Origin of the sequence: Azonexus sp. (assembly GCF_049652925.1) — a bacterium.
Taxonomy (GTDB): Bacteria; Pseudomonadota; Gammaproteobacteria; order Burkholderiales; family Rhodocyclaceae; genus Azonexus.
The window spans coordinates 1-57,671 of sequence record NZ_JBASFI010000015.1 but is presented as its reverse complement, the minus strand read 5'-3'; the positions used below and the strand labels follow the sequence as shown (position 1 = coordinate 57,671).

General features: G+C 61.2%; 43 protein-coding genes (1 of these 43 running past the window's edge). 18 read left to right on the top strand and 25 right to left on the bottom strand.

Annotation, left to right across the window (positions count from 1 at the left end; genetic code table 11):
* From WBK19_RS07585 to WBK19_RS07555, 7 genes are all read right to left on the bottom strand, one after another.
* Positions 1-452 carry the start of a phenylacetate--CoA ligase family protein gene (locus tag WBK19_RS07585; protein ID WP_511288441.1) on the bottom strand. The gene continues 778 nt to the left of window position 1, outside the view, so only the first 452 of its 1,230 coding nucleotides appear in the window; it begins with the start codon at positions 450-452; its stop codon lies beyond the left edge, outside the window.
* 181 nt (positions 453-633) lie between these two features.
* Entirely contained in the window at positions 634-1,464 is an 831-nt protein-coding gene (locus WBK19_RS07580; RefSeq protein ID WP_226403469.1) for an ABC transporter ATP-binding protein, read from the bottom strand.
* Positions 1,465-1,534: 70 nt separating this feature from the next.
* A complete protein-coding gene (locus tag WBK19_RS07575; protein WP_511288439.1) occupies positions 1,535-2,857 on the bottom strand; it encodes an ABC transporter substrate-binding protein in 1,323 nt (440 codons plus the stop codon).
* 63 nt (positions 2,858-2,920) lie between these two features.
* Positions 2,921-3,997 carry a branched-chain amino acid ABC transporter permease gene (locus WBK19_RS07570; protein ID WP_511288437.1) on the bottom strand — a complete coding sequence of 359 codons (1,077 nt, stop codon included), beginning with the start codon at positions 3,995-3,997 and terminating at the stop codon, positions 2,921-2,923.
* A 12-nt stretch (positions 3,998-4,009) separates the two neighbouring features.
* A complete protein-coding gene (locus tag WBK19_RS07565) occupies positions 4,010-4,924 on the bottom strand; it encodes a branched-chain amino acid ABC transporter permease (RefSeq protein ID WP_511288435.1) in 915 nt (304 codons plus the stop codon).
* Positions 4,925-4,936: 12 nt separating this feature from the next.
* Positions 4,937-5,719, bottom strand: a complete 783-nt coding sequence (locus WBK19_RS07560; protein WP_511288433.1) for an ABC transporter ATP-binding protein — start codon at positions 5,717-5,719, stop codon at positions 4,937-4,939.
* A gap of 2 nt (positions 5,720-5,721) precedes the next feature.
* The gene (locus tag WBK19_RS07555) at positions 5,722-7,689 is read right to left on the bottom strand and encodes an AMP-dependent synthetase/ligase (RefSeq protein WP_511288431.1); all 1,968 of its coding nucleotides are present in this window, start codon (positions 7,687-7,689) and stop codon (positions 5,722-5,724) included.
* A gap of 175 nt (positions 7,690-7,864) precedes the next feature.
* Here WBK19_RS07555 and WBK19_RS07550 point away from each other — a divergent pair, with 175 nt between their 5' ends.
* Both WBK19_RS07550 and WBK19_RS07545 read left to right on the top strand, forming a co-directional pair.
* Entirely contained in the window at positions 7,865-8,539 is a 675-nt protein-coding gene (locus WBK19_RS07550) for a Crp/Fnr family transcriptional regulator (protein WP_511288429.1), read from the top strand.
* Positions 8,540-8,738: 199 nt separating this feature from the next.
* Positions 8,739-10,652, top strand: a complete 1,914-nt coding sequence (locus WBK19_RS07545; protein ID WP_511288427.1) for a PP2C family protein-serine/threonine phosphatase — start codon at positions 8,739-8,741, stop codon at positions 10,650-10,652.
* A gap of 23 nt (positions 10,653-10,675) precedes the next feature.
* Here the strand turns inward: WBK19_RS07545 and WBK19_RS07540 are convergent, their stop codons facing one another.
* Positions 10,676-12,010 carry a M48 family metalloprotease gene (locus WBK19_RS07540; protein ID WP_511288425.1) on the bottom strand — a complete coding sequence of 445 codons (1,335 nt, stop codon included), beginning with the start codon at positions 12,008-12,010 and terminating at the stop codon, positions 10,676-10,678.
* Positions 12,011-12,379: 369 nt separating this feature from the next.
* Between WBK19_RS07540 and WBK19_RS07535 the strand changes: the two genes are divergently transcribed.
* Positions 12,380-19,483 carry a hypothetical protein gene (locus WBK19_RS07535; protein WP_511288423.1) on the top strand — a complete coding sequence of 2,368 codons (7,104 nt, stop codon included), beginning with the start codon at positions 12,380-12,382 and terminating at the stop codon, positions 19,481-19,483.
* A gap of 128 nt (positions 19,484-19,611) precedes the next feature.
* On the opposite strand, the gene icmF is transcribed toward WBK19_RS07535, so the two are convergent.
* Positions 19,612-22,875 (bottom strand): fused isobutyryl-CoA mutase/GTPase IcmF, encoded by a 3,264-nt coding sequence (gene icmF / locus WBK19_RS07530; protein ID WP_511288421.1) that lies wholly within the window; start codon positions 22,873-22,875, stop codon positions 19,612-19,614.
* A gap of 195 nt (positions 22,876-23,070) precedes the next feature.
* Between icmF and WBK19_RS07525 the strand changes: the two genes are divergently transcribed.
* The 4 genes from WBK19_RS07525 to WBK19_RS07510 all read left to right on the top strand — a co-directional run bounded on the left by WBK19_RS07525 (position 23,071) and on the right by WBK19_RS07510 (position 28,662).
* The gene (locus WBK19_RS07525) at positions 23,071-24,096 is read left to right on the top strand and encodes an AraC family transcriptional regulator (RefSeq protein ID WP_511288419.1); all 1,026 of its coding nucleotides are present in this window, start codon (positions 23,071-23,073) and stop codon (positions 24,094-24,096) included.
* Positions 24,097-24,105: 9 nt separating this feature from the next.
* Positions 24,106-24,663, top strand: coding sequence for a DUF1439 domain-containing protein (locus tag WBK19_RS07520; RefSeq protein ID WP_511288417.1), 558 nt, complete (start codon positions 24,106-24,108; stop codon positions 24,661-24,663).
* 154 nt (positions 24,664-24,817) lie between these two features.
* The gene (locus tag WBK19_RS07515; RefSeq protein ID WP_511288415.1) at positions 24,818-25,642 is read left to right on the top strand and encodes a phosphate/phosphite/phosphonate ABC transporter substrate-binding protein; all 825 of its coding nucleotides are present in this window, start codon (positions 24,818-24,820) and stop codon (positions 25,640-25,642) included.
* An 11-nt stretch (positions 25,643-25,653) separates the two neighbouring features.
* Positions 25,654-28,662, top strand: coding sequence for a response regulator (locus WBK19_RS07510; RefSeq protein WP_511288413.1), 3,009 nt, complete (start codon positions 25,654-25,656; stop codon positions 28,660-28,662).
* Here WBK19_RS07510 and WBK19_RS07505 read toward each other — a convergent pair.
* A complete protein-coding gene (locus WBK19_RS07505; RefSeq protein ID WP_511288411.1) occupies positions 28,635-29,393 on the bottom strand; it encodes a TerC family protein in 759 nt (252 codons plus the stop codon). The two genes, WBK19_RS07510 and WBK19_RS07505, sit on opposite strands and share 28 nt — an antisense overlap.
* A gap of 231 nt (positions 29,394-29,624) precedes the next feature.
* Here WBK19_RS07505 and WBK19_RS07500 point away from each other — a divergent pair, with 231 nt between their 5' ends.
* From WBK19_RS07500 to WBK19_RS07470, 7 genes are all read left to right on the top strand, one after another.
* Positions 29,625-30,047 (top strand): hypothetical protein, encoded by a 423-nt coding sequence (locus WBK19_RS07500; protein ID WP_511288409.1) that lies wholly within the window; start codon positions 29,625-29,627, stop codon positions 30,045-30,047.
* Positions 30,048-30,078: 31 nt separating this feature from the next.
* Positions 30,079-30,438 (top strand): hypothetical protein, encoded by a 360-nt coding sequence (locus WBK19_RS07495; RefSeq protein WP_511288407.1) that lies wholly within the window; start codon positions 30,079-30,081, stop codon positions 30,436-30,438.
* A 15-nt stretch (positions 30,439-30,453) separates the two neighbouring features.
* Complete coding sequence (locus WBK19_RS07490; protein WP_511288405.1) at positions 30,454-30,984, top strand: low molecular weight protein-tyrosine-phosphatase; 531 nt, start codon at positions 30,454-30,456, stop codon at positions 30,982-30,984.
* Entirely contained in the window at positions 30,981-31,247 is a 267-nt protein-coding gene (locus tag WBK19_RS07485) for a DUF2164 domain-containing protein (RefSeq protein ID WP_511288403.1), read from the top strand. Before WBK19_RS07490 ends, WBK19_RS07485 begins: the two co-directional genes overlap by 4 nt.
* Before the next feature lie 129 nt (positions 31,248-31,376).
* Positions 31,377-31,892, top strand: a complete 516-nt coding sequence (locus WBK19_RS07480; protein WP_511288401.1) for a phasin family protein — start codon at positions 31,377-31,379, stop codon at positions 31,890-31,892.
* Between the two features lie 376 nt (positions 31,893-32,268).
* Complete coding sequence (locus tag WBK19_RS07475; RefSeq protein ID WP_511288399.1) at positions 32,269-32,517, top strand: transcriptional regulator; 249 nt, start codon at positions 32,269-32,271, stop codon at positions 32,515-32,517.
* A gap of 71 nt (positions 32,518-32,588) precedes the next feature.
* A complete protein-coding gene (locus WBK19_RS07470; RefSeq protein ID WP_511288397.1) occupies positions 32,589-32,795 on the top strand; it encodes a hypothetical protein in 207 nt (68 codons plus the stop codon).
* Between the two features lie 107 nt (positions 32,796-32,902).
* Here the strand turns inward: WBK19_RS07470 and gpmI are convergent, their stop codons facing one another.
* On the bottom strand, positions 32,903-34,543 hold the full coding sequence (gene gpmI, locus WBK19_RS07465) for a 2,3-bisphosphoglycerate-independent phosphoglycerate mutase (protein WP_511288535.1): 1,641 nt from the start codon (positions 34,541-34,543) through the stop codon (positions 32,903-32,905).
* A gap of 173 nt (positions 34,544-34,716) precedes the next feature.
* Here gpmI and minC point away from each other — a divergent pair, with 173 nt between their 5' ends.
* From minC to clpX, 4 genes are read left to right on the top strand one after another with little or no spacing between them, the layout of a single operon-like run.
* Positions 34,717-35,484 (top strand): septum site-determining protein MinC, encoded by a 768-nt coding sequence (minC, locus tag WBK19_RS07460; protein WP_511288395.1) that lies wholly within the window; start codon positions 34,717-34,719, stop codon positions 35,482-35,484.
* Between the two features lie 51 nt (positions 35,485-35,535).
* The gene (gene minD / locus WBK19_RS07455; protein ID WP_511288393.1) at positions 35,536-36,351 is read left to right on the top strand and encodes a septum site-determining protein MinD; all 816 of its coding nucleotides are present in this window, start codon (positions 35,536-35,538) and stop codon (positions 36,349-36,351) included.
* A 1-nt stretch (position 36,352) separates the two neighbouring features.
* Positions 36,353-36,610 (top strand): cell division topological specificity factor MinE, encoded by a 258-nt coding sequence (gene minE, locus WBK19_RS07450; protein WP_511288391.1) that lies wholly within the window; start codon positions 36,353-36,355, stop codon positions 36,608-36,610.
* Between the two features lie 40 nt (positions 36,611-36,650).
* Complete coding sequence (gene clpX, locus WBK19_RS07445; RefSeq protein ID WP_511288389.1) at positions 36,651-37,664, top strand: ATP-dependent Clp protease ATP-binding subunit ClpX; 1,014 nt, start codon at positions 36,651-36,653, stop codon at positions 37,662-37,664.
* A 157-nt stretch (positions 37,665-37,821) separates the two neighbouring features.
* Here the strand turns inward: clpX and WBK19_RS07440 are convergent, their stop codons facing one another.
* From WBK19_RS07440 to WBK19_RS07375, 14 genes are all read right to left on the bottom strand, one after another.
* Positions 37,822-40,875 (bottom strand): bacteriohemerythrin, encoded by a 3,054-nt coding sequence (locus tag WBK19_RS07440; RefSeq protein WP_511288387.1) that lies wholly within the window; start codon positions 40,873-40,875, stop codon positions 37,822-37,824.
* 165 nt (positions 40,876-41,040) lie between these two features.
* Positions 41,041-43,872 (bottom strand): cache domain-containing protein, encoded by a 2,832-nt coding sequence (locus tag WBK19_RS07435; RefSeq protein ID WP_511288385.1) that lies wholly within the window; start codon positions 43,870-43,872, stop codon positions 41,041-41,043.
* Positions 43,873-44,031: 159 nt separating this feature from the next.
* Positions 44,032-44,286: an acyl-CoA dehydrogenase C-terminal domain-containing protein gene (locus tag WBK19_RS07430; RefSeq protein WP_511288533.1), complete on the bottom strand. Its 255-nt coding sequence runs from the start codon at positions 44,284-44,286 to the stop codon at positions 44,032-44,034.
* On the bottom strand, positions 44,283-44,486 hold the full coding sequence (locus WBK19_RS07425) for an acyl-CoA dehydrogenase family protein (protein WP_511288383.1): 204 nt from the start codon (positions 44,484-44,486) through the stop codon (positions 44,283-44,285). The genes WBK19_RS07430 and WBK19_RS07425 overlap by 4 nt, the downstream gene beginning before the upstream one ends.
* A gap of 9 nt (positions 44,487-44,495) precedes the next feature.
* Positions 44,496-45,695, bottom strand: coding sequence for an acetyl-CoA C-acyltransferase (locus WBK19_RS07420; protein WP_511288381.1), 1,200 nt, complete (start codon positions 45,693-45,695; stop codon positions 44,496-44,498).
* 17 nt (positions 45,696-45,712) lie between these two features.
* Positions 45,713-48,109, bottom strand: coding sequence for a 3-hydroxyacyl-CoA dehydrogenase/enoyl-CoA hydratase family protein (locus WBK19_RS07415; RefSeq protein ID WP_511288379.1), 2,397 nt, complete (start codon positions 48,107-48,109; stop codon positions 45,713-45,715).
* 24 nt (positions 48,110-48,133) lie between these two features.
* The gene (locus WBK19_RS07410; RefSeq protein ID WP_511288377.1) at positions 48,134-49,771 is read right to left on the bottom strand and encodes a fatty acid--CoA ligase; all 1,638 of its coding nucleotides are present in this window, start codon (positions 49,769-49,771) and stop codon (positions 48,134-48,136) included.
* 124 nt (positions 49,772-49,895) lie between these two features.
* Positions 49,896-50,528, bottom strand: a complete 633-nt coding sequence (locus tag WBK19_RS07405; protein WP_511288375.1) for a response regulator — start codon at positions 50,526-50,528, stop codon at positions 49,896-49,898.
* Positions 50,525-51,562, bottom strand: coding sequence for a PAS domain-containing sensor histidine kinase (locus tag WBK19_RS07400; RefSeq protein ID WP_511288373.1), 1,038 nt, complete (start codon positions 51,560-51,562; stop codon positions 50,525-50,527). Before WBK19_RS07400 ends, WBK19_RS07405 begins: the two co-directional genes overlap by 4 nt.
* Before the next feature lie 87 nt (positions 51,563-51,649).
* Positions 51,650-53,323 (bottom strand): cation acetate symporter, encoded by a 1,674-nt coding sequence (locus tag WBK19_RS07395; protein WP_511288371.1) that lies wholly within the window; start codon positions 53,321-53,323, stop codon positions 51,650-51,652.
* Positions 53,320-53,634, bottom strand: a complete 315-nt coding sequence (locus WBK19_RS07390) for a DUF485 domain-containing protein (RefSeq protein ID WP_511288369.1) — start codon at positions 53,632-53,634, stop codon at positions 53,320-53,322. The genes WBK19_RS07395 and WBK19_RS07390 overlap by 4 nt, the downstream gene beginning before the upstream one ends.
* Positions 53,635-53,737: 103 nt before the next feature.
* Complete coding sequence (locus tag WBK19_RS07385) at positions 53,738-55,381, bottom strand: electron transfer flavoprotein-ubiquinone oxidoreductase (RefSeq protein ID WP_511288367.1); 1,644 nt, start codon at positions 55,379-55,381, stop codon at positions 53,738-53,740.
* Between the two features lie 2 nt (positions 55,382-55,383).
* A complete protein-coding gene (locus WBK19_RS07380; protein WP_511288365.1) occupies positions 55,384-57,162 on the bottom strand; it encodes an acyl-CoA dehydrogenase C-terminal domain-containing protein in 1,779 nt (592 codons plus the stop codon).
* 54 nt (positions 57,163-57,216) lie between these two features.
* The coding region (locus WBK19_RS07375; protein ID WP_511288363.1) for an electron transfer flavoprotein subunit alpha/FixB family protein at positions 57,217-57,671 on the bottom strand (455 nt) is incomplete at its 5' end.

The window sequence follows — 57,671 nt, the reverse complement described above, 5'->3', positions numbered from 1 at the left end:
ACCGCGCAACCAAGCTTGCGGGCGCCGCCTTCCATGAGGAAAGCGCCCGGCGTGAAGTGGTAGGAAAAGCAGTTGTGCACGAGGTCACCGTCGCGAAAGCCGGCGGCGTACAGCACGCGCGCCATGCGCCACGAGTCGGTTTCCTTGCCCTGCATTTCATAGATCGGCCCGGGCGAAGCGAACACCCGCTTGGCCTTGTGCCGGGGCAAGGCGTTCAGACCGCCAAAGGGCGGCGTCTTTTTCTGCAACTCGATCAGATCGCGCTTGCGGGTCAGCGGCAATCTGGCCAGCGCCTCTCGCGTCGCGCATTCAAACGGGTTGATCCCGGCCAGCGACTGAAAATAATAATGCGTCGTTTCCTTGGCATGCGCCACCTGCCGCGCCAGCTTGTCCATCAAATCCGCCTCGCGCTCATCCGGATCGCGGGTCTCGAGCGGGTCGTAATAGCTCATTTCATTTTTCTCCGTTTTTTCCGGTTGACCGTGGCATTTCAGATTTTGGGTTTGGGCGGCCAAACAAGGACAAACCAAAGGTCGCAAAGTAGGCCATCAGGGCAAGGCGGAGGCAGGCGCCGTTGGCTCCTTGCCAACAAGCCGGCCGACAACGCCGCCCTGGTGGCCGCCCTGCGACCTTTCAAGAGAGCCAGCGTTTGCGGCGTCTGTAATGTTTTACGTCTTTGAAAGATTTTCTACCGGCCGAACTGAGGCCCAAATAGAACTCCTTAACATCCTCATTGGTTCTAAGATCTTCCGCATCCCCCTCCATCACCACCCGCCCGTTCTCCAGGATGTACCCGAAGTCCGCATACCTCAGCGCGACCATGGTGTTCTGCTCAGCCAGCAGAAAACTCACGTTCTCCCGGCCATTCAAATCCTTAACAATCTCGAAAATCTCTTCAACAATCTGCGGCGCCAGGCCCATCGATGGCTCATCAAGCAGGATCATTTCCGGCTTGGCCATCAGCGCCCGACCGATGGCGCACATCTGCTGTTCGCCACCCGAGGTGTAACCAGCCTGCGAGGTGCGCCGCGTCTTGAGGCGCGGGAAGTAGTGATAAACCTTTTCCAGACTGTCCTTGAGTTCGCCGCGCGAAATGCTGCGCGTGTAGGCACCGGTCAGCAGGTTTTCCTCAATGGTCAGGTGGCCGAAACAATGCCGCCCTTCCATGACCTGAATGACGCCGCGCTTGACCAACTCGTTCGGCGTCAGTTGATCGATGCGCTGGCCCTTGTATTCGACCGAGCCCTTGGTCACATCGCCGCGTTCGGCGTGCAGCAGGTTGGAAATCGCCTTCAGCGTCGTCGACTTCCCGGCGCCATTGGCCCCGAGCAGGGCGACGATCTTGCCTTTCGGCACATTCAGCGAGACGCCCTTGAGCACCAGGATCACGTGGTCATAGATGACCTCGATGTTGTTGATGCTCAGGTAGTTTTCGCCCGCCGCAGCGGCAGTATGTGTAGTCATATGCGTTTCCGATTCATGGGACGGAGAGAAAGAGCGAGGGCTCGCGCCCCCACTCCTTCCTCCTGCCGTCTCATTTTTCCTTGGAACAATCGCGCGGCGTGATGCCCTTTTCCTTGGCGTACTGCTTGGCAGAAGCCTGGAACAGCGGGTGGATCAGCGCCTTGTTACCCTCGATCCAGCCGGATACCGGCACCCACTTGGCGCCGTCCCATTGCTGGATCTTCACCTTGCCGGAACCTTCGTGGTTGTCGCAGGAAGTCTTGATTTCCGGCAACAGATCCGTGGCGCCCAAGGCCTTCAGGCGAGCGTCGGTGATGTTGAGGTTTTCCAGCGCCCAGCGGGTCTGCTCACCCGTCAGCGCCTTGCCCTTGCCGTACTTTTCCTGGCCCTTGCGAATCGCTTCGACCGACAGCACGGCAGCGGAAACGCCACGGTTGTAGAGGATGGTGCCAATCTTGGCTGCGTCCTGCATGTTGCCCTTGCCAGCCCCGTAGACCACCTTCTCGATGTCGGCGATGACCGGAACCTGCTTGCCAGCCACATTCCACGTCGCGGCCATGTAACCCTTGGCGGCTTCGCCAGCCGGCACCACGTCTTCTTCGGAACCGGTCCACCACGAGCCGATCATCTTGTCACGCGGGAAGCCAACCTTCTGGGCGGCCTTCAGTGCCGTCTGGTTCATGACGCCCCAGCCCCAGAAAATGACGTAGTCCGGCTTTTCCTGACGGATCTTGAGCCACTGGGCGCCCTGCTCGTTACCCGGGTGGGCCACCGGAATCTGCACCAATTCAAACTTGTTCAGCCCCGCTTCGGCATTGAGCGCAACGATGGCTTCCTTGCCGTAAGCGGAGTCGTGATACAGATAAACAATCTTCTTGCCGGCCAGGCTGCCGCCGTTCTTGTCCTTGATGAACTTGACGATGGCCGAGGCCTGCATCTGGTAAGTCGTGACCAGCGGGAAGGCGTACGGGAAGACTGAGCCGTCCACCGCATCGGTACGACCGTAGCCCATCATGGCCAGCGGCAGCTTGTCCTGGGCCGACTTGTCGATCAGCGCGTAGGAAATGCCCGTCGACATCGTGTGCAGCGGGCCGGCCGATTTGGCGGCCTTGCCCTTCAGGCGCTCGTAGCACTCGACGCCCTTGGCGTTGTTGTATTCCGTTTCGCACTCTTCGTAGGTCATCTGGACGCCATTGACGCCCTTTTCCTTGAGATTGACGTAGTTGAGGTAATCGATGAAACCACCGTAGAAAGCCTGGCCGTTCGAGCCATAGGGCCCGACGCGGTAGTCGATCAGCGGAAAGAACTGCTCTTCGGCAGCCACGGCCATTTGCGACATCATGGCCAGGGAAACCGCAGCGGCGGCAACAGCGGGTTTGAAATTTTTGATCATTGAATGTCTCCTCCAGTTATTACAAAAAGCGGCGGGGCCCCACCGCTCTCACTACAGTCAGCACTAATGCGGGAACGGCCACAAGCGCAGCTTCTCCTTGGCGATCTGCCACAAACGGGCCAGCCCGTGCGGCTCGACGATCAGGAAGAACATGATCAGCGCACCGAACACCGTGATCTGGATGTGTGACACGGTGGCGCTGGAAAACGGCAGGCCGAACAGGTCGGCAATGAATGGCAAGGTAATGTCGAGAAAGATCGGCAGCAGCAGGATGAAGGCCGCGCCGAGGAAACTGCCCATGATCGACCCGACACCGCCGATGATGATCATGAACAGAATCTTGAAGGACATTTCGAGCGAGAAGCCGTCCGGCTCGACCGAACCGAGGTAGCAGAAGGCGTACAGCGCGCCGGCCACACCGCAGTAGAAGGAGCTCACGGCGAAGGCGAGCAGCTTGGTCTGCATGAGCTTGATGCCGATCACCGACGCCGCCACATCCATGTCGCGCACCGCCATCCACGCCCGACCGGTAGCCGAACGGACCATGTTCTTGGCGGCCAGCGCCATGACGACGACGATGGAGAGAACGAGCAGATACTTTTCGACCGGGGTCGTCAGTTCATGGCCGAAGATGATCAGACGTTGCGTCGAAATCACGCCGGATGACGAGTTGTTGGATAGCCAGGGGAACTTGGTCAGGCACCAGACGATGAAGAACTGCGCCGCCAGCGTCGCCACAGCCAGATAGAAGCCCTTGATGCGCAGCGACGGCAGGCCGAACAGGATGCCGACCCCGGCTGCGGTCAACCCGGCGCAAATGAAGGAAACCAGAATCGGGATGCCCTCGACGCGCAACTGGAAGTTGTAGGCGGCATAGGCACCGACCGCCATGAAGGCTGCCGAACCGAGTGAAAGCTGGCCGGCATAACCGGTCAGGACATTGAGCCCGAGGGCGGCCAGAGCAAAGATCAGGAAAGGAATCAGGATGGCCGAGAACCAGTATTCACTGGCAAAAAGCGGCACCCCGATGAAAGCGACGACGAGTAGCGCGATGACTCCGATCCGGTCCTGACGAATCGGAAAGATTTGCTGGTCGGCGCCGTAGGTCGTCTTGAATTGACCGGCTTCACGGTAAAGCATGTGTTTTCTCCCTTAAACCCGGTCGATGTGTTTTTCGCCGAACAGCCCTTCAGGCCGCACCAGCAAAAAGAGCAAAGCCAGCACATAAGGGAACCAGCCCTCGATGCCACCAAAATTGCCGCCAAACAGATCCTGCATGACGGGCGGAATGTAAATTTCAGCCAGTTTTTCCGAGGCGCCGATGATCAGGCCACCGACAATCGCCCCCGGCACGGAGGTGAAGCCGCCAAGGATCAACACTGGCAGCGCCTTGAGTGCAGTGAAAGTAAGCGCAAACTGAACACCGTTGCGGGCGCCCCACATCATTCCTGCCACCAGCGCGACGAAGCCGGCCACACCCCAGACGATGGCCCAGATGTTCTGCAGCGGAATGCCAATCGACAGCGCGGCCTGGTGGTCGTCCGCCACGGCGCGCAAGGCCCGGCCAATGCGGGTGTATTGGAAGAACAGGGCGAGCGTGGCGACCAGCACCGCCGCCACCCCGGCCGCGACGAGGTCGAACTTGGAAATGACCATGTTCCAGTTGTCGAGAATCCACGGAATCGGCTCGTCGACGATGCCCAGTTCGAGCGCCCGCGGCTCGCTGCCGAAAATCATCGGGGCCAGACCTTCGATGAAGAAAGCGAGACCAATGGTCGCCATGAACAAGGCAATCGGTGGCTGATTGACCAGCTTGCGCAGCACGAACTTCTCGGTCGCGATGCCAAACAGGGTCATGATGACAAAAGCCAGAATGATCGCCAGCCAGAGCGGCGCCCCCTTTTCCATGCAGCCGACGACCGACAGCGCAGCGAGGTAAACCATGGCACCCTGGGCGAAGTTAAAGACACCCGAGGCCTTGTAGATCATCACGAAACCGAGGGCGACCAGGGCGTACATGACGCCGGAGAGCAGACCACCGATCAATACTTCAAGAAAGAAATTCATCTCGCCCGCCTCCTAATGGCCAGCACCGAGGTACGCCTTGATGACGTCCTCGTTGTTCTTCACGTCTTCCGGCACGCCGTCGCCGATCTTCTTGCCGTAATCGAGCACGACGACGCGGTCTGAGATGTCCATGACGACGCCCATGTCGTGCTCGATGAGCACGATGGTGGTGCCGAACTGGTCGTTCACGTCGAGGATGAAGCGGCACATGTCCTGTTTTTCCTCGACGTTCATGCCGGCCATCGGCTCGTCAAGGAGCAGCATGGATGGTTCGGCGGCCAAGGCGCGGCCAAGTTCGACACGCTTTTGCAAGCCATACGGCAAGCGGCCAACCGGCGTCTTGCGGATGTGCTGGATTTCGAGGAAGTCGATCACCTCCTCAACCTTCTTGCGATGCTCCAACTCCTCCTTCCGGGCCCGACCGAACCACAGCGCATGCTCAATGAAGTTGGCCTTCATCTTGGTAATGCGCCCGGTCATGATGTTGTCGAGGACGCTCATGCCTTTGAACAGCGCGATGTTCTGGAAGGTGCGCGCGATATTCTGCTGGGCCGCCATGTGCGGCTCCATGCGCTTGCGCTCCTGGCCGTGCCAGAAAATCCTGCCTTCCTGCGGGTGGTAAACGCCGTTGATGACGTTGAGCATCGAGCTCTTGCCAGCACCGTTCGGGCCGATGATGGCGCGGATTTCGTGCTGGCGGACATCGAAGGAAATGTCGGTCAGCGCCTTGACGCCACCGAAGCGCAGGGAAATATTCTGCAGGTCGAGAATGACGTCGCCTATTTTCTTGGACATGTTCAGGCAGCCTTCTTCACGATCGGAAAGGTCTTGGCATCGATGATCTTGAGGTCGGCCGATACCTTGCCGCGCCGACCATCCTCGAACTTGACCTCGGTTTCGATGAACTGATTCGCCTTGCCCTCGTAGAGCGCGTCGATCAGCACCTTGTATTTTTCGGCGACGAAATTGCGGCGCACCTTGCGGGTACGAGTCAATTCATCGTCGTCCGGATCGAGTTCCTTGTGCAGGACGAGGAAGCGATGAATCTGCGAGTCAGCCACCATGGCGTCATGGATCAGATCGGCGTTGACCTGCTCGACGCATTCGCGGATCAGTTCGAGCACTTCCGGCTTGCCGGCGAGGTCGGCATAACCCGAATAGGCGATGCCGCGGCGCTCGGCCCAGTTGCCGACAGCGCTGACGTCGATGTTGATGAAGGCGCAGACCATGTCGCGGTCGTGGCCGAAGCAGACCGCTTCCTTCACGTGCTGGAAGAACTTGAGCTTGTTCTCGATGTAGTTCGGGGCAAACATCGCGCCGTTCTTGAGCTTGCCGACATCCTTGGCCCGGTCGATGATCTTCAGGTGGCCGTCCTCGTCGAGGAAGCCGGCGTCGCCGGTCATGAAGTAGCCGTCGGCATTGATCGATTCGGCCGTGGCATCCGGGCGCTTGTAGTACTCCTTGAGCAGCATCGGGCCCTTGACCAGGACTTCGCCGTTGTCGGCGATCCTGATTTCGACGCCCGGGGCCGGCTGGCCGACCGAGTCGAACTTGATCTGGCCGTCCGGCTGCAGGCAGACGTAGGCGCAGGTTTCGGTCTGGCCGTAGAACTGCTTGAGGTTGATGCCCATCGAACGGTAGAAACGGAACAGTTCCGGCCCGATGGCTGCGCCGGCCGTGTAGGCGACCTTGATCCGGCTCATGCCGAGGACGTTGCGCAGCGGGCCATAAACGAGGATGTTGCCGAGCCAGTACTGCAGGCGATCACCGAAACCGACCGATTTGCCGTCGAGAATGTCCGAACCGCAGCGTTTGGCGACGGCCATGAAGTGGTGGAACATTTTCTGTTTGAGCTTGCCGGCGTCTTCCATGCGGATCATCACGGAGGTCAGCAGGCTCTCGAACACGCGCGGCGGGGCGAAATAGCAGGTCGGGCCGATTTCGCGCAGGTCGGACATCACCGTGTCGCCTGATTCCGGGCAGTTGATGGTGAATCCTGCCACCAGCGCCTGAGCGTAGGAGAAAAGATGGTCGCCGACCCAGGCCATGGGCAGGTAGGACAGGATGTCGCCATCGGCCCCCAGCTTGTCGACCTGCACGCCGCCCTGCGCCGCAGCGATGAAGGCGGCGTGGGTCTGGCAGACGCCTTTCGGCTTGCCGGTGGTACCCGAGGTGTAGAGCATCACGCCGGTATCGTCAAAATGGCCCTGCTCGATCTCGGCATTGAGGAAGGAAGTGTGGTTGCGGTCATGAATCCGCCCCATTTCCATGAGTTCGTGGATGTCGTGCAGGAAGGGCTGGCTGTAGTGCCGCATGCCGCGCGGGTCATCGTAGACGATGTGTTCGAGCGCCGGCGCCTGATCCTGGATTTCCAGCATCTTGTCGACCTGTTCCTGATCCTCGACGACGACGAACCGGATGCCGGCGTCCTGCAACACGAAGAGCATTTCGCTGGCCACGGCGTCCTGGTAGAGCGGCACCGGCACCCCACCCAGGCACTGGGCAGCGGTCATCATCATGTAGAGGTGCGGCCGGTTGTCGCCAATGATGGCCAGATTGTCGCCGCGCTTGAAGCCGAGTGAAGCCAGACCGCAGGCCAGGGCGCGGACGCGCTCGGCGACGTCGGACCAAGTCCAAGTCTGCCAGATGCCGAGATATTTTTCGCGCATGGCCGGCGCATTCGGCCGGATGCTTGCGTGATGAAACAGTAGCCGCGGGAAGGTATGCAAACCATCCAGAGCGGCGAAATTCGCCTGCGTGGGCATTCTTTATCTCCTCCGCCGCGACTCATCGTTCGCGGTCTAACGTTCGTTTGAATCATTGTGGGGACGGCTGGCTTACACAGACCTTGCAGCCCCCTGACAATCTCTCACTTTGCGACGCAGTGTATGCAGTGGCCGGCCTTATAATTGTCATCCGGCAGACAATCCAGGAAATAAATTGAAAAACGCCGAAGAACTGCTTCGTGCCTCCGTCTGGGGACCGTCGCTCACCACCGAGGAAATGGCCAAGGCGCTCGCCGGAACTTTCGAGAGGACCTTCGCCCCCGGCGCCTTCATCTGCATGAAAGGCGAGCCGGTGGATTACTGGATGGGCATCGTCGACGGGCTGGGCAAGATGGCCAGCCATTGGACGACTGGCAAGACGACCTCGCTGACCGGGATCAGCACTGGCGGCTGGTTCGGCGAAGGCTCGCTGCTCAAGAGCGAAGCGCGTCGCTACGACGTCATGGCCATCCGCGAAACGCGGGTCGCCTTCATGAGCCGCGCCACTTTCCTGTGGCTGCTCGACCACAGCATTCCGTTCAACCGCTACATGATCGCCCAACTCAACGAGCGCCTCGGCCAGTTCATCGGCATGATCGAAAACGAGCGCATGCTGGACACCGACGCCCGTATCGCGCGCGGCCTGGCGGCCCTGTTCAACCCGGTGCTCTACCCCGGCACCAACCGCCTGCTGCAGATTTCGCAGGAAGAACTCGGCTATCTGGCCGGGGTTTCGAGACAGCGGGCCAATCAGGCGCTCAAGGTGCTTGAGGACGCCGGGCTGGTGCGCAGCGAGTACGGCGGAATCAATATTCTCGATCTCGACGGGCTGCGCAGTTTCGGTGACTGAACTCCACGGTCAACCGGAAAAATTGCCCGAAAACCAAATGGCATCAGGCAACTCAGTCGTCTCTACCGGCTGATTTAAAGGCGCGCCAAGCAGTGACACGAACTGACATGACATTTCGCAAGACGTGAAATGGTCGACGGTATTCAGCCTGCCGATCCGACTACCCTAATGACTTTTGCTTAACCTGTCTCCTACGCCAGTGTCCCACTCAAACGCCACGCCTTCAGCGGAAAAACAGCCCAACCACACGGGACTCCTTGCTGTCCTGCTCAACGCCAGCGGCCTGATGTCCAGCTGGCGAAAACTAAGCTACTGCTGGCGTGACCCGGAAGCCCCTGCCGACGTCGCCGCCGCCCATCGTTTCCGGCAGTTCCGCGCCTTGTTGCAGCAAATGCCTGTCACTGCCTTCGACTGCATGGTCTGTTCGGTTATCGATGCCTGGATCTTCTGGCAAGACGGCACACCGGGCCTGCTCCTCGGCTGGTGCGCCGCAATCTGGGCGAGCTCCGGCGTCAGCCTGTTCGTCTGGCAGCGTTACAAATCCGAGACCAATCATCAAGCTTGCGCCCGTGCCGTTCGCCTGCTGACTGCTTCGATTGCACTCTCCGGCCTGCTTTTCGCAGTCATGCTCGCTTATCTGTTCGGCCGCACCGACATGACCGGCCAGATACTGATCACCGCTTTTTTTGCCGCAACCATCGCCCACGGCGCCTTCCACACGGCACGCTGGCCCTGGGCTGGCGGCCTGTGGAGCCTCGCAATGTGTGGCGGCGGCGCGCTGACCATGCTGATCCTCTACGGCATGACCTATGCCTATCTCGCCGTGCTCCTTGGCCTCTACGGTATTTCAGTCGTTGCCTCGGTACTCATCACCTCCCGCCTGTTCGTCAAGAGTTTGATTGCCGAGAGCGAAGTGGCGCGTCAAAAGGAGGTCATCGGACTACTGCTCAACGATTTCGAGGACGATGCCAGCGACTGGCTATGGGAAACCGACGACCAGGGCCGTTTGCGCCACATTTCGACGCGACTGGCCAGCACTTTGGGCATGCCAGTTGCCGCCCTGCACGCACAGCAGATGTCGATCGTCCTGCTTGGCAGAAAAGGGTCGGCGGACGCTGAGGGGCGGCAAGCCTTTACGCAACTTGAGGACGCCTTTGGCTCAGCCACGCCGTTTCGTGACATTGTCGTGCCAATCGAGCAGTCCGGAGAAGTCGCCTGGTGGTCTCTGAGCGGCAAGCCCCTGACCGACGCGGCAGGCACGCTTACCGGCTGGCGCGGCGTGGGCTCGGACATTACCGCCGAACGCCGGCGCCAGGAAGCGGAACACGATTTGCTGGCAACCCGCGAAGCAGCGGCACGTCTGGCCGGCGAACTCGATACGGCGCGCCGTATCCAGATGGGCCTGCTCCCCGACCTGGCAACCAGTTTTGCCGGCGAAACCCGCTTTTCGATCGCGGCCATCCTCGAGCCTGCCCGCGAAGTCGGTGGGGACTATTACGAATGCTTCCGGCTCGACGAACGCCGGATCTGCTTTGCGGTGGCGGATGTCTCCGGCAAGGGCGTCCCGGCCAGTCTCTTCATGGCCATGACCAAGGCACTGGCCGCCAGCATGGCGAGGCTAAGCAAGGATCTCGGCGAAGCAGTACGGGATGTCGCCAACGAACTCGACCGCAACAATCCGGAAATGCTCTTCGTCACCGCCTTCATTGCCGTGCTCGACATCGTCAGCGGCGAGCTGAATTTCGTCTCGGCCGGGCACGATGCCCCGGTGCTGCTCCGCCACGGGGAGCTGTCCCGAATCGACCTGGGCGAGGCGCTTGGGCCACCGATGTGTGGCGTCCCGGATTATCCGTTCCGGGCTGTCACCCGCCAACTCGAGCCCGGCGACACGCTTTGCCTGTTCACTGACGGGGTCACCGAAGCAACCGACGGCCAGAGTTTCTTCGGCACCGAGCGCCTGCTCCACACACTCGCCACCCAGTCCGCCCAAGCACCCGTGGCAACCTGTGCCGAAGCCCTGCGCATCAGTGTTCGCAGCTTCGAAGCGACACAGTTGCCGGTCGACGACCTGACCATTCTGGTACTGCGCTGGCATGGTGGGACAAGCCGCTAAACCAGCTTGAAAAAGAGCCAAAATCACTTGAGATAGCCCCAGCTCTTCAGGCGGCTGATCGAATACTCTGCGGCCTTGCCCTGCTGGGTGCGTTGCAGATAGGCGGCATACTGTTTTGCTGCTTCCGGCCGCTTGCCCATGCCTTCGAGCGAAATCCCCTTCAGGAAGGTCACGCCGGCATCGCCCGGCAACAGCCGGTCATAACGATCGAGATGCTCGAAAGCCGCGCCCGGATCTTTCTGTCCAAGCGCCAGCACGCCGACCAGCTTGTGCGCCTGGGCTTCCTGCGGATAAACCCGGGTCGCCGTCTGGGCGAACTCCAGCGCCTGGGCATCCTTGTCCTGAGCCGACAGGCATTTCGCCATCAGCACATTGGCCGCGTAGTCGCGTGGTGTCGCTTTCAGCGCCGCTCGGAAGCGCTCCTCGGCCCTGCCGTATTCCTTGCCGGCCATCGCCACTTCGCCTTTCTGGCAGGCGTCGATGGTCGGCTTGATGCGGCGCAGGGAAGCCGTGCTGTCCATGAAGCGCTCACGCCCGGCGTCGCGCTTGTTGCTCGCCGCGTATTTGCTCTCGGCCAGCTGTTTCGCCGAGTCACGCCGTTCACTGCTCATCGGGTGGGTTGAGAACATGGTCTGCAACATGCCCGGCGACTCCTTCTGCTGCTCGACCAGCAATTGCTGCAGGCCGACCATGCCGCTGGCCGGAAAGCCGGCCCGGACCATGTACTCCTGCCCCAGCGCGTCGGCCTCGCGCTCGTTGTCGCGTGAATAGCTGGAGAGCAGCACGCTGGCCCCGAGCTGGGTGCCCAGGTCGGTCAGGCCGCCAAACCCGGCGGCGGTGCCGATGATATTAACGCCGGTCATCGCCGCCTGCGTCACCATCGCCTGGCCCTGACGCTGCGCCGCGTGACGGGCATTGACGTGGCCCAGCTCATGGCCGAGCAGCGCCGCCAGTTCGGCTTCGTCGTCGAGATCGACCAGGATGCCGCGCGTCACACCCATCGCGCCGCCCGGGAAGGTGTAGGCATTGACGTAGTTGGCATTGAGCACGCGGTAGGAATACGGCATCTGCGGCCGATGCACCTTGGCATCGAGACGCCGGCCGACATCGCCCAGGTACTGGTTGATGGCCTCATCCTGCACTGCCCCGAGATCCTGCGAGAACTGTTGCGGCGCCACCTTCTGATCGACGGCCTTTTCCTCGTCTTCGCTCATCCCGACCAGGATGGCACCGCCCCCGACTGGTGAGGTGGCGCAGCCCGACAGGGCGCTGGCGCCGATCAGCCAGAGCACCTGGCGGCGGGTAATGCGGTTGGCCAGCAGACTGCCCGGCAGTTCGCGTTCGATATTCTGGTCCATGCGCTGACTCCGTGAAGACGATGCAGATTGATTGTGCGACAAAACGCCGGCGCATTAAAGCTGACCGCCAGGACTGCGGCGGCTTTCGGACTGACCACAAGGGCGTCCCGAAGATTTGAAAATTGGCCCGTTTTTCCGGTTGACCGTGGCACCGGCAATCAGCCACTTTCGCCCGGGAAAAAAGGCAGAAACACAACAACAAAAACTACAAAAATCAGACTCTATTTGCATATACACCAAATCCGGCACATCCGCCAAATCCATTGTCGCACAACCGTTTCAGCTCATTTTCCCCTGTTGTTTTCCACACTGCCATCTATAGTCAAAGCGGGTACCTAATATGACTGCGCCAAGCAGCAGGGAGATGTCATGAAGACGCGTGCATTCGTTCGCTCGAACAAGCGACTTATTGCTATGGCCGTTTCGGCGGCCTTCGTTCCCGGAGCGATCGCCGGCCCGGACGCTTGTACGGCAGGCGGCGGTGGCACCACGCTGACCTGCCAGGGCAACCAGTCCCAAGGGATCAACGTCAGCGCGACACCGCCCAATGAGCTGATCGTCCGCAATCTCAGTCAGCCGATCACGACCAGTGCCTTCGGCACCAGCGGCATCGGCCTGATCAGTTCGAACGGCCAGAATGTCTGGATCACCGCCGGCGAGCCGGAACAACGTCTGTCCATCACAACCGGCGGTACAGGAACGCCGGGGATATTCGGTTTCTCGAGCGGGATCTCCACCACACCGCCCTCCAACGACGCTTTCCTGAACGTGCCATTGATCGGCACCAACCCCGCCGTCGCCGGCGGCGAAGTGCGCATTAACGCCTACAGCACGCGCTTCGACCCCGAAACCCTGACCCCCGGGATCCTGACCACGGGCATGGCTGCTCATGCCATTGCCGGCTACAGCAGCGGCCCCGGCTATTCGGAAGCCGTACTCGACAAGCTGTGGAATTTCACTGAAACCGGCTTCTCCTTCTCTGTCACCAAGGTACTCAATGCCAGCGGCACCGAGGTCGCCTTCAGCGGCGGCAGCGTCCAGGTACGTGGCTACCTGCTCGACGCCAACGGCAATGTGCTGCGCGACGGCAGCAACAATCCGATCCAGCACGGGACCATCAAGATCTATCAGGATGGCCGTTATGAAGTCAGCTACAGCGCCGACGAGTTGACGGCCCACGCCACCCTGACCGGCCCGCTGTACATCGGCGTCAATTACAGCGTCGAAGGCAATCGGGCCGGCAACACGCAAACTGACAACGCCCTGTTGCTCATCACGCTGCAACGCGACGGCAGCACTCTGGAACAGAGCGTCGAAGCGAGTTTCGACACCTTCGGCGTCAGCGGCAAGCCCGCGAACAGCACGACACCCAGCGTCTTTCCGGACCTCGAGGCCTATGTCACCGGCTTGCTGAATGCCGCAGAATCTGGCGGCAGCGGCAACAGCGTGAGCATTTCCAGCGATGGCTGGCTCAAGACAACGGGCAGCGGCGCGCATGGCATCTACGGCTACAGCCAGGGCGGCGCCGGCGTCGCCGGATGGGATGGCAACATCAGCCACTCGGCCGGCGCGGGAACCAACGGCAGCGCTGCCGGCAACGTCACCGTAAGCGCCAGCGGCACGATCGCGACGACAGGCGAAAGATCCAGCGGCATCGTTGCCATGAGCGATGGCGGCGCGGGTGGACGCGGCGGCGGCAACAGCGCTGTCCGCTATGGCCAGCCAGGCGGCAACGGTGGCATCGGCGGAACGATCAACGTGACCGGCGACGCCAATATCACCACCACAGGAAAAAATGCGACTGGCATCGTTGCAATCAGCATCGGCGGCGTCGGCGGCAACGGTGGTAGCGCCAATGGCGCCATGGACGGTGCCAATGGCGGCGCCGGCGGCCAGGGCGGCCTGGTTACCGTCGATGGCAGCTGGAACGTCACGACGACGGGCGAATTGGCGCATGGCATCTGGGCCAAGAGCCTGGGCGGCAATGGCGGCAAAGGCGGCGACGGCGGCTCCTCTGGCGACTCCGGCGTCGGCGGTGTCGCCGGCGTCGGCAATACGGTCGTGCTGCGCAGTGCTGGCAGCATCAGCACCAGCGGCAGTCATGCCTATGGTCTGTACGGACAAAGCGTTGGCGGTTTTGGCGGGACCGGCGGCTCCAGTTGGGCGCTCTTCTGGGCCTATGGCGCCAGCGGTTCGCCCGGCGGCAATGGCGGGACGGTCACGGTTCAGAACCTTGCCAGCGGCAATGTGACGACCAACAATCTCTACAGTCACGGCATTCTGGCCCAGAGCATCGGCGGCGGCGGTGGTAGCGGCGGCGGGGATGGCGATTTTGCCCTCTTCGCCAACCTGGGGGGCGACGGCTCCGCCGGCGGCACCGGCGAGCATGTCACGGTCGTGAACGACGGCAGCATCACCACCGGTAACGCGGATCCCGCTTTGCACCTGGGCGACTATTCTCACGGCATTTTCGCGCAAAGTGTCGGAGGCGGTGGCGGCGATGGTGGTGGCGTCTCCGGTCTGGTGAGCATCGGCGGCAAGGGTAGCGGGACCAGCGACGGCGGACTGGTAGATGTCATCAACCGCGGCACGATCAATACCTACGGGATTCAATCGCATGCCATTTTTGCCCAGAGCATTGGCGGTGGCGGCGGTGATGGTGGCAGCGCTACCGGCTTGTTCACGATCGGCGGCGAGGCCGGCGGCGGTGGCAATGCCAACGTTGTCAACGTTACCAACAGCGGCATCCTGCACACCCATGCGAACGATTCGTACGGGGTATTTGCGCAAAGCATAGGCGGAGGCGGCGGCACAGGCGGCAGCGCGATCAGCGCCGGTGCCGATGTGGCCGTGGCTATCGGCGGCAAGGGTGGAGATGGCGGCGATGGCCAGGCCGTCAACGTCACCACGCAGGGCAGCAGCGAGATCATTACCGATGGCGACCGTTCGCATGCCATTTTCGCCCAGAGCATCGGCGGCGGCGGCGGCAATGGCGGTTTCGCCATTTCGGGCTCGGCCGGATCGATCATCAGCGTCAGCGTTGCCGTCGGCGGCAGCGGCGGCGGTGGCGGCGATGCGGCCGCGGTCAACGTTCTTGGTGGCGGCACGATCACCTCCTCCGGCGAGCAGTCCTATGGCCTTTTTGCCCAGAGCGTCGGCGGCGGCGGCGGTTCCGGCGGTTTCGCCATTTCCAGCAGCTACGGTGGCACTAAAGGCCTGAACCTCAGCCTGGGCGGCAGTGGAGGCACCGGCGGCATCGGCCAGACTGTTGATGTCGGCACCGAAGCCGATCCCTTCTTCGGCACAATCACGACCTTGGGTGACCGCTCCCACGGCATTTTCGCGCAGAGCATCGGCGGTAGCGGCGGCGATGGTGGCTTTGCCATCTCCGGCAGCATTGGGGGCGGCATCACCGCCAATATCGCCATCGGCGGCAACGGCGGCACTGGCAACGATTCGGACGTCGTTACTGTCCATAGCGTCGGCGACATCACGACCGGTTGCAGCCAGGCGATGGCCGACGCAAGCGGGTGCAATCCGGACGCCGGCAACGACGCGCACGCCATCCTCGCGCAGAGCATTGGCGGTAGTGGCGGCAACGGCGGCTTCGCCATTTCGGCCAGCCTGTTGGGCGGCGTCGGACTCAAGCTCGGCATCGGCGGTAGCGGTGCGGGCGCCAGCGACGGCAACACCGTGAATGTCGGTTCTTCGACATCTGCCCTGGGCGGAACGCTCACCACTTACGGGGACCGTTCGCACGGCATCGTCGCCCAGAGCATCGGCGGTGGTGGTGGCAACGGCGGCGCCAGCATCGCCGGCGATCTGCTGGGCCCGGTGGCCCTGTCGCTGAGCTTCGGCGGCGACGCCGGAGGCGGCGGCGCAGGCGGCCAGGTTAATGTTCATAGCAATGCGAGCATCACGACCCTTGGCGAGCAAAGTCACGGCATCGTCGCACAGAGCATCGGCGGCGGCGGCGGATTGGGCGGCCTCAGCATTGCGGGCGGCGTCACCGCCTTTGGCGGCTTGGCGCTATCGATGGGTGGCAAGGGGGGCGACGGTAATAGCGCTGATACCGTGACTGTGGTCAATGGCGGCGCCATCACCACCGAAGGCGAGCATTCCTACGGCATCATGGCCCAGAGCATCGGTGGCCGCGGCGGCGCGGGTGGCACGAGCGGTTCGGTGATGGTCAACTTCAGCAGCGTGATTCCGATTCCCGAGCCCTACCCGACCGGCAGCGTGAACATCTCGCTCAGCCTGGGTGGCGACGGTGGCAAAGGCGGCGTGGGCGGGCTCGTCGACGTGACCAACGACGGCAAGATCACGACGATCAACGACCACGCCTACGGCATCTACGCCCAGAGCATCGGCGGCGGCGGTGGTGATGGCGGCAAGAGCATTGCCGCAACGGCCAACATCTCGCTGCCGGATGACCCCAGCGGCGGCGAGGGCGACAAGAAGCCGCAACTCGAAGTGAAGGTGGACTTTGCCATGGCCATCGGCGGCAAGGGGGGCAGCGGCAACGACGGCGGCAAGGTCTCCGTCACCAACAGCAAGACGATCGACACCACGGGCGTCGGTGCGCACGCCATCTACGCCCAGAGCATCGGCGGTGGCGGCGGCACAGGCGGCGACGCACGCGCCATGATCCTCAGCATTGATCCAGAGAACTGGAAACCGGATCAGCCCGAGATGGCCGACCCCACCAAAATCAGCTTTGGTGCGACGCTGAGCGTCGGTGGCAAGGCCGGGGCCGGCGGTAATGCCGGAGAGAAGGTGGAGGTCACCAATACCGGCAGCATTATCACGCGCGGCGCCGACGCCTTCGGCATCTTCGCCCAGAGTATCGGCGGCGGTGGCGGCGTGGGCGGCAGCGGTTACCACGGACTCGACTGGCAGGATTTCGGCGTATCGGAAGGGGTATCCGAACTACTCGACTTCATCCTGCCGATCCAGGAAGAAGGTGATGTCAACATCACGGTGGGTGGCGCCGGCGGCGCCAGCGGCGATGGCAAGGAAGTCTTCATCGACCACACAGGCAGCATCACCACCACCGGCCAGGGCTCCGTCGCGGTGCTCGCGCAGAGCATCGGCGGTGGCGGCGGCATCGGTGGCATCGGCGCCATCGGCGATGCCGACAGCAAGCAGCTCAGCTTCGGCGGCGACGGCGGGTCCTCGGGCAACGGCGGACTGGTGCATGTCATCACCCGGGGCGATATCACTACCGCAGAAGTCGTCGCCCACGCCATCTTCGCGCAGAGCATCGGCGGTGGCGGCGGTTACGCGGGCAATGTCGACCTCGGCGTCACCGACTTCGGCAATGCCTTCGCTTTCGCCGGCGATGGCGGCAATGCAGGGAACGGCGGCGAGGTGATCGTCGAAGACTTCGGCAACATCGTTACCCGCGGCCGCGGCGCCATGGGCATTTTCGCCCAGAGCGTCGGCGGCGGTGGCGGCCTGGGCGGCACCGTCGGCGCCGGCATCGGCATGGCCGGCAGCGTCGGTGGCACAGGGGCAGGCTCTGATGTGACTGTCGCGCAAACCGGCAACATCCGCACCTACGGCATCGCCGCACACGGCATCGTCGCCCAGAGCAATGGCGGCGTCAGCGGCGGCATTTATACCGGTTCGGCCGGCGTGGTCACGGTCAGCAGTTCGGGCAATATCCTCACCACCGGCGCTAAAGCACACGGTATCGTTGCCCAGAGTCTGGGCGGCGCCACCAACGGCAACGTGATCGTCAATATCAACGGCGGTTCGGTCACCGGTGGTAGTGAGACAGGTGTCGGCGTCGTGGTGCTTAATGGCGCGAACAACACCATCACCAACAAGGGAACGATCTCCGCCCTTAGCGGGACGGCACTGACCGGTGGAAACGGTTGGGAAACCCTTGATAACCACGGCACGATTAGCGGTAATGTCGATCTGGGCGGCGGCAGCAACACCATCAACAATCTCGCCAACGCGACCTTCAATTCGCTGACGACGATCGCTATCGGCACCGGCCGCAGCATGACCAACGATGGAACTCTGTCACCCGGTGGCTCCCTGCAGGCCCAACACACTTCACTAACGGGCAATCTCCTGCAAAACGCGGGCGGATCCTACAACGTCGACCTGAGTCTGGCCGGCAGAATCAGTGATCACCTGGCGGTGTCAGGCAGCGCCCAGGTTGGTGGCAGCATTCGGGTGACCGCGATCGATACCGGCGTCACCCAGATCGGCTCTTGGCAAAGCGTCGTTCTGTCGGCAACCAATGGCGCCACGCCGAACAGCCTGACGCTGATCGCCCCATCGTCGCCCATCGTGACCTATGCCCTGGCCTATCCGAGCAGTGACGAAATCGCAGTATCCAGCCATGTCGATTTCGCCCCATCCAGCCTCGGCTACAACGCGCGGCAAATTGGCGCCCATCTCAACGCCATCCAGATGGCGGGTGGTTCAAGTGCCATGGCCCCGTATATCGCCGCGCTGGTCAATCTGCCGGACGAGGCCAGTCTGCGCAATGCCTATGAGAAGCTTGGCCCGGGTGCTCTCGGCAATCAGGCCGGAGCAGCGGCGGCGGCCAGCCTTGGGTTCAACGACGCTATGCACAGCTGCCGGCAATACGCTGGCGACTACCGCTTCGTTCGCGAAGGTGAATGCAGCTGGTTCCGTCTCGGTGGCAGCAATCGTGACCAAGAACGAACCGACCTGAATGCCGGCTTCAAGCAGGATGCCTTGACGCTGGCCGGTGGTCTGCAAAAGGCCATCCAACCTGATCTCCATCTCGGCTTTGGACTGTCGTATCAGAAGTCGATGCTCAATTCGACCTACTCCGACATCGATGGCGAACGCTTCGAGGGCGGCTTGATCCTGAAGCATCGCGCTGGCGCAACCCGCGTGTCTGCTTCCCTGAGCGCTGGTTATGGACATTTCAATGCACAGCGACTGGTCGATATCGTCTCGCCCGGCACCCATGCCACCAGCAAACAGGATGTCTGGTCAGCTTCCCTGCAGGGAAGGGTCAGCCACGACATCATGAACAGCGAGTCGGCGTACGTTCGTCCGATGCTCGGCCTGGCCGTTTCCTACGTGAGGCGCAACGGCTACAGCGAGAGCGGCGCCGGTGGGGCCAACCTGAATGTTGCCAAGGACGACGACACCTTCGTCTCGCTCCAACCTGCCGTGGAGTTCGGAGGTGAATCCCGTTTTGGCGACGAAGAGACGCTGCTACGCCACTTCATTCGCGTTGGCGCCACCCATTTCCTGGGTAACAACGAGCGGCGCATTACAGCCAGTCTGGAAGGCGCGCCGGCGGGTATCGAACCCTTCACCGTCGTAACCCGGAGCGACAAGACCTACGGCGATCTCGCGCTCGGCATGGACATCCTGCGCAAAAGCGGCACAACGGTCCGAATAGAGTACAACGGGCAATTCTCGGCAAACAGCGCCACGAACGCGATCGGCATCAAATTTGCCATGCCGTTCTGAGTGGTTTTCCCCGGGATCGCGAACAAGCTAGCGATCCCCAATGAAAACGGCGGGGTCTTGGCCCCGCCGTCCTTTTTTCTCCTCCGCCCTTTCGGGTCCGGGTTGCTGCTCCCCTTTCGGGGCTTTCCTTACATGCTGCGCCGGTACTGGCCGCCGACTTCGTAGAGCGCCGTGCTGATCTGGCCGAGCGAACAGCATTTGACCGCATCGACCAGTACGGCGAAGACGTTGCCATCCTCGATAACCGTTTGCTTGAGCTTGGCCAGCATGGCTGACGATTGACCGGCATGGCGCGCCTGGAAGTCGCGCAGGCGCTTGATCTGCGACTGCTTTTCTTCCTCGCTTGAGCGGGCCAGCTCGATTTCCTGCTGGGCCATGCCCTTCGGGTTGAGGAAGGTATTGACGCCAATGATCGGATAGGAGCCGTCGTGCTTCTTGTGCTCGTAATACATCGACTCTTCCTGGATCTTGCCGCGCTGGTAGCCGGTTTCCATGGCACCGAGCACGCCGCCGCGCGAGGCGATGGCTTCGAATTCTTTGAGCACGGCTTCCTCGACTAGGTCGGTCAGTTCGTCGATGACGAAGGCGCCCTGGTTCGGGTTCTCGTTCTTGGCGACGCCCCACTCGCGGTTGATGATGAGCTGGATGGCCATGGCGCGACGCACGCTTTCTTCGGTCGGCGTGGTGATCGCTTCGTCGTAGGCGTTGGTGTGCAGGCTGTTGCAGTTGTCGTAGATGGCGATCAGCGCCTGCAGCGTCGTGCGGATGTCGTTGAAGTCCATTTCCTGCGCATGCAACGAGCGGCCGGAAGTCTGGATATGGTATTTCAGCTTCTGGCTGCGCTCGTTGGCGCCGTACTTGTTCTTCATGGCGACCGCCCAGATGCGGCGGGCGACGCGGCCGATCACCGAGTATTCCGGGTCCATGCCGTTGCTGAAGAAGAAGGACAGGTTGGGCGCGAAGTCATCGATCTTCATGCCGCGGGCCAGATAGCTTTCAACGTAGGTGAAGCCGTTGGACAGCGTGAAGGCGAGCTGGCTGATCGGGTTGGCGCCGGCTTCGGCGATGTGATAGCCGGAGATCGATACCGAGTAGAAGTTCTGCACCTGGTTGTGGACGAAGAATTCCTGGATGTCGCCCATCATCTTCAGCGCGAATTCGGTGCTGAAGATGCAGGTATTTTGACCCTGATCTTCCTTGAGGATGTCGGCCTGCACGGTGCCGCGCACGGTGGACAACGTCCATTCGCGAATCTTCTCGGCTTCGTCTTCGGTCGGCTGACGACCGTTGTCCTTTTGGAACTTGACCATCTGTTGATCGATGGCGGTATTGAAGAAGCAGGCCAGGATGATCGGTGCCGGGCCGTTGATGGTCATTGAGACCGAGGTGCTCGGGGCGAGCAGGTCGAAACCGTCGTAGAGCACCTTGAGGTCGTCGAGGGTGGCGATCGAGACGCCGGAATTGCCGATCTTGCCGTAGATGTCGGGGCGCTCGTCGGGATCGCAGCCGTATAGCGTCACCGAGTCGAAGGCGGTCGACAGGCGGTGCGCCGGCATGCCTTCCGAGACGCGCTTGAAACGGCGGTTGGTCCGGAAGGCGTCACCTTCGCCGGCAAACATCCGGGTCGGATCTTCACCCTCGCGCTTGAAGGCAAAGACGCCGGCGGTATAGGGGAAGGAGCCGGGTACGTTCTCGCGCATCAGGAAGCGCAGGGTTTCGCCGTCGTCGCCGAATTTCGGCAGGATGACCTTCTTGATCTTGGTACCAGACAGCGACTCGGAAACCAGTTTGGTGCGGATTTCCTTGTCGCGGATTTTCACGACGTATTCGTCGCCGGCATAGGCTTCGACGGTGGCCGGCCACATGTCGAGCAGCTTCTTGGCCTTGGGATCCTGCTGGCTATCCTTGAAGGCGGCCATTTCGTCAAAGTCTGCGGTCGCCTTGTCGCAGGCGGCAAAAATGCCCTTCGAGATGCGCAGCGACTGGCGTTCGCGGGCAATTTTCACCTGCTCTTCGGTATGCGCGTGGTAACCGCGCACGGTGTCGGCGATCTCGGCCAGATAGCGGACGCGCTGCGCCGGCACGATGGCGCGCTGGGTCGAGGACTGTTTGACGGTGACCAGCGGCAGCTTGCCGGGCTGCAATTTCAGCCCCTTTTCGGTGAGAGCCGGGACCAGCGCCTGATACAGCGCGGTCACGCCGTCGTCGTTGAAACGGGCGGCCTGGGTGCCGAACACCGGCATGTCGTCGGTCGGTGTGGTGAAGGCTTCACGATTACGCTGATACTGCTTGCGGACATCGCGCAGCGCATCCTCGGCGCCCTTGCGGTCGAACTTGTTGATCGCCACGAAATCGGCGAAATCGAGCATGTCGATCTTCTCGAGTTGCGAAGCGGCGCCGAACTCCGGCGTCATGACGTACAGCGACAGATCGACGAAGGGCACGATGGCGGCATTGCCCTGACCGATGCCGGAGGTTTCGACGATGACCAGATCGAAACCGGCCAGCTTGCAGGCGGCGATGACCTCGGGCAAGGCGACGGAAATTTCGGAGCCGGTATCGCGGGTAGCCAGCGAACGCATGAAAATATTCGGATGCTCGATGGCATTCATCCGGATGCGGTCGCCGAGCAGCGCACCGCCGGTCCGCTTGCGCGACGGGTCGATCGAGATCATGCCGATCTTGACGGTATCGCCCTGATCGAGACGGAAACGACGGACGATTTCATCGGTCAACGACGATTTACCGGCGCCGCCGGTGCCGGTAATGCCGAGAACCGGTGTTTCCAGCGCAGCTGCCGCCTTGAGCAGCGGCTCCTTGAGAGCCGGCGCTTCGCCGTTTTCGAGCAGCGTGATGATGCGCGCCAGCAGCCGCTTGTCGCCGGCCTGCAAACCGGCCAGCGCCTGCTCGACACTCGGTACCCCCTCGTCGGCGACATCGAAGTCAGCGTGCTGGACGACCTCGTTGATCATGCCCTGCAGCCCCATGTGCACACCATCTTCCGGCGCGTAGATGCGGGTCACGCCATAGTCGTGCAGCTCCCTGATTTCGGACGGCACGATCACCCCGCCGCCGCCGCCAAACACCTTGATACTGGCGCCGCCGTTGGCTTTCAGCAGGTCGATCATGTACTTGAAGAATTCGACGTGCCCACCCTGATACGAGGTGATGCAGATGCCCTGCACGTCTTCCTGCAGCGCGGCATTGACGATTTCCTGCACCGAACGGTTGTGGCCAAGGTGGATGACCTCGGAGCCGGTCGATTGCAGGATGCGGCGCATGATGTTGATCGAGGCATCGTGGCCGTCAAACAGCGAAGCAGCAGTCACGAAGCGCACCTTGTGCTTGGGCTTGTACGGGGAAAGCTTCTTGGCAACGGAAAGATCGGTCATGACGCCAGCCTCATCGAAAAGATGGAAAGGAGCCCATGGTATGCCCCTTTCAAGCTGCTGCCATTGTCGCGAATGACGACAATCGTGCAAATTCCGCCAAGGTGATACAGTACCACGGTCAACCGGAAAAAATCGCCAAAATTGAAATCATCTGCCCAAACCTCACCCGCCAACAGAACGCAAACCTCTGTTGCCATGGGCTTTGTTACCGGAATGCTGGCCGGCCTGACACGGCGGAACATCGACCCCGCCCCACTCCTGGCGGCCACCAACATTGACATTGCAGACACCGCCAGCCGGATTCCAGTCGAAAGCTACGCCGCGCTCTACAACCGGCTCAACCACCAGCTCGACGACGAAGGATTCGGCCTGTTCGCCCAGCCGATGCGCGTCGGCAGCTTCGAATTCCTCTGCCGCGCCTGCATCAGCGCCCCGACACTGGCCGAGGCGCTGGCCCGGGCCTGCCGCTTCCTGCACGTCGTGCTCCCCGATCTGGCGGTCAGCGTGCGCCGCACTCACGGCCATGCCGAACTGGTCATTTCCGAAACGCGCAAGCTGGCCGACCACACCGACGACTCCGGCCGCGTCTTCGCCTTCGAGTGGCTGCTCCGCCTGCTGCACGGCCTGTCATGCTGGCTGGCCGGGCGCGGCATCGGGCTGGACAGCGTCATCTTTCCCTACCGCAAGCCGCCCCACTTCGCCGACTACGCGCTGATCTTCACCGAGGATTCGCGTTTCGCGCCGACCGTTCCCGGCGGCACCGGGACGCTCGTCGCCAGCTTCAACGCCAACCTGCTCGACCTGCCCATCCGCCGCGACGAAGCCGCACTGAACACTTTTCTCGAGGGTGCTCCCGGCAAGATCACCACGCTCTACCGGCGCGACCGCGAAATGGTCATCCGCGTCCGCGACCTGCTGCGTGCCGCGCTGCCCGAAACGCTGAGCCTGGACGACATCGCTGACCGCCTTTATCTGTCACCACGGACCATCCACCGCCGACTCGAAGAAGAAGGCTCGAGCTTTCGCGCCATCAAGGATGCCCTGCGCCGCGACATGGCACTGGCCCGGCTGACCAAGACCGACGATCCGATCACCAAGGTCGCCGCCGATCTCGGCTACGCCGACAGCTCGGCTTTTTACCGCGCCTTTGTCGAATGGACCGGCATGGCCCCGGTACACTACCGGCGCAAATGGGCCGACAAACCGCCCGGAACGAACTGAAGGACCAGCATGACCATCAAATTGAAATCAGCACTGGCCGCGTTGGCCATGATCGCCAGCACGCTGGCCTGGAGCGTCGGTTTTCTCGAACGCGAAATCTACTTTTCCGAAGCCGACATCCAGACGCAAGTTGAAAAAAGCGGCACGATGCAGAAAAGCTACGGCAACGGTCTGATTATCGTGTCCCTGATCGAGCCACCCAGAATCCTGCTCGGCACGCCGGAGGGCAAGACCACACTGTCCGCCCGCATCAATGTCTCACTGCTCGGCAGCCCGCCCGTGCCGGTCGCTTTCGAAGGCACCTCTGGCATCCGCTACGACGACAACGCCAAGGCCTTCTTCCTGGAAAACCCGGTGGCTCATACCGTCCAGTCGCAAGCCATCGGCCGCGAATCGGAGCCGATGGCCCGTCAGGCCGTTACCCAGCTGATGAGCAACTATTTCCGCTCCAAGCCGGTATACGTCCTGCGCGAAGACGGCACCGCCGAGGAGAAGGCGGCCCGCTGGCTGCTCCGCTCGATCCGCATCGAGCCGGGCCGCGTTGTCGCCATCCTGTCGCCGGTCTGATCAAGACAAACGCAGGTCAACGGCCGCCAGTTCGCTGAGGAAATCAAAAAAACCGGTTCAATAAACACGCCCTGTCAAATCATCAAAATCGTTTTACCCGGAGACAAATGAGGCAGATAATCAACAAAAATAATTAAAAAACCGGGAGTTTCCAATGAATTCCTTGCGTGCCCTGAAGTCCTTGCTGGTCCTCCTCGCGCTCCTGTTTGGCAGCCCGGCGAACGCTGATGAGAGTTACACCTTCGCCGTCGCTCCCCAATACGAACAGCGCAAATTGTTCGCCATATGGCAACCCGTCGTCGACGAACTTAGCCGGCGCACCGGCCACAAGCTCAAACTGGTTGCTACCTTGACCGTACCTGACTTCGAAAGCGAGCTCGCCAAAGGCAGTTTCGACTTCGCCTATATCAACCCCTACCTCATGATAAAAAAGGACCAGCGCCAGGGCTACATCCCGCTCGTCCGCGATCAACTGCCTTTGCGGGGCATTCTGGTCGTTCGCAAGGACAGCCCGTTCAGGACACCGGCCGAGCTCGACGGCACAAAGCTCGCCGTCCCGGCGCTCGACGCTCTGGGTGCCTGCCTGCTGCTGCGAGCCGAACTCGCACAGGTTTTCAAGGCGAGACTCACTCCGGTTGACGTCAAATCACATAGCTCCGTGTATCTGCAAGTCGCCACCGGCCAAATTCCGGCCGGCGGGGGGGTCGAGAAAACGTTGCAGGTTCAGGATAAACCCGTGCAGGACATGCTGCGCGTGCTTTACACGACCCGCGACATGCCGTCGCACCCGATCGTCGCCCACCCCCTGGTGCCGGCCAAGGTGCGCCAGGCGCTACAGCGAGCCGTGCTCGAACTTGCGGCCACAGAGGAAGGCAAGAAACTCCTCCAGCACATACCGATGCCCGAGCCAGTAGCCACCTCGATGCAGGATTACATGCCCTTGAAAAAACTGGGACTGGAAACTTACTTGACTGACTAGCCGATCCGGCCATGAAACTTCGCCTGAAACTGCTTTTGCCTTTGCTCCTGTCCAGCGCGCTGATTGGTGGACTCCTGCAGTTTGTCTGGATTCCGGATTCGATCAGCAAAGCAGAAAAAAACAATCTCGAATTAATCGAAAGACACATCGACAGCGTGGCGGAAGGGCTTGTCCCGCTACTTCTCGGCAACCAGTTGGCCAACGTTTACGAAAACCTCGCCGCCCTTGAAAAGCGCAATGCCGAATGGCGGAAGGTGCGACTAATCAACGCCGAGGGGCAGCAGACCTACCCCCTCCAGCAAACAGAAACCGATGCGCAGCAGCAACCTGCCTTGCACAAGCTGAAACGCCCGATTCGTTTTCTCGACAAGGATCTGGCACAGTTGCAGGTCACCGTCGACATGCAGCCTTTCATTGCCGACAACCTCGCCCACCATCACGAATTGCTCTACCTGCTGCTCGCCATCGTCCTTGCCCTGACCCTGATCATCGCGACCGTTCTCGAATTCACGGTTATCCGTCCGACCAGCCGCCTTGTCGCGGCCTCCAGCGCCTTGGCCCGTGGCCGCTTCGACACCCAGCTGCCATCGATTGGCAACGATGAAATCGGTGCGCTGGTCAGCAGCTTTGCAACGATGCGCAGCGAACTCCAAACCAATCAGGCCGAGCTACTCGAAGAAATCGCCGAGCGGAAAAAATCTGCCGACGCCTTGCAGCAGCACCGCGAACATCTTGAGGAAATCGTCCACCAGCGAACCCTGGAGCTCGAACTGGCGAAGGATATTGCCGAGTCAGCCAGCCGTGCCAAGAGTGTATTCCTGGCCAACATGAGCCACGAACTTCGCACCCCGATGAACGCGATCATCGGGTTGACCCACCTGCTGCACCGGGATGTCGAGAGCGCCCACGCCAACAGCCAGTTGAACAAGATAAACCAGGCTGCTCAACACCTGCTCGGGATACTCAACGACATTCTCGACTTCTCGAAAATCGAGGCCGACAAGCTGACGCTGGACCCAAGCGAATTTGAATTCAGTCAGATATTTCGCCAACTGAATAACCTGATTGGCATCCAGGCCGAAAGCAAGAATCTGGAAGTGGTCGACCGCATTGACCCGGCCATTCCCGAGTTCGTGAATGGCGACGCCATGCGCATTAGCCAGATTCTTGCAAATTTCGCCAGCAACGCGATCAAATTCACCGAACGCGGCAGTGTCATTTTGAGTGCACGCCTTGTAACACAGGATGCAGGCAGTTTGCGGGTCCGCTTTGAAGTCACCGACACAGGCATCGGGCTGACACAGGATCAGCAAATCCGTATTTTTCAGGCCTTCGAGCAGGCCGATTCGTCGACCACGCGCAAATATGGCGGCACCGGACTTGGCTTGGCGATTTGCAAGCGCCTGACCAAATTGATGGGTGGGCAGATCGGCGTCCGCAGCAGTCCCGGAAAGGGCAGTACCTTCTGGTGCGAAATCCCGTTGCTGCCCGCCATCAATCCAACAACTGAGCGAGTTCGAGGGAGCCTGCCCGAAGGGCTCAGAATTTTGGTCATTGATGATGACATCAACGCCCGCGATGCGATCAGCCACATGCTGCAGACCTACCGGGCGCAGGTCACAACTGCCGAATCGGGCGAGGCTGCGCTGCAGTGTGTCGAAAGCGCCCTGGCCAATGGAAAGTCCTTCGACTTAATCCTGACCGACTGGGCCATGCCCGGCATGGACGGCATCGAAACCGCACGTCGTATCCTTCATCTTGGCAGCGGCACACCTCGCATTGTGCTGGTTACGGCCTATGGCCGAGACTGGCCGCTGGCACGACTGAATGAAGCCGGCATCGTTTACCAGCTGAACAAACCGGTGATGCCATCCGACCTGCACGAGGCGATGACGCACGCCTTGCTGGGTCCGGCCTGCTACGTGGAGACACCGCGGCAGTATCAGGAAAGCCTCAACCTAACCCCTCTGAACGGTCGCCGCGTGCTGCTGGCCGAAGACAATCTGGTCAATCAGGAGGTCGCTACCGAACTCCTCAAGGAGGTTGGATTGAACGTAGACGTTGCCGAGGATGGCCAACAAGCCATCGATCTTGCCAGCACTAACGACTACGACCTAATCCTGATGGACATCCAGATGCCGCGTGTCGATGGCATCGAAGCAACCCAGACCATTCGCCGTATGCCAAGGCACACCGCGGTCCCCATTATCGCGATGACGGCCAATGCCTTTAACGAAGATAGGGATATCTGCCTGGGGGCCGGCATGAACGATCACCTTGCCAAACCGGTCGCCCCCGACAAGATGTACGCCGCACTGCTACGCTGGATTCGCATCGAAGCACCTCTGCCAACAATAATTCATCCGGTGCCTGGCACCTCTGATGAAAATATTTTGACCAGACTTAATGGCATCGAGAGTCTGGATGTGGATGGCGGCCTGAAAATGGTTTCTGGAAAACTGCCGCTGTACTGTCGCCTGCTGCAGCTATTCGCCCGTAGCCATTGTGACGACGCCGACAAGTTGCTCGGCGCATTGGACGACAACCGCCTGGACGATGCACGAAACCTTGCCCATTCACTGAAAGGTGGTGCCGCCAATATCGGCGCGCGAAAAATACAGGAAATCGCAGAGGGCATCGAGCTACCACTCAAGCGGCATCAGGGCAACGCATCCAGTCTCGCTCGCGAGCGCCTGGTCGAGTTAAAACAGGAACTTTCCCAATTCATAGCCCAACTCGCGACCCTGCCGGGCGAAACGAGCGACATCCTGCTGCAGGCGGCACCCCGTGACGAGAAGAACAGCGTGCCACTAACCGAAAAACTGCGTGAGTTGCTCAACGCTGACGACATGGCCTCACAACGCTACTTCGCGACACACCGTGCGGAATTTGATCAGGCGCTAGGTAGTTCCCGAGCCCGGCACATTGCCGGGCTGATTGAGAATTTCGACTTTGCACCAGCGCTTGAGGCCCTCAAGGCCGGAGAGCCTGATCAGGCACTTTCCTGCTCGCGAACGTAGGGCTCGCGCAGATCGACCGGCTTGACAGTCTTCTTGCGCATGCGGATATTGAGCATCTCGACACCGACCGAGAAGGCCATGGCGAAGTAGATGTAACCCTTCGGCACGTGGTGGCCGAAACCGTCAGCAATCAGCACGACACCAACGACGACCAGGAACGAGAGGGCGAGCATCTTGATCGTCGGGTGGTTCGAGACGAATTCGCCAATCGAGCGGGCGAACAGCATCATCAAGCCAACCGAGGTAACAACAGCAGCGATCATTACGCCGACCTCGCTGACCATGCCGACGGCCGTAATGATCGAGTCGAGCGAAAACACCAGGTCGATGACAATGATCTGGGCAATGACGCCGGCGAAACTCGACACCACCTTGCTTGAAGCCTCGCCCTCCTCGCCTTCGAGCAACTGGTGCACCTCGCCTGTACTTTTCCAGATCAGGAACAGGCCACCGGCAATCAGGATCATGTCACGCCCGGAGATGCCGAAGCCGAACAGGGTCAGCACCGGCTCGGTCAGGCCAACGATCCACGACAGCAACAAGAGCAGGCCGATGCGCATGAACATGGCGAGGAACAAGCCGATCCGGCGCGCCAGTTCCTGCTGTTCCTTGGGCAGCTTGTCGACCAGAATCGAAATGAAAATGATGTTGTCGATGCCAAGCACCAATTCCAGAGCCGTCAGCGTGAAGAAGGCAATCCAGATTTCGGGGGAGAGCAGGAATTCGAGCATGGGAAATAGCCAGGCAAAAGATCAGGCGCCCATTGTAGGAAGCCCGGCGCATTCAAGCCACCCCGCTGACCATCACCAACCCTTCGAAAAAACCGAAATATAAAATCAGTTCCTCGGATAATGCTTCTCTCCACCCAGCCCGAAAAATATTCCTTATGCATTTTTATGCATTCGGCGCGGTAGCGGCTATTCTTATAGACTCAGTGGCGCCAGCGACAAAGGAGAACAAGGATGGAGAGCTCCACCTTACTGGGTAAGGAATGGCAAACCCTGCAGGACAATCACGAACAGCACGAACAAAACGCCCTGTTCATCAAGCTGGCCTGTCTGGCCTTGTGCCTTGCCGGACTGGCGAGCGGATTGCCGCTGAGCTGGGTGGCCTTCACGGTTCTGCTCTGCTGGATTCAGGAAGGCATATTCAAGACTTATCAATCGCGGCTGGCCGATCGCCTGCTCGGTGTCGAGGCACTCCTCGCTCAGCCGAACCTGACGCCATCCGCCATGCAACTTCATACCGGCTGGCAAGCCAGCCGCCCTGGTGGCCGGGCCCTGCTCGGCGGTTATCTGGTCAGCGCCGGTCGCCCGACCGTCGCCTTTCCCTACCTGCCAATACTCCTGATGCTGGGACTTGGCCGCTGGTTGTCGTGGCTTTGATCGGCGCCGCCCAGAAACCCCGGAGAATCAAATGAACCACGCCAAGTCACGTGAAGTCACCCTCGCCGCAAAAATCACCGACGAACTCGGCTCCGCTCTGGAAACGCTGCGCCAGGCCTGGAAAGAGAATCCGTCCGCCGTGCCGAAAGGGCTGTCATGTTCTGAATCGCGCGAAGGGCAATTCGTTCTGGTTGCCGCCGAATCGGCTTTCGTCACCCTTCCTGGCGCCTGCGTCATCAAAGGCATTGGTGCCATCGAACTGCTCGGCGATGAACCGGCCTTCGACGCCGGAGCCAAGTCCAAATCCCTGATCCTCAAAGCCACCCCGGAAGGCTGGCGGTTTTCGGTGAAATTCGTGCCCCCCATCGTGCGCGAAAGAAACCTGAAGTAGCACTACCGTGGCCCGATGAAAACCCCATTCCGCATACTCTGTGTCTGCATGAGCAATGTATGTCGCTCGCCGACGGCCGAGGCGGTGCTGCGCCAGTTGATTGAGCAAAAGGGGCTGGCTGAGCGGATCGAGGTCTGTTCTGCCGGCACCCACGGCTATCGCGTCGGCGAGGCTTGCGACAGCAACAGCCAGCGGGTAGCGCGGGCGAAGGGCTATGACCTGTCGCAGATCCGCGCCCGGCGTATCGGCTGGCAGGACCTGGACTATTTTGACCTGATCCTGGCCATGGACCGGACCAATCTGTACAACCTGCGGCGCATGGCGACCGAAGAGCAGCTGATGCGGATCAGGTTGGTGATGGACTACGCCAGGCGCTTTACCGAAGACGAGGTTCCCGATCCCTACCTCACCCTCGGCGGACGCTTCGAGCTGGTTCTCGACATGATTGAGGATGCCGTCAGCGGCTTGGTCGACGAACTCACTCGACAATTGGAGCCTGCCGCGAGCAAGGCGTTTGAGTCACAAAAATGGATACCGCAACGATGAGCATCGAAATTTCCAGGGAGGCCAGTACGGCGGCCATCACCTCGATCCAGCGCTACTTTGAGGAAAACATGGATGAGGAAATCGGCAACCTCGGTGCTGGCGCCCTGCTCGGATTTTTCCTGAAGGAGATCGCGCCCATCGTCTACAACAAGGCCGTGGCCGATGTGCAAACGCGCTTGCAGGCCCAAATCATGGACCTCGATATCGAAGTCCATGAACCAGAGTTCCAGTATTGGCAAGGTTCAGCACGAAAGAGGAAATGAGCCGGGCAACCCCGGCGACGCAGCGCTCGCATCAGCCACCATCTAAAAATTGTTGCAGTGCACAATTTTTGCGGATTGTGCGTTATACTCGTTGCCGAACACACCGATAACCCTTTCTGGAGACAACACATGTCTATCAATCCTGAGCAATTCGCCGCCGCCAACAAAGCAACCGTTGACTCCCTGTTGTCCGTCGCCAACACCGCCCTCGCATCTGCCGAGCGTATCGCTGCCCTGAACCTGAACACCGCCCGCGCCGCTCTGGAAGATACCGTTTCCGGCGTCAAGTCGGTCATGGGTGCCAAGGATCCGAAGGAAGCCCTCGCCGCTCAGACCGCCCTGGCCCAGCCGGCTGTCGAGAAGGCTGTTGCCTACTCGCGTTCGGTCTATGAAATCACTGCCCAGACCCAACAGGATCTGGCCAAGATGGTCGAAGCCCAGTTCGGCGACTTCCAGAAGTCCATCGCTGGCATGGTTGAAAAGGCTACCAAGTCGGCTCCGGCTGGTTCCGAAGGTGCTGTTGCCGCGATCCAGAGCGCCATTGCTGCTGCCAACTCGGCTTTCGGCAACATGAACACCATGGCCAAGCAATTTTCTGACGCAGCCCAAGCCAACATCGCTGCCGTCACCAAGAAGTCCAAGTAATTCTTTCGGGCCTCCCGAAAAAAACGGCCCCGCGAGTTTCGCGGGGCTTTTTCGTTTACGTTCAATCGCCAGAACTGCCACCCCGACAACGAATACAGGGATTGGCCAGATACGGAACGACCGTTGACACAATTCGATACACAAAACATGTTGCGGTGCACAATATATCTGGGCATAATGAACTTGTCTCCTCCATCTCCTCCAAGAAATGGATTTAAGCCCGCCCAGCGCGGGCTTCTTTTTTTGTTTGCCTTGAACCGCCCACCGTGTGCAGGCGCAACAAAAATGCGGAGTTTGTTTTACTGCCTAAGCCGGCGATCCTTTCCGCGTTCTGTTGCGGAAGCGAAACCCGTCCAGGCCACGGAAAGGAACCCTGATGCACGCCACAAAAGTTCTCGAACACCTCAAGAAGCATGGCCAGTTGCTCGATTTCGATATTGCCGCAGCGATCAACATGTCACTGGCCGACGTTCGCGCCTCACTGACCGAGCTATCGGCCCGCGGCGACATTTCGCGCTGCAGCGTGACCAGCTACGTCAAAGGCAAGGCGATTGAGGGTTTTCAATGCCGGATTTCAGGGTATATTCCACGCCCAGCGCCAGGCCGGAAACCGGGCGTCAAGTAACGACAGGGGTTTGGCTTTTTCCCGCGCAGGATGAACGGCCAAATCCGCAGCAGATTCGAATGGAGATTCCGATGCCGGACAAAGATCTCGACGAAAAAGTCGAGCGCATGCTCAACGCCGCCCTGGGTGGTCTGACACCGCACGAAGCGCTGGTCAAGGCGTCGCTGGACGAAGCCGCCAATGTGGACGAACGCGCTGCCGCCAAGGAGAAAAACCGGGAACGGGCCTTGCGACTGCTGGCGGAACTCGATAAAGCGCAAGGCAAGTCGGAAAGCTAGTTTTCTGACTGCCAACCGGTCTGCCACGGTCAACCGGAAAAAATCGCAAAAAATGAAATGGGCGTCTGCCGCAAGGCAGGACGCCCATTTTCTTTGGCTCGAACCGCTTACTTGATATCGAGCACGCTATCGTCCCAGGCTGCGTGCTTTTCCAGCCCGAGCAGATTGGCGACGGTGGCGGCGATATTCGACAGGCCGGCCGTTTCGGTCTGTTTCAGGCCCAGTTTGCCGCCGCTCACGTTGTCGTAAAGGATCAGCGGCACCGGATTGAGCGTGTGCGCCGTCTTGGCCTTGAACGAACCATCCTTGTTCAGTGCCGGCTGCTTGGTCTTCTTGTCGAGTTCGAACATTTCGTCGGCGTTGCCGTGGTCGGCCGTGATCAGCGCCACGCCACCCGCCGCATCGACAGCCTGCAACACGCGAGCCAACGACAGATCAACGGCTTCGACGGCCAGCGTTGCGGCGTAGAAATTGCCGGTATGGCCAACCATGTCGCCGTTGGCGAAATTGCAGCGCAGCGTCCGGTACTTGCCTGACTGAATGGCGGCGATCATCGCATCGGCGATTTCGGCCGCCTTCATCCACGGGCGCTGCTCGAAGGGCACGACGTCGCTCGGCACTTCTTGCCAGGTTTCGCCCTCGAACTTGCCGGAACGGTTGCCGTTCCAGAAATAGGTAACGTGGCCGAATTTCTGCGTTTCCGAACAGGCGAACTGGGCGATGCTGGATTTGGCGAACCATTCGCCCGTGGTGTCCTTGATCGCCGGCGGGGCGACGAGGAAGCGGGCCGGCAGTTTGAGGTCGCCATCGTATTGCAGCATGCCGGCGTAGGTCACTTTCGGGGCGCGGACGCGGTCGAACTTGTCGAAAGCCGCTTCCTCAAAGGCGCGGGTGATTTCGATGGCGCGGTCGCCACGGAAGTTGAAGAAGACGACCGAATCGCCGTCTTCGATGGTGCCGATGGCCTTGCCGTTATCGGCGATGACGAACTCCGGCAGATCCTGGTCGATAGTGCCCGGATTCTGCTCGCGCAGGCCGTTGACCGCAGCCGTGGCGTTCGGGAACTGCGTGCCCAGGCCGAGCACGTGCGTCTTCCAGCCCTTCTCGACCATCGCCCAGTTGGCATCGTAGCGGTCCATGGTGATGTACTGGCGGCCGCCGCCCGAGGCGATGCGGGCATCGAAGCCATCGGCGCTGATCTCGGCGAGAAAGCCTTCAAACGGCACGACGTAATCAAGCGCGCTGGTTTCCGGCACGTCACGGCCATCGAGCAGGGCGTGCACCCGCACGGTCTTGATGCCTTCGGCCTTGGCCTGGACGACCATGGCCTTGAGGTGGTCGATGTGGCTGTGCACGTTGCCGTCGGAGAACAGGCCCAGCAAATGCAGCACGCCGCGACCGGCCTTGGCGCCAGCAATGATCTGTTGCCACGCCTCGCCCTGCCAGATGGCGCCGGAAGCAATCGCATTCGACACCAGCGATGCCCCCTGGCTATAGACCTGGCCGGCGCCGATGGCGTTGTGGCCGACTTCGGAATTGCCCATGTCGTCGTCGGACGGCATGCCGACAGCGGTGCCATGGGCGCGCAGGCGTATGTTCGGGTAATGGGCAAAGAGGCGGTCGAGGGTCGGCTTGCGGGCGGCGGCGATGGCGCTGCCGACGTCGGTCTTGGGCAGGCCGTAGCCATCCATGACGATGATGACGACCGGGCCTTGAACACCGGGGAAGGCGGAGAGCTTGTTCAGCATGGGCTGGCTTTCGGCAAAAGTCGTCATTTTACCCGCTTGCTGCGACTCGCCCCAGCGCCATCCGGCCCCTCTTGCAACCGGCGCCGGGCCAGCCGCACCGTTACACAAGTTTCATTTTTCACACTGGTCGGCTATGGGATAATCGCGCCCCTTTCCGCAACGCAGCAGCAGGCATGGCCAAAGACGCACCGATTCAGTTCAAGGGCACTTCGCTCAAGATCATCCAGACGCAACTCCGCACGACCGATCCTGCCACGCTGCACGCCGCGCTGGCCGAACTGACCGGCAACAGCCCGGACTTTTTCGAAAACGAGCTGGTGGTACTCGATTTCAGCCTCGCCGAAAATCTGCCGGACAGCCCCGACTGGGCAGGCATTTGCGAACTCCTGCGCGGTTCTGGCCTGCATGCCGTCGCCACGCGCGGCCTGCCGGAAGACTTGGCCAGCTTGGCGCATGCCGCCGGCCTGCCGGCGGTCAGTGCCGATGCCCTGGGCCGCAGCACAGCCCGTCCAAAGGCGGCGGAAACGCCGGTTGCGCCACCGCCCGCCCCCGCTCCAACAGTTGCACCGGCGCCTGCACCCGAACCCGGCCCGCGCACGATCACGCTCGACAAGCCCTTGCGTTCCGGCCAGCATTTCTACGCCAAGGGCAGCGACCTGATCGTCACGGCGATGATCAGCGCCGGCGCCGAAGTCATCGCCGACGGCAACATCCACATCTACGCCCCGCTGCGCGGCCGAGCCCTGGCCGGCGCCAGTGGCGACAAGACAGCCCGTATCTTCACCACCTGCCTGGAAGCCGAACTGGTTTCCGTGGCCGGCATCTACCGTACTTTCGAGGCCGGCGTTCCCGCCGAACTCGCCCGCGAGCCGGCTACCGTCTGCCTGATCGAGGAAAGTGGCGAAAGCCGCCTGACCGTCGCGGCCCTGGCGCTCCGTTAATCGCGCGTTTCGACGCGACTCCTTTTCATAACTTACCCAGCGAGAACTCACGTGACCAGAATCATCGTCGTAACTTCCGGCAAGGGCGGGGTCGGCAAGACCACCACCAGCGCCAGCTTTGCCACCGGCCTCGCCCAGCGCGGCTTCAAGACGGCCGTTATCGACTTCGACGTCGGCCTGCGCAATCTCGACCTGATCATGGGCTGCGAACGCCGCGTCGTTTATGACCTGATCAACGTAATCAACGGCGAAGCAACGCTGACCCAGGCGCTGATCAAGGACAAGCACGCCGACAATCTCTACGTGCTGCCCGCCTCGCAAACGCGCGACAAGGATGCGCTGACCGAGGAAGGCGTCGAGAAAGTCATCAAGGAACTCGAACACCAGGGCTTCGAGTACATCGTCTGCGACTCGCCGGCCGGTATAGAGTCGGGTGCCATCATGGCCCTGACCTTCGCTGACGAGGCGCTCGTCGTGACCAATCCGGAAGTCTCGTCCGTGCGCGACTCCGACCGCATCCTCGGCATCCTGCAGGCCAAGTCGCGGCGTGCCATCGAAGGCCGCGACCCGATCAAGGAACACCTGCTCATCACGCGCTACAACCCGACCCGCGTCGAGGCCGGCGAAATGCTGTCGTACAAGGACATCCAGGAAATCCTGCGGGTGCCGATCATCGGCGTCATTCCGGAATCCGAAGAAGTCCTGCAAGCCTCCAACCAGGGCTCGCCGGTCATCCACCAGAAGGATACCGACGCGGCCGAGGCCTACAACGACGTGATCACCCGCTTCCTCGGCGAGGATAAGCCGCTGCGTTTCGTCGATTACGTCAAGCCGGGCCTCTTGAAGCGCCTGTTCGGAGGCAAGTGAGATGTCGCTGTTTTCACTCATCTTCGGCAACAAGCCGAAAACCGCTCACCTGGCCAAGGAACGCCTGCAGCTGATCATCGCCCATGAACGCGATGGCGGCGGCAGCAGCGCCAATTTCCTGCCCGACCTGCAACGCGAGCTGATCGCCGTGATCTCCAAGTACGTCAAGGTGAACACCGAGGACATCCGCGTTTCGCTTGAGAAACAGGGCAACTACGAAGTCCTGGAAGTCAATATCGTCCTTCCCGAAAAGGGCTGAGAAGACTAGCATCGGGGCATTCCGCAACGAGGATGCCCCGATGTCCACCCAGCTCAAACCCAGCGAAATCGTCCGCCAGCTTTCAGAACACGTCATCGGTCAGGAAGACGCCAAGCGCACAATGGCCGTCGCCATTTACGCCCACTACCGGCGCATGGCGGCCAATGCCGCAGAGGACAGCATTGAGCTGACCAAAAGCAACATCCTGCTCATCGGCCCGACCGGCACCGGCAAGACTCTTCTTTGCGAAACGCTGGCCCGCATTCTCGATGTGCCGTTCGTCACCGCCGACGCCACTTCGCTGGCCCAGACGCAGTTTGTCGGCGACGAGATCGAAGCCATCCTGCTCCGCCTGATCGACCGGGCGAATGGCGACATCGAACGCGCCCAGCGCGGCATCGTTTTCGTCGATGAGGTCGACAAGCTCAAGGCGATCGGCGGCCAGGCCCGCGCCACCTCGGGCGAAAGCGTCCAGCACGCCCTGCTCAAGATCATGGAAGGCGCGCCGGTGCGGCTCAAGGACGGGCGCCACATTGACACGACCAACGTGCTGTTCATCTGCGGCGGCGCCTTCGTCGGGCTCGACCACATCCTGACCCGGACGCACACCTTCGGCTTCATTTCGACGACCGAGGGCGACGACCAGAAAATCCTCGAACGCCTCAACGCCCGCGTCAAGCCGACCGACCTGCTCGAGTTCGGGCTGATCCCCGAATTCGCCGGTCGCCTGCCCATCGTCACCCGCCTGCATGATCTTTCCCAGGACATGCTGGTGCGCATCCTGACCGAGCCGAAGAACGCCATCTACCGCCAGTTCCGCGCCATGCTGGCGGCCGACGGCGTGGACCTCCAGGTTGCCCCCGACGTCTTCCGCCAGATGGCCGAACTGGCCATCGAGTACAAGGCCGGAGCGCGCAGCCTGCGTGGCATTTTCGAGGAAATGATGACCGACGTGATGTACGCCGTACCGGACAATCCCGGCATCCGCCGCGTCGTCATCCGCTCGCTGTTCGAGCGCGCCGAAATTTCCACGGTCAACCCGGAAAAAGGCTGAAAAATGAACGGCATCAGCTGATCAGCCAATGCCGTTCATATTAGAAAACAACACATCAATTCGTCGTTCCCGCGAAAGCGGGAACCCACCAGATGCCAGATTTCTGGATTCCCGTTTTCGCCGGAATGACGTCCAGTTGAACGGGTTTGCCGGCTGATCAGCCGGACTTTTCCAGCCACTTGAGCAGGGTCGTGAATAGCACATCCGGGTCAACCGGCTTGGCGATGAAGTCGCTCATGCCAGCGGCCATGCAGCGCTGGCGGTCATCGACGAAGGCATTGGCGGTCATCGCGATGATCGGCGTCTGGCCGTAGCCGGCCAGCTGGCGGACTCTCTGCGTCGCTTCCAGGCCGTCCATCTGCGGCATCTGCATGTCCATGAGAAGCAGATCGTAGGGCTGTGCAGCAGCGGCAGCGACGGCCTCCAGACCGTCATTGGCGACATCGACGACGAGGCTGACGTCCTCCAGCAACATCCGGGCAATTTCCTGATTGATCGGCTCGTCTTCAACGAGCAGAACGCGGCGGCCCGTAAAATTGCGTCGCAGTGTTGCTTCGGTCGCCCCCGGCGCGGCATTTTCCGCGGGCAGCGCGGCCGCCCCCGACAGTTTGAGCCGAGCCGTGAACCAGAACGTGCTGCCCTGCCCGGGAACGCTCTCGGCACCGGCATCACCCTGCATCAACTGAGCGAATTTTTTGGTGATGGCCAGACCCAGGCCGGTTCCGCCGTACTTGCGCGTCGTCGAGTTGTCCGCCTGCTCAAAGGCGGAAAACAACCTGGGCAAAGCTTCGACTGGAATACCGATGCCACTGTCCCTGACTTCGAAACGGACCAGCACGTCATTCGTCGTCGATTCGACGATCCGGCAGCCGAGCTCGATCTTGCCGGCATCGGTAAATTTCACGGCATTGGAAAGGTAGTTCAGGACAGCTTGTTGCAGCCGCGTCCGGTCTCCCCTCAGCGGCAGATTCGGGGCATGGTGAACGATCAATGCGACATTCTTGGCCCGGGCCTTGTCGTGAACCATGACCGCGGCATTGTCGAGAATGGCATTGATGTCGATGGCGCTGTCTTCCAGTTCAAGCTTGTCGGCATCAATTTTCGAGAGATCGAGCACGGCATTGATGATCTCCAGCAGGTGTTGTCCGGCCGTATCGATTTTTTCCAGGCGTCCGTCCTGCTCCGCCGTGACGCCGGAACGGCGCAACAGGTGGACCATGCCGCTGATGGCGTTGAGCGGCGTACGAATTTCGTGCGACATGTTGGCGATGAACGAACTTTTGGCCTTGTTGGCCGCTTCCGCCTTTTCCCGCTGGGCCCTGGTGCGCAGAGCAGCGATGCCAAAACTCAGGTTGGACGCCAGCTCCTCCAGCAAGCTCACCTCGTCGGGGCCGAAGGCATGGGCTTCGGCGGCATAGACGCACAGGCCTCCGAGAACGCCTTCACCCTGCCTGAGCGGCAGCGCGATGGCGGCCTGATAGCCTTGCCGGATGGCGGCCTTGCGCCAGGGCTCGAGTTGATTGCTGGCCTGCAGATCCTGGCTGATCTGCGTCTTGCCCGAATGGATCGCCTGGGCAGTCGGCCCCTCGGAATATTGGCTGATGCCATCCCAGGAAATGATCGCTTTCTCCAGATAGCCATCCTCGCAGCCTGACTGAGCCACCGGACGAACGGTTTTTCCCGCATCGTGTTCGGCATAGCCGACCCAGGCGCTCATGTAGCCGCCGGTGTCCACGATCAAACCACAGACGTCGTTCAAAAGCTGCGCTTCGCTGTCGTTTCGGACGAGCGCCAGATTGCACTCACTGAGCAGGCGCAAGGCCCGATTGAGCCGGTTTTGCTCGTGCAGGGATTTCTTGCGTTCGGAGATGTCTGTATGAATTCCGATCATGCGAACCGGCCGATTCTCGCCATCCCGCTCCACAACCTCGCCGACCGACTGCATCCAGATCCAGTTGCCCGCTCTGGTCCGACGACGGTACTCCATGGTCTGCGCCCCCGGGTACTTGAGGCAGCGGTCGAATTGCTGCTTGAGCATCGCAATGTCGTCGGGATGAATGTGATCGAGCCAGTTGGCAAGGCTCGATTTGAACTTGCCCGCTTCCTCGCCAAGCATTCGTGCGTAGTTCGGGCTGACGACGACCGCCCCCGTACTGATGTCGAGGTCAAACCATGCCTGATTTGCCGCGAGCAAGGCCAGGCGGAGCCGCTCTTCGCTTTCCCTGAGGGCATCGACACCGGATTTGCGCTCGGTGATGTCGTCATAGATGCCGAGGACGCCGATGATCTCGTTGTTGCTGCCCTTCAGGGGTACTTTCGACGAGCGTAACCAGATGGCTTTGCCGTCCGGGGTTGTCTGCGGCTCCTCGTAGTTCAGCTTGGGGATGCCGGATTCGATGACCTTGCGATCATCGGCGCGATACAGATCGGCTTCGGGCGCCCAGCCCATCTCGTAGTCGCTCCGACCAATCAACTCCTGCGGTAAAACCTTGCCTGCATCCCTGGCAAAAGCCGGGTTGCAGCCCAGGTAGTCGAGGGCACAATTTTTCCAGAAAATGCGCACCGGCACATTTTCCACGACCGCCTCCAGCAGGTGCTTCGACTCCTCCAGTGCTGCCTTGGCCTCGTTCAGTGAAGTCTCCGCCAGCCGGTGTTCGGCCAGTTCGCGCATCAATCGCAAGGTGTTGTTGGACAAGGTGCCGTAGATAGCCAGGATGATGTCGATCAGCGTTCGCGTCGTCCCGCCCATCTGCTCCTTGGCCCGCACTTTGGCGGCATCGACGGATAATCCATCCTGGATGGCCTGAACGGTATAGGCCATGTAGCGGTCAGTCTCCAGAATGTGCGAGGCCAGCCAGCGGGCGAGAAAGCCAAGCGTCTCTTCGGCCACGTCCATCATGGGCCGCGAGGCCAATCCCTCGCGCATGCGCACGACTTCCTCGACAAACGAGGCATGCGTCTTGCGGTGCGCTATTTCGCCAGGGTCATCGACCAGATAGGTGCGCCAGATCGACTCTTCCGACTCGAAATGGTAGACCGCGTACGCCGCCAACTCGTCGAACAGGTGATCGAGGACCAGATCATCGGATTTGAATGCGACATGGCCGGCAAGCGCGTTGAGCAACTGGACCAGCTTGCGATGCTGCTCATCGACGGTGGACAGCCCCGTATTGAAGTTGTCATCCCAAGGGAAAATATCAATTGAATTCATCTGCGATGACACCGACGGAGTGAAAGGCAAAGCAGTCACTGAATTACGGGGGAGGCCGAATGATGATTCTAATGCTTCGTTCCGCCTTGGGGGCGATCCTTCCGGCACATCACTGTTTCCACGGTCAACCCGAAAAAAGGGCAAAAAATCAAATCTCCAGGCCGATCAACCACCCTTCTCCAGCCACTTGAGCAGGGTCAGGAAGAGCACATCCGGATCGACCGGCTTGCCGATATGGTCGTTCATGCCGGCCTGCAGGCACTCGTGACGATCCTCCTCGAAGGCATTGGCCGTCATCGCCAGAATCGGCATCGCCGCCTTGCCGGGCATGGCGCGAATCGCGCGCGTCGCCTCGAGGCCGCCCATCACCGGCATCTGCATGTCCATCAGGACCACGGCGTAATCGCTGGCCTGAACGCAGGCCAGCGCCTGCTCACCATTTTCGGCGACATCAACGCTCAGGTCGGCGATCGACAGCAACTCGAGCGCCACTTCACGACAGATCAGGTCGTCTTCGACCAGCAATATCCGGGCGCCGGCAAAGCGTTGGGCGATGAGCGCCTCGGGCATGGCCGGTGCCGGCTCGGCCGGCGCCGAGGCGGCCGGCTGGCTGGCCACCCTGGGCAAACGCGCCGTCATCCAGAAAGTGCTGCCGACGCCCGGTTCGCTGTCGACGCCAACGTCACCACCCATCATGTGGGCCAATTGACGGCTGATGGCGAGGCCCAGGCCGGTGCCGCCAAAGCGACGCGTCATGGTATCGTCGGCCTGGGTGAAGGGGCTGAACAGGGTGGCACATTGCTCGGCTGAAATCCCGACGCCCTGATCGGAAACCTCCAGACGCAGCAGCACCGAGTCGCCGGTGTCTTCAGTGACCGTAGCACGGACGGAAATCGTTCCCGATTCGGAAAATTTGATGGCGTTGCCCAGGTAATTGAGCAGACATTGCTCAAGGCGCAGGGCATCGCCGAACAACATCGGCGGCACCGCCGGATGGACCGAGTTGACCAGTTGCAGACCCTTGGCAGCGGCCCGCTCGGCGAGCATGCTCAGGCTGTATTCAACGACCTGGGCCGGCGAAAAATCACCAACGCTGAGGGCAAATTTGCCGGCCTCGATTTTCGAAAAATCGAGAATGTTGTTGATGATGCCGAGCAGATGCCGGGCCGATTCGGTCAGTTTGGCGAGCTGATCGATTGCCTTCGGCGCGCTGGCATCCTTGCGCAGCAGATGCGCCAGGCCGAGGATGGCATTCATCGGCGTCCGGATCTCGTGGCTCATGTTGGCCAGGAAGGTGCTCTTCGCCCGACTCGCCGCCTCGGCAGCATCCTTGGCCTCGGCCAGCTCCGCCGTGCGCGAAGCAACCAGGGCTTCGAGGTGGTGGCGATACTGTTCCAGCTCGGCTTCGCTCTGCTTGCGGGCGGTAATGTCGGTCGAAATGCCGCACAGGGCATAGATTCTGCCCTCGGCATCGCGCAGCGGCAGCTTGACCGAGGCGTAGGCGCTGGTCAGCGTGCCATCGCGGCTGGTATTGATCTCTTCGTCAGCTACCCGCTCACCTTGCTCGAGCACGCGGCGGTCATTGGACCGGAGGTTGTCGGCGGTTTTGGCATCGAAGAAAGCAGAATCCGCGTGCCCGACAATGTCCGCCATCGGCTTGCCGAACAAATCACGAACCGGACGATTGGCGTAGAGATAGCGATAATCGACGTCCTTGATGTAAATATAGGCCTCGACGCTGTCGAGAATGGTCGCCAGTTTCTGCTCGCTGGCCTGCAGCGCATTCTGCTGGGCAAGATTCTGCTGATGGTAGTCGGCAAAGAGACGCTTCGACCAGCGGGAGAAGAACAGCGAACCTGCTAGCGCAATGCCCAGCGCACCGAGCACGACGAGCAGCAACTTCAGTGAGCGTTGGTCTGACCCGGCTTCGTAAACATCCCTTTCGGCATCTAGAGCACTCTGGAATTCATCGTTGAACACGGTGGCGACGACCACCCAGCCCCAGGGCTCGACACGGTTCACCAGCGCCGTTTTGGTCGCCGCTTTGCCGGTTTGCGGGTGCGGCCATTCGTAATTGACAAAACCGCCGCCGGCAATCGCCTTGTCGATCAGGACATCGCGCGCCACCCGCTCTATCGCCGGCAGGGATTCGGGCGGCAGGCCTTCCTGAATCTTTTTCGACGGTGAGATGAGCGGACGACCATCGCGGCCGATCACGGCGATGTAGCCCGTCGCCCCGAAACGCACCGAGCGCAGCCGCTCAATCGCCTCCTGTTGCTGCAACTGGTCCCATTTGTAGGTGTAGTCACCGGTACCGATCAGCCAGTCATACGGCGCAAAGCGGCGAACATAGGCGAGCTTGTCCGACATTTTTTTCGGGTCGTCCGGCGTGTACCAGCGGTAGCGCGAGAAACCTTGGCCATCCGGCTTGCCGGCGGCTTCGATCAGGCCACGCATGATGAAATGCCCGGTGTCGTCCTGGTTGTCGAGGATGGTCTTGCCTTCAAGCTGCGGCGCGGTGGGCAGCAAGATGAACTGGCCGTCCATATCGTCGATGAAGTAGTAGCCACGCCCTTCGTAGAAGCGCACGGGGCGCAGTGCTTCGATGATCAGGCGCTTCACTTCCGCGGCAGGGCGCCGCGGTGATTCGCGGTCGTAGATGGCCTGGGCGATCTGGAGGGCGGTATCGACTTGCTGGGCGAGGCTCTGGCGCAATACCGTTTCGCTGCGGGCACGGGCGAATTCGATGTATTCGAGCGAGCGCTCCATTTCCGTCGTGACGCGTGCCTTCAGTTGAGCGGTGACGCCCTGCTCGATGCGGGCAAACGAATCACGGCGTTCGGAGAGGTTTTGCCAGGTGAAGAAAGCCGCCAGCGCCACGGTCAAGAACAGGACCATGGCGATACTGCCGATCAGGTGAATCCTCGGCACCGACTTTTCGTTGGCAATGAACGGCATCTTCTCCTCACGCCCCTCAAACGGAGACTTGCTTTTCATTGTAGCGCTGCCAAAAGTAATAGACCTCGCAAAAATTGAAAAACGCCACGGCCAACCGGAAAAAATGCTCAATTTTGAAGTCAAAAAAAGGGGCCCGAAGGCCCCTGAAAAATGAGACAACTGCCGCTAGAAACAGAAGCCTCACACGCAAGACGACGTTCAGTATCCGTTTAGCCCGATGCAGGCCAGCGCCCTAACGGCAAAGGCGCCGTCGCCGGCCGCCAACCGATCTTGCACGGCGAGCGCAGAACGCCCCATCAACCAGCCGTTGCTGACGATAACCGCCAGACCGAGATTGGGCACGGCAGCGGCCAGGACGCCTTCGGGATGGTTTTTGACGGCGGGCAGGAGGCGATTGCTCACCTCGCGCCATCTCGCAAACCCCTCCTGCAGACTCAGGCCGACTACCTTCATCGACATATCGACATGACCGAGCAGCTTTGCCACCGTTGTTTCAATACCGGCAAACAGTCTCTGCGCCGTGGCACCCGGTCACGCAGCAATTCGCGGAAAATCAGATCATTCGCCTGGATTCCGGTTGTTCCTTCGTAGATCGTAGTGATTCGCGCATCGCGCCAGAACTGGGCGGCACCGGTTTCTTCGATGAAGCCCATGCCGCCGCCTTACAGCCGCTCGAAGATGCCGGCGGCACCCATGCCGGTGCCGATGCACATGCTGACCATGCCAAACTTGCCGCCGGTGCGCTGCAGGCCATGCACCAGCGTGGCGGTGCGGATGGCACCGGTTGCCCCGAGCGGGTGGCCGAGCGCGATAGCGCCGCCGAGCGGGTTAATCTTGGTCGGGTCGAGCGGCACATCCTTCAACACGGCCAGCGCCTGTGCGGCAAAGGCCTCGTTGAGTTCGATCCAGTCCAGCTGATGTTCGGCGATGCCGGCCAGCTTGAGCGCCTTGGGAATCGCCGCGACCGGGCCGATCCCCATGATTTCCGGCGGCACGCCAGCCACGGCAAAGCTGCAGAAGCGGGCCAAGGGCACCAGATTGAACTGCTTGAGGATTTTCTCCGAAACCAGCAACACCGCCGCCGCACCATCCGACATCTGCGAGGCGTTGCCGGGCGTCACCGAGCCCTTGGCGTGGAAGACTGGCTTCAGCTTGGCCAGACTCTGCTGCGTCACATCGGCGCGCGCACCTTCATCGTTCTCGGCCAGATGCTGGCGATGCTTGACCTCTCCGGTTTTCAGATCGGGCAGATACTCGTTGATCAAATACGGCGTGATCTCGGCCTGGAAATGCCCGGCCACGATCGCCGCGCAAGCCTTCTGGTGCGAGGCGTAGGCGAAGGCATCCTGTTCTTCGCGGCTGATATGCCACTGCTGCGCCACCTTCTCAGCGGTCAGGCCCATACCGAAGGCGATGGCACGCTGCTCGTCGTTGGCGAACACAGCGGGATTGACCACCACCTTGTTGCCCATCATGTTGGTCATCACCGTCATCGACTCGGTGCCGGCCGCGATCATCACGTCGGCCTGGCCGAGGCGGATCTGGTTGGCCGCATCGGCCACCGCCTGCGAACCGGATGAGCAGAAGCGGTTGATGGTGATGCCCGGCACGTTGTTCGGCAGTCCGGCCAGCAAGACGCCGATGCGGGCGACGTTCATGCCTTGCTCGGCTTCCGGCATGGCGCAACCGACGATCACGTCGCCGATCAGCGCCGGGTCGAGCCCCGGTGCCTGTGCCATGACGCTCTTGAGGACGTGGGCGAGCAGGTCGTCCGGCCGCACGTTGCGATACATGCCCTTGCGCTTGGCGACCGGGGTGCGGGTCACGGCGACGATATAGGCGTCCTGAATCTGTTTGTTCATTTTCTGTCTCCGCCGTCTCAGTTACGCAGGGGTTTGCCGGTGTCCAGCATGTGCTTGATGCGTGCCTGGGTTTCCGGGGTTTTGAGGAGTTCGAGGAATTGCCGGCGTTCGACGGCCAGCAGCCAGGCTTCGTCAACCAGGCTGCCGTATTCGACTTCGCCGCCGCACAGGGCAACGGCCACGGCACGGGAGACGCGGTAGTCGTGGGCCGAAATCATGCCGCCTTCGCGCATGTTGATCAGCGTCATCTCCATGCTGGCGATGCCGGCCCGACCGGCCACCGGTACGCCGCGCGCCGGGACCGGCGGGGCATAACCGGCATCGGCCAGTAGGCGGGCTTCCTTGAGGGCGACGAACAAGAGTTCGCGGGCATTAAACAGGATCGTGTCGCTCGGCTTGCCGAAACCGAGATCGATTGCTTCATGGGCGCTCTTGCTGGTCTTGCCCATGGCCACGGTCATGAAGGTTGGCGACAGGTTGCCGAGTACTTCGCCCGAAGTGCCGGACTGTGCCGCCCAACGGGCCGCGCGCAGCGCCAGTTCCTTGCAGCCGCCGCCGGCCGGGATCAGCCCGACGCCGACTTCGACCAGACCGAGATAGCTTTCCAGCGCCAGCACACGCTTGGCGGCGTGCATGGCGAACTCGCAACCACCACCGAGCGCCATGCCTTGCACGGCAGCCACCACCGGCAGTTGCCCATACTTGATTGCCATCGTCGCCTGCTGGAACTTGGCGACCGTCTGTTCAAGACGATCGAAATCACCGGCCACGCAGGCATCGTTGATCTGCTTGAGATTGGCGCCGACGGCAAACGGCGCGTCGTGCCAGATGACCAGGCCATCGAGACTGCCGGCTGCCTGCTTGAGTGCAGCCAGTACGCCGTCGAGGACTTCGTCGCCGATGGCGTGCATCTTCGACTTGAAGGAAATGATGCCAATGCCGGCGTCGACCGTCGGCAGCGTCCACAAACGGACACCGTCGTTCTCGAACAGGGTTTGGCCGCTGCTCTCCGGCTGGGCCAGGGTTTCACCCAGCAACAATTCCGGGAAGAGCTGACGGCCATAGACCGGCAGGGTCGAGCGCGGCACATTGTCCTGGCGGCTGGCGGACCACGATCCGGCCGGGCCGTGCACACCTGTGCGCTCCTTGGCCATCACCCAGGCCGGCAGCGGCACGCTGCTCATGGCCTTGCCGGCGGCGATGTCGGCGGCAATCGCCTGTGCCGTTTCGGCCCAGCCGGCGGCCTGCCACAGTTCGAACGGCCCCTGCGCCCAACCGAAGCCCCAGCGCAGTGCGAAATCGACATCGCGCGCATTGTCGGCAACATTTTCGAGTTGCACGGCGCAATAGTGGAACAGGTCGCGGAAGATGGACCACAGGAATTGGGCCTGCGGATGGTGTGAGGTGCGCAAGGCGCTCAGGCGGGCCGCCGGGTCGCTCATCTTGAGCATGGCGTCGACTTCCGGCGCCAGGCTGTCGTCGCTGTCGCGGTAATCGCCGCTGGCCGGATCGAACACCTGAATGGTCTTGCCCAGCTTGCGGAAGATGCCGCCCTTGGTTTTCTGGCCGAGCACCCCCTTGGCGATCAAGTCATCAAGCCAGGCCGGGACATTGAAGTGGCCATGCCAGGGATCGCCCGGCAGGGTGTCGCGCATGGTCTTGACGACATGGGCCAGGGTGTCGAGACCGACGACATCGCCGGTCCGGAAGGTGGCGCTCTTCGGACGCCCGATCTTCGGACCGGTCAGGCCGTCGACGGTATCCAGGCCGAGGCCGAAGGCAGCCGTGTGATGCATGACCGCGAGAATCGAGAAGACGCCGATGCGATTGGCGACGAAGTTCGGCGTATCGAGGGCACGGACAACGCCCTTGCCGAGGCGCGAGGTCAGCCAGGTTTCGAGATTGTCGAGGGCGGCCGGATCGGTGCTGCGGGTGGCGATGATTTCGACCAGCGGCATGTAGCGCGGCGGGTTGAAGAAGTGGATGCCGCAGAAGTTCGGACGCAGCGCCTCCGGCAGGCCTTCGGCCAGCGCGTTGATCGACAGGCCGGAGGTGTTGGAGGCGATGATGGCGGTCGACGGCAAAAACGGGGCAATTTTGGAATAAAGATCGTTCTTCCAGTCCATCCGCTCGGCGATGGCTTCGATGACCAGATCGCAGCCGGAGAGCAGTTCCAGATGTTCCTCGTAATTGGCGGCGTCAATGTACTGCAGCTTGTCGCGCGTCACCAGTGGCGACGGTTGCAGACGCTTCAGGCCATCGAGCGCCTTCTTGACGATGCCGTTCTTGTCACCTTCCTTGGCCGGGAGGTCGAACAGCACCACCGGCACGTTGGCGTTGGCGAGGTGGGCGGCAATCTGCGCTCCCATGACGCCAGCACCGAGAACGGCCGCTCTATTGACGACTAGTTTCATTGCTGATTCTCCTGAATCACGTTATCAGGCCAGTTGCTCACGCATGGCCTTCTTGTTGAGCTTGCCGACGCTGGTCCGGCTCAGGCTGTCGACAAAACGAACCTGCTCGGGCACGGCAAATTTGGAAATATGGCCTTCCTCGGCAAAGCGCAGGACATGCTGCTTGATGTCGTCGACCGTCGCCGTGTGTTCGGCGCGCAGGACGATCATGGCCAGCGGCCGCTCGCCCCACTTGTCGTCCTTGATGCCGATGACGGCGACTTCATTGACCGCCGGATGCTGCGAAATGACGCTCTCCAGTTCGAGCGAGGACACCCATTCGCCCCCGGTCTTGATGACGTCCTTCAGGCGGTCGGTGACGGTCAGCATGCCGCGCGGATCGAGGGTGCCGATGTCGCCGGTGTGCAGGTAGCTGCCGGCCCACAGGTCTTCCGAGGCGTCCGGGTTGTGCAGGTAGCCCTGGGTCAGCCACGGGGCGCGCACGACGATCTCGCCGGTCGCCTTGCCGTCGCGCTCGACATCGAGCATTTCGGCATCGACCGTATGCAGATCGACGAGCGGAATGGTGTAGCCGGTCTTGATGCGTTCGGTCGCCTCGGCCTCGGCATCCGGCAGCTCCTCGCGGACATGCGCGATGGTCAGTATCGGGCAGGTTTCCGACATGCCGTAGCCGGTGAAGACGTCCATTCCGCGGGCCAGCGCGGCCGCAGCCAGGCCCTTGGGGAAGGCGGCGCCACCGATGATCATCTTGCAGCGCGACAGGTCGATGTTCTCGCCGGCCTTGTTGCTCAACAGCATGTGCAGGATCGTCGGGACGCAATGCGAGAAGGTCACGCTTTCCTTGGCTATCAGCTGCAACAGCATGTCCGGCGTGTAGCGGCCGGGATAGACCTGCTTCAGCCCGAGCATGGTGGCGACGTACGGTATGCCCCAGGCGTGCACGTGGAACATCGGCGTGATCGGCATATAGACGTCGTCGCGATGCAGTCGCCCCTGGCCGGCAGCCGTGCCGAGGGCTGTCGCGACGCCGAGCGTGTGCAGCACGAGTTGCCGATGGCTGAAATAGACGCCCTTCGGCAGACCAGTGGTGCCGGTGGTGTAGAAGGTCGTGGCGCGGGTGTTTTCGTCGAAATCAGCGAAGTCGTAGCTGCTCGGCGCCGCCGCCAGCAGGGCTTCGTACTCGCCGGCGTAGGGCACCTTGAAGCTGCTCATCGTCGCGCCATCGTCGGTGATCAGGATGAACTTCTTCACCGTCTCGAGCTGATCCTTGATGATCGCCAGAATCGGGATGAATTCGACGTTGACCGCAACAATGTCAGCCTTGGCGTGATTCAGCGTGTACAAGATCTGCTCCGGCGACAGGCGCACATTCACCGTTTGCAGCACCGCACCCATCATCGGCACGCCAAAGAAGGCTTCCAGATAGCGATGGCTGTCCCAGTCCATGACCGCCACCGTGCTGCCCGGACCGACGCCGAGCCCGGACAGCGCATTGGCCAGGCGGGAAATACGCTCGAAGAACTGGCGATAGCTGTAGCGGGACTGGTCGCGATAGACGATTTCCTGCTCGCCCGCCGTGGCGCGGGCCGAATGCAGCAGTTGCTTGATCAGCAGCGGATAGGCGTAGGCCGACGGGGTCGTGACGATAGGCTCGAACGGCATTCTTTTGTCTCCTTGTTGTTGGCTTAGAACAAGGAGCGTAGGCCGCCTGGCGGTCAATTCCTGCCGGATATTTCCATCTTCGCTGTCAGAAAATTCTGATATTGCAGTCGGGCGGGCTATTCATTCATTCGCTGATGCCATGTTCGAGGCAATAGCGCACCAAATCGGCATTGCTGTGCAAGCCGAGCTTTTCCAGCACACGCCCGCGATAGGTACTGACGGTCTTGACGCTCAGGCACAATTCTTCGCCGATGTCGGTCAGCGAAACACCTTTGACGATCAGACGCAGGATATGCCACTCCCTTTCGGTGAGGCGCTTCCAGGCAGGCGGCGCGTCGGCGGTGGAACCACGCAGCAGGTTTCCCGGTGCCATGCCCGGTGGCAGGTAGTAGCCACCACCGGCGGCGATGCGGATGACGGCAACCAGTTCGGCAGCGTCACGATCCTTTGAAAGATACCCGTGCGCGCCCGCCTGCAGGGCAATCGGGGCGTACTGCGCTTCCGGGTACATCGAGAGCAGAATGACCGGCTGGGCGGGCCATTCAGCATGGATGCGGCGCAGGGTATCAAGGCCGCTGCGGCCGCCCATATTGACGTCGAGCAGGACCAGTCCGAATGTTCGCTGGCGCAGGCACTCCAGTGCTTCCTGCCCGTTCGCGGCCTCGGCGACGATGCGCATGTCCGGCTCGTCCGACAACAGGCGACGAACGCCACTGCGAAAAATCGCATGGTCATCGGCCATCAGGATTTCGATCATGCTGCATCCTCCAGCGGAATCACGACCTGCAGGCATGTGCCTCCTGCGGCATTCGGCAGTAGCGACAGTTGCCCGCCAAACTCCCTTGCCCTTTCGGCCATGCTGACCAGGCCAATGCTCTTGCCAGTCGGCGTCGGGCTTGGCATGCCGCGACCGTTGTCTTCGATTTCCATATGCAGGCAAGCATCGGCCACTCTGACGCGAACGACCACCCGTGTGGCCTGGGCGTGACGAGCGATATTGGTCAGCGCTTCCTGGCAAATCCGATAGGCGGCCGTTTCGCGAGGCTGCGACAGGCACACGGCGAACTTGTCGGCATCGAGTTCACACGCTATCTCGGTCCGTTCGGCAAACTCGCGCAGGGCGCTTTGCAAGGCGGCCAGCAGGTCGAGATGATCCAGCACGCCCGGGCGCAGGTCTTCCGAAATGGTGCGCACGGTATCGATGCTCTCCTGAACCAATTGCGAGAGATCGGCGGTGATTTCCAGGAGCTCAGGATCATCGATACGCCGATTGATCCGGTGAATATCGAGCTTCATTGAAGTCAGCATGCCCCCCACCACATCGTGCAGTTCGCGGGCGATGCGTGCCCGTTGTTCCTCGCGTGCCGTGTTGATGTACGCCGCCAGTTCCCGCAGGCGCTCGCGCGACAGGCGCAGCGCTTCCTGTTGCTGCAACTGGTCGGTGATGTTGATGCCGACGCCAACCACCGCCGGTCGTCCGCGAAACAACACGCTCGAACCATGCACCTCAAGGTGCACCGACTCGCCAGTCCGGTGCCGACCGATGGTTGTGTAACGGATGCTGGGCTCTTCGCCACTGATCCGGCGATGGAAATTGGCGATGGTCGCTTCCTGCATTTCCAGAACGACCGCCTGGCGAAGATGCATGCCGGTCATTTCTTCCGGCGTATAGCCCAGCATGCCGGCAAAGGTCGCGTTCACATACTGGAAGACTTCATCCTGAATGACATACATGCCGGCCAGGGATTGCTCTACGATGCCGCGAAAGGGAATATCGATATCCGGATTCATGCCAACTCCAAAAAAAAGGGGCCCGAAGGCCCCTGTAAAGAATGAGACGGCGGGCACTGTTCTCCCGTATCTCACCCGCAGAGTGACTTAGTGCGCGTGCGCACCCGAAGCACCGAGCCCTGTCTGGGCACGGATGTACTGCTCTTCGTAGGCTTCCTTTTCCTTGGCCGCGCGGGCGCTCTTGTCGGTCACCGAAAGCAGCCAGGTGACGAAGAAGGCGAGCGTCATCGAAACGATGGCCGGGTGGTCGTACGGGAAGATGGCGGCCTTGTTGCCGAGGATCTTGACCCACACGGTCGGCGACAGGACAACCAGGCCGACCGAGGAAACCAGACCGGCAATGCCGCCCCACAGCGCGCCACGCGTCGTCAGGCCCTTCCAGTACATGGACAGGATGAGGATCGGGAAATTGACCGACGATGCGACACCGAAAGCCAGCGCGACGAGGAACAGCACGTTCTGATCCTTGAAAGCGATGCCGAGCAGGATGGCGGTGATGCCGAGGCCAACGGAAGCGAAGCGGGTAACCTTCATTTCCTGCGCACTGGTTGCCGTGCCTTTCTTGATGACGCGGGCGTACAGATCATGCGAGATGGCGGAAGCGCCAGCCAGAGCCAGACCGGAAACGACGGCCAGGATGGTGGCGAAGGCGACGGCCGACAGGAAGCCGAGGAAAACGTCACCGCCAACAGCCTTGGCCAGATGCATGACCGGCATGTTGCCGCCACCGATCAGCTTGCCGCCGACGATGCCACCTTCGAAGTAGGCCGGGTTGGTGCCGACGATGGTGATCGCAGCGGCGCCGAGGATCATCGTGACGAGGAAGAACAGACCGATGAAGCCGGTGGCGTAGAAGACCGACTTGCGGGCTTCCTTGGCGTTCGGCACGGTGAAGAAACGCATCATGATGTGCGGCAGGCCGGCAGTACCGAAGAGCAGACCGAGCGACAGTGACAGAGCCGAGATCGGGTCAGCCATCAACGAGCCCGGAACCATGAGCTTTTCGCCCATCTTGTGCGATTCGATAGCCTTGGTGAACAGGTTCTCGAAGGACCAGCCGAATTGCGCCAGGGTCAGCAGCATGAGCGTGATGCCGCCACCGAGCAACAGGCAGGCCTTGATGATCTGCACCCAGGTCGTTGCCGTCATGCCGCCGAAGGTGACATAGACCATCATGAGCAGGCCGACGACCACCACGGCATAGTTGTATTCCAGGCCGAAGAGCAACTGGATCAACTGGCCGGCACCAACCATCTGGACGATCAGGTAGAAGCAGACGACAGTCAGCGAACCGATCGCCGCAAAGGTACGGATGCGGTTCTGGTCGAGACGGTAGGAGGCGATGTCGGCAAAGGTGAATTTACCGAGATTGCGCAGGCGTTCAGCCATCAGGAAGAGGATGATCGGCCAGCCGATGAAGAAGCAGACGGCGTAGATGAAACCGTCGTAGCCCTTGAAATAGACCATCGAGGTCAGACCGAGCAGGGTCGCCGCCGACATGTAGTCACCGGCGATGGCCAGGCCGTTCTGGAAGCCGGTGATGCCGCCACCAGCCGTGTAGAAGTCAGCCGTCGACTTCGTCTTGCCGGCCGCCCACTTGGTGATGCCGAGCGTTGCCAGCACGAAGACCATGAACATGGCGATGGCGCTGACGTTGATCGGTTGCTTCTCGACGCCTTCGATGGCGCCCGGGCCGGCAAAGACGGCGAAGGAAACGGCGAGCAGGCTGCCGGCGAACAATGCGGTGAGGGAACGTTTCATTTGCTGGCCTCCTTGAGCACTTCAGCAGTGATTTCGTCGAACTCGCCATTGGCGCGGTTGACGTAAACACCAGTCAGCAGCCAGCCGCCGAGCACGATCAGGGCGGCGATGGGCCAGCCGATGGTGATGACGCTGCCTTCGCCGATCTTGGCCGCGAAGAGTTGCGGCTGCAGCGAAACCAGCAGCATGAACGTGTAGTAAGGCACGAGCACGACGAGCGACAGAATGATGGCGAAGCGCGTGCGCTTGCCGACCAGTTCGGCGAATCGCGGATTGCTCCGAATCTTCGCCTGGATATTGGGTTGTGACATAAGACCTCCTGGAAACTCCGATAAATTTGTGTTGCTGCGCTGTTCTCGGGTTTTCATGTTTTTCCGGTCGACCGTGGAATTTTCCCGGTCGGCTCAATTTGAACTACATGTTTGGATAGTTCGGCCCACCGCCACCTTCCGGCACCGTCCAGTTGATGTTCTGGGTCGGGTCCTTGATATCGCAGGTCTTGCAATGCAGGCAGTTCTGCCCGTTGATCTGCAGGCGCGGCTTGCCTTCATCCTCGCCGAGGATTTCGTATACGCCGGCCGGGCAATAACGCGTTTCCGGCGAGCCGTACTTGGCGTAATTGACGCTGATGGCGACGCTTTCATCCTTGAGGCGCAGGTGCGTCTGCTGGTTTTCCTCGTGGTTGGTGGCCGAGAGGAAGACTGAGGACAGGCGATCAAAGGTCAGCTGCCCATCCGGCTTCGGATAGGCAATCTTCGGATGGCTGTTTTTGTCGCCAAGCTGGGTGTGGTCGTCGTGGTGATGCAGGGTCCACGGCGCCTTGCCCTTGAAGACATAGGTGTCGATGGCGCCGTAAGCCAGCGCGCCCCATAGGCCCCACTTGAAGGCAGGACGGATGTTGCGGACCTGATAGAGCTCGTCCCACAACCACGATTTCTTGATCTGCTCGGCGTACTCGGTGGCTTCCGTCCCAGCGTTGTCCTTGGCGAGATGCTCGAAGACGGCTTCGGCGGCGACCATGCCCGATTTCATCGCCATGTGCGTGCCCTTGATCTTGGGCACGTTGAGGAAGCCGGCCGTGTCGCCGATCAACAGGCCGCCCGGGAAGGTCAGCTTGGGAACCGACTGGTAGCCGCCTTCCGACAGCGCGCGGGCGCCGTAGGAAATGCGCCGACCACCTTCGAAGAAACCACGAATGGCCGGGTGCGTCTTGTAACGCTGGAATTCCTCGTAGGGCGACAGCCACGGATTCTTGTAATCGAGACCGACAACCATGCCGATGGCGACGAGGTTGTTTTCCAGGTGATAGAGGAAGGAACCGCCATAGGTATCCGAGGCCAAGGGCCAGCCAACGGTATGCACGATCAGCCCCGGCTGGTGTTTGGCCGGATCGATTTCCCAAAGCTCCTTGATACCGATGCCGTAGGTTTGCGGATCGACGCCATCGCGCAGGTTGAACTTGGCGAACAGTTCCTTGGTCAGCGAACCACGACAGCCTTCAGCGAAGATGGTCTGTTTGGCGTGCAACTCCATGCCGGGCTGGAAGTTATGGCCGGGCTGGCCATCCTTGCCGATGCCGAGGTCGCCGGTGGCGACGCCCTTGACCGAACCATCCTCGTGATAGAGCACTTCGGCGGCGGCAAAGCCTGGGTAAATTTCAACGCCCAGCGCCTCGGCCTGCTCACCGAGCCAGCGGGCCAGATTGCCCAGACTGATGATGTAGTTGCCGTGGTTGCCCATCTGCGGCGGCGTTGGCAGTTTGTAAGTGCCCGCTTCCGTCAGGAACAACAGCCTGTCTTCACCGGCCGGCGTGTTGAGCGGCGCGCCGCGTTCCTGCCAGTCGGGGAAAAGTTCGGCCAGAGCATGCGGCTCAAGGACAGCGCCGGACAGGATGTGGGCGCCGATTTCGGAGCCCTTTTCCAACAGGCAGACGGAAACTTCCTTGCCGGCCTGCTCGGCCAGTTGCTTGATGCGGATCGCCGACGACAGCCCCGAAGGGCCGCCGCCGATGATCACGACATCGTATTCCATCGCATCGCGATCGGTACGCGTGGTCATGATCAGAACAGGTTTTCAGGCAAGGCGAACACCGACTCTGCGCCGCCGGTCATTTCGGCGGAGTAGGCAGCGGCGAACGGCAGCTGGTGCGCGGCAAAATAGTTCGCCGTGGCCAGCTTGGCCTGATAGAAGTCGTCCGTCGTGCCGGCCGCGATGTGCTTGACGGCAATCGCTGCCGACTTGGCCATGAGCCAGCCGCCGACCACGATGCCGGTCAGCTTGAGGAAAGGTACGGAACCCGCATGGACGGCCTGCGGATTGCTCTCGTAGTTGGCAACGATCCAGTCTGCTGCGGTCGACAGGGCTTTGATGCCATTTTTCAAATGGGCAGCGATGCCGGCCAGTTGGGCGTTGGCCGCGAAGACGTCGGCATCGGCCGACATTTCGGCGATCAGCGCCTGCATGGCAGCGCCAGGAGTCTTTTCGCGGGCCAGCTTGCGGCCGACCAGGTCGTTGGCCTGAATCGCCGTCGTGCCTTCGTAGATGGTCGTGATGCGCGAATCGCGGTAGTACTGCGCCGCACCGGTTTCCTCGACGAAGCCGACACCACCGAAGACCTGCAGCGCGGTCGAGGTCAGCTCGACGCCCTGCTCGGTACTCCAGCCCTTGACCACCGGGGTCAGCAGATCGACGCGGGACTGTGCTGCCGCATTGCCGGCATGGGCGCGGTCAATGTTGGCGGCCGTGTAGTAGGCCAGCGTGCGCATGGCTTCTGTACGCGACTTGACGTCCATGAGCATGCGGCGGACATCCGGGTGATGCAGGATTGTTTTCTTGACGCCGGACTTGTCGCCAACCGGTGCGCCTTGAACACGTTCGCGGGCGTACCACAGCGCGTGCTGGTAGGCGCGCTCGGCGATGCCGACGCCTTCCAGGCCGACGTTGACGCGGGCGTGGTTCATCATCGTGAACATGTAGCCGATGCCCTTGTTCTCGTCGCCGATCAGGTAGCCGACTGCCCCTTCGTTCTCGCCGTAGGACATGACAGCGGTCGGGCTGCCGTGGATGCCGAGCTTGTGTTCGATCGAAGCGCAGATCAGGTCGTTGCGCTTGCCGAGCGAACCGTCGTCATTGACCAGGAACTTCGGCACGAGGAACAGCGAAATGCCTTTCAGTCCCGGCGGTGCATCCGGCAGACGGGCCAGCACGAGGTGAACGATGTTCTCGGCGACGTCATGCTCGCCCCAGGTGATGAATATCTTGGTGCCGCTGACCAGATAGGTGCCGTCGCCGACGGCCTTGGCCTTGGACGAAATGGCGGCGAGATCGGAACCGGCGTTCGGCTCGGTCAGGTTCATCGTGCCGGTCCACGTACCTTCGACCATCTTCGGCAGGTACTTTTGCTTGAGTTCGTCGGACGCGTGGTGGGCGATGGCTTCGATGGCACCGCCGGTCAGCATCGGGCACAGGCCGAAAGCCATGTTGGCGCCCTTCCACATTTCGTTTACAGCCATCGAAACGACAGCTGGCAGGCCCTGGCCGCCGAATTCCGGCGAGAAGGGCATGGAGTTCCAGCCGGTTTCGGCGAACAACTTGTAGGCTTCCTTGAAGCCCGGCGCCGTCTTGACGACGCCGTCCTTGCAGACGTGGCCGGTGCGGTCGCCGACGCTGTTGATCGGGTCGAGAACGCCGGTGGCGAACTTGGAGGCTTCGTCGAGGATGGACTCGACGAGATCGACAGTGCATTCCTCGTTACCGGGCAGGGCGCAGATTTCTTCGAGGCCGGCCACTTCGTTGAGGACGAACTGCATGTCGCGAATCGGGGCGATATAGGTGCTCATGGGGATTCCTTTTGATTTACTGCGCCCGCCTGAACGGGCGAAATGGACGGTTTATCAGATGGCAGCGACCAGCGTCGGTACGCTCTCGAACAGATCCGCGACGAGGCCGTAATCCGCCACCTGAAAGATCGGTGCATCGGGATCCTTGTTGATGGCGACGATGACTTTCGACTCCTTCATGCCGGCCAGGTGCTGGATGGCACCGGAGATGCCGACCGCGATGTAAAGCTGCGGCGCAACGATCTTGCCGGTCTGACCCACCTGGTAGTCGTTTGGGACGAAGCCGGCATCGACGGCGGCGCGGGATGCACCGAGCGCCGCACCGAGCTTGTCGGCAAGCGGCTCAAGGAGCTTGTGGTAGTTCTCGCCACTGCCCAGACCACGACCACCGGAAACGATGATCTTGGCGGCACCAAGTTCGGGACGTTCGGACTTGGTCAGTTCGCGGTTGGTGAGCGTGCTTTGGGCGGTGTCGGCAGCGGCAGTGATGCTTTCGATTTTTGCCGCAT

Coding starts and splice junctions, on each gene's coding strand:
- WBK19_RS07580 (WP_226403469.1), bottom strand. CDS start 1,464: ATGACTACACATACTGCCGCTGCGGCGGGCGAAAACTACCTGAGCATC.
- WBK19_RS07575 (WP_511288439.1), bottom strand. CDS start 2,857: ATGATCAAAAATTTCAAACCCGCTGTTGCCGCCGCTGCGGTTTCCCTG.
- WBK19_RS07570 (WP_511288437.1), bottom strand. CDS start 3,997: ATGCTTTACCGTGAAGCCGGTCAATTCAAGACGACCTACGGCGCCGAC.
- WBK19_RS07565 (WP_511288435.1), bottom strand. CDS start 4,924: ATGAATTTCTTTCTTGAAGTATTGATCGGTGGTCTGCTCTCCGGCGTC.
- WBK19_RS07560 (WP_511288433.1), bottom strand. CDS start 5,719: ATGTCCAAGAAAATAGGCGACGTCATTCTCGACCTGCAGAATATTTCC.
- WBK19_RS07555 (WP_511288431.1), bottom strand. CDS start 7,689: ATGCCCACGCAGGCGAATTTCGCCGCTCTGGATGGTTTGCATACCTTC.
- WBK19_RS07540 (WP_511288425.1), bottom strand. CDS start 12,010: ATGGACCAGAATATCGAACGCGAACTGCCGGGCAGTCTGCTGGCCAAC.
- WBK19_RS07535 (WP_511288423.1), top strand. CDS start 12,380: ATGAAGACGCGTGCATTCGTTCGCTCGAACAAGCGACTTATTGCTATG.
- icmF (WP_511288421.1), bottom strand. CDS start 22,875: ATGACCGATCTTTCCGTTGCCAAGAAGCTTTCCCCGTACAAGCCCAAG.
- WBK19_RS07525 (WP_511288419.1), top strand. CDS start 23,071: ATGGGCTTTGTTACCGGAATGCTGGCCGGCCTGACACGGCGGAACATC.
- WBK19_RS07520 (WP_511288417.1), top strand. CDS start 24,106: ATGACCATCAAATTGAAATCAGCACTGGCCGCGTTGGCCATGATCGCC.
- WBK19_RS07515 (WP_511288415.1), top strand. CDS start 24,818: ATGAATTCCTTGCGTGCCCTGAAGTCCTTGCTGGTCCTCCTCGCGCTC.
- WBK19_RS07510 (WP_511288413.1), top strand. CDS start 25,654: ATGAAACTTCGCCTGAAACTGCTTTTGCCTTTGCTCCTGTCCAGCGCG.
- WBK19_RS07505 (WP_511288411.1), bottom strand. CDS start 29,393: ATGCTCGAATTCCTGCTCTCCCCCGAAATCTGGATTGCCTTCTTCACG.
- WBK19_RS07500 (WP_511288409.1), top strand. CDS start 29,625: ATGGAGAGCTCCACCTTACTGGGTAAGGAATGGCAAACCCTGCAGGAC.
- WBK19_RS07495 (WP_511288407.1), top strand. CDS start 30,079: ATGAACCACGCCAAGTCACGTGAAGTCACCCTCGCCGCAAAAATCACC.
- WBK19_RS07490 (WP_511288405.1), top strand. CDS start 30,454: ATGAAAACCCCATTCCGCATACTCTGTGTCTGCATGAGCAATGTATGT.
- WBK19_RS07485 (WP_511288403.1), top strand. CDS start 30,981: ATGAGCATCGAAATTTCCAGGGAGGCCAGTACGGCGGCCATCACCTCG.
- WBK19_RS07480 (WP_511288401.1), top strand. CDS start 31,377: ATGTCTATCAATCCTGAGCAATTCGCCGCCGCCAACAAAGCAACCGTT.
- WBK19_RS07475 (WP_511288399.1), top strand. CDS start 32,269: ATGCACGCCACAAAAGTTCTCGAACACCTCAAGAAGCATGGCCAGTTG.
- WBK19_RS07470 (WP_511288397.1), top strand. CDS start 32,589: ATGCCGGACAAAGATCTCGACGAAAAAGTCGAGCGCATGCTCAACGCC.
- gpmI (WP_511288535.1), bottom strand. CDS start 34,543: ATGCTGAACAAGCTCTCCGCCTTCCCCGGTGTTCAAGGCCCGGTCGTC.
- minC (WP_511288395.1), top strand. CDS start 34,717: ATGGCCAAAGACGCACCGATTCAGTTCAAGGGCACTTCGCTCAAGATC.
- minE (WP_511288391.1), top strand. CDS start 36,353: ATGTCGCTGTTTTCACTCATCTTCGGCAACAAGCCGAAAACCGCTCAC.
- clpX (WP_511288389.1), top strand. CDS start 36,651: ATGTCCACCCAGCTCAAACCCAGCGAAATCGTCCGCCAGCTTTCAGAA.
- WBK19_RS07440 (WP_511288387.1), bottom strand. CDS start 40,875: ATGAATTCAATTGATATTTTCCCTTGGGATGACAACTTCAATACGGGG.
- WBK19_RS07435 (WP_511288385.1), bottom strand. CDS start 43,872: ATGAAAAGCAAGTCTCCGTTTGAGGGGCGTGAGGAGAAGATGCCGTTC.
- WBK19_RS07430 (WP_511288533.1), bottom strand. CDS start 44,286: ATGAAGGTAGTCGGCCTGAGTCTGCAGGAGGGGTTTGCGAGATGGCGC.
- WBK19_RS07425 (WP_511288383.1), bottom strand. CDS start 44,486: ATGGGCTTCATCGAAGAAACCGGTGCCGCCCAGTTCTGGCGCGATGCG.
- WBK19_RS07420 (WP_511288381.1), bottom strand. CDS start 45,695: ATGAACAAACAGATTCAGGACGCCTATATCGTCGCCGTGACCCGCACC.
- WBK19_RS07415 (WP_511288379.1), bottom strand. CDS start 48,109: ATGAAACTAGTCGTCAATAGAGCGGCCGTTCTCGGTGCTGGCGTCATG.
- WBK19_RS07410 (WP_511288377.1), bottom strand. CDS start 49,771: ATGCCGTTCGAGCCTATCGTCACGACCCCGTCGGCCTACGCCTATCCG.
- WBK19_RS07405 (WP_511288375.1), bottom strand. CDS start 50,528: ATGATCGAAATCCTGATGGCCGATGACCATGCGATTTTTCGCAGTGGC.
- WBK19_RS07400 (WP_511288373.1), bottom strand. CDS start 51,562: ATGAATCCGGATATCGATATTCCCTTTCGCGGCATCGTAGAGCAATCC.
- WBK19_RS07395 (WP_511288371.1), bottom strand. CDS start 53,323: ATGAAACGTTCCCTCACCGCATTGTTCGCCGGCAGCCTGCTCGCCGTT.
- WBK19_RS07390 (WP_511288369.1), bottom strand. CDS start 53,634: ATGTCACAACCCAATATCCAGGCGAAGATTCGGAGCAATCCGCGATTC.
- WBK19_RS07385 (WP_511288367.1), bottom strand. CDS start 55,381: ATGACCACGCGTACCGATCGCGATGCGATGGAATACGATGTCGTGATC.
- WBK19_RS07380 (WP_511288365.1), bottom strand. CDS start 57,162: ATGAGCACCTATATCGCCCCGATTCGCGACATGCAGTTCGTCCTCAAC.